Annotated in this window: 45 protein-coding genes and 3 pseudogenes (1 of these 48 running past the window's edge); 20 read left to right on the top strand and 28 right to left on the bottom strand. The window is 60.2% G+C overall.

The annotated features are described in order from the left end of the window. Together JQ575_RS35205 and JQ575_RS35200 are read right to left on the bottom strand one after the other, a co-directional pair. Positions 1-1,699, bottom strand: partial view of a long-chain-acyl-CoA synthetase gene (locus tag JQ575_RS35205; RefSeq protein WP_212037818.1) — the 5' portion only. It extends 119 nt beyond the left edge of the window; 1,699 of the gene's 1,818 nt are visible here — the first part of the coding sequence; the start codon lies at positions 1,697-1,699; its stop codon lies off the left edge, out of view. Between the two features lie 164 nt (positions 1,700-1,863). Next, on the bottom strand, positions 1,864-2,133 hold the full coding sequence (locus tag JQ575_RS35200) for an acyl carrier protein (RefSeq protein ID WP_212037804.1): 270 nt from the start codon (positions 2,131-2,133) through the stop codon (positions 1,864-1,866). A 244-nt stretch (positions 2,134-2,377) separates the two neighbouring features. Here JQ575_RS35200 and JQ575_RS35195 point away from each other — a divergent pair, with 244 nt between their 5' ends. From JQ575_RS35195 to JQ575_RS35150, 10 genes and pseudogenes are all read left to right on the top strand, one after another. After that, positions 2,378-3,604 carry an acyl-CoA dehydrogenase family protein gene (locus tag JQ575_RS35195; RefSeq protein WP_212037803.1) on the top strand — a complete coding sequence of 409 codons (1,227 nt, stop codon included), beginning with the start codon at positions 2,378-2,380 and terminating at the stop codon, positions 3,602-3,604. Between the two features lie 26 nt (positions 3,605-3,630). After that, positions 3,631-4,584, top strand: a complete 954-nt coding sequence (locus JQ575_RS35190; protein WP_212037802.1) for an amino acid--[acyl-carrier-protein] ligase — start codon at positions 3,631-3,633, stop codon at positions 4,582-4,584. A gap of 83 nt (positions 4,585-4,667) precedes the next feature. Next, positions 4,668-5,942 (top strand): O-acetylhomoserine aminocarboxypropyltransferase/cysteine synthase family protein, encoded by a 1,275-nt coding sequence (locus JQ575_RS35185; protein WP_212037801.1) that lies wholly within the window; start codon positions 4,668-4,670, stop codon positions 5,940-5,942. Beyond that, a complete protein-coding gene (locus JQ575_RS35180; RefSeq protein ID WP_249167121.1) occupies positions 5,943-7,031 on the top strand; it encodes a homoserine O-succinyltransferase in 1,089 nt (362 codons plus the stop codon). A 101-nt stretch (positions 7,032-7,132) separates the two neighbouring features. Beyond that, a pseudogene (locus JQ575_RS35175) lies at positions 7,133-8,013 on the top strand (acyl-CoA acyltransferase). Positions 8,014-8,037: 24 nt separating this feature from the next. After that, positions 8,038-8,925: a branched-chain amino acid aminotransferase gene (locus tag JQ575_RS35170; protein ID WP_212037800.1), complete on the top strand. Its 888-nt coding sequence runs from the start codon at positions 8,038-8,040 to the stop codon at positions 8,923-8,925. Between the two features lie 32 nt (positions 8,926-8,957). Next, on the top strand, positions 8,958-10,622 hold the full coding sequence (locus tag JQ575_RS35165; protein WP_212037799.1) for a thiamine pyrophosphate-dependent enzyme: 1,665 nt from the start codon (positions 8,958-8,960) through the stop codon (positions 10,620-10,622). A 354-nt stretch (positions 10,623-10,976) separates the two neighbouring features. After that, positions 10,977-11,975, top strand: a complete 999-nt coding sequence (locus tag JQ575_RS35160; RefSeq protein WP_312016075.1) for a TAXI family TRAP transporter solute-binding subunit — start codon at positions 10,977-10,979, stop codon at positions 11,973-11,975. Between the two features lie 659 nt (positions 11,976-12,634). Beyond that, a complete protein-coding gene (locus JQ575_RS35155) occupies positions 12,635-13,255 on the top strand; it encodes a DsrE family protein (protein WP_212037797.1) in 621 nt (206 codons plus the stop codon). 109 nt (positions 13,256-13,364) lie between these two features. Next, positions 13,365-16,103, top strand: coding sequence for a hypothetical protein (locus JQ575_RS35150; RefSeq protein ID WP_409364854.1), 2,739 nt, complete (start codon positions 13,365-13,367; stop codon positions 16,101-16,103). Positions 16,104-16,231: 128 nt separating this feature from the next. Here the strand turns inward: JQ575_RS35150 and JQ575_RS35145 are convergent, their stop codons facing one another. The 7 genes and pseudogenes from JQ575_RS35145 to JQ575_RS35120 all read right to left on the bottom strand — a co-directional run bounded on the left by JQ575_RS35145 (position 16,232) and on the right by JQ575_RS35120 (position 27,086). Then, on the bottom strand, positions 16,232-17,659 hold the full coding sequence (locus JQ575_RS35145; protein ID WP_212037795.1) for an HlyD family type I secretion periplasmic adaptor subunit: 1,428 nt from the start codon (positions 17,657-17,659) through the stop codon (positions 16,232-16,234). Further along, complete coding sequence (locus tag JQ575_RS35140) at positions 17,646-19,847, bottom strand: type I secretion system permease/ATPase (protein WP_409364853.1); 2,202 nt, start codon at positions 19,845-19,847, stop codon at positions 17,646-17,648. Before JQ575_RS35140 ends, JQ575_RS35145 begins: the two co-directional genes overlap by 14 nt. A gap of 204 nt (positions 19,848-20,051) precedes the next feature. After that, positions 20,052-20,423 (bottom strand): annotated as a pseudogene (locus tag JQ575_RS46660) (cysteine peptidase family C39 domain-containing protein); the annotation flags it as partial. A gap of 114 nt (positions 20,424-20,537) precedes the next feature. Further along, on the bottom strand, positions 20,538-23,057 hold the full coding sequence (locus JQ575_RS35135) for a hypothetical protein (protein ID WP_212037793.1): 2,520 nt from the start codon (positions 23,055-23,057) through the stop codon (positions 20,538-20,540). Positions 23,058-23,718: 661 nt separating this feature from the next. Then, positions 23,719-24,039: a hypothetical protein gene (locus JQ575_RS35130; protein ID WP_212037792.1), complete on the bottom strand. Its 321-nt coding sequence runs from the start codon at positions 24,037-24,039 to the stop codon at positions 23,719-23,721. Positions 24,040-24,706: 667 nt separating this feature from the next. Continuing rightward, on the bottom strand, positions 24,707-25,906 hold the full coding sequence (locus tag JQ575_RS35125) for a glycosyltransferase family 4 protein (protein ID WP_212037791.1): 1,200 nt from the start codon (positions 25,904-25,906) through the stop codon (positions 24,707-24,709). Positions 25,907-25,934: 28 nt separating this feature from the next. After that, positions 25,935-27,086, bottom strand: a complete 1,152-nt coding sequence (locus JQ575_RS35120; RefSeq protein WP_249167120.1) for a glycosyltransferase family 4 protein — start codon at positions 27,084-27,086, stop codon at positions 25,935-25,937. Positions 27,087-27,330: 244 nt separating this feature from the next. On the opposite strand from JQ575_RS35120, the gene JQ575_RS35115 reads away from it, so the two are divergent. Next, positions 27,331-28,338, top strand: coding sequence for a polysaccharide deacetylase family protein (locus JQ575_RS35115; RefSeq protein ID WP_212037790.1), 1,008 nt, complete (start codon positions 27,331-27,333; stop codon positions 28,336-28,338). Between the two features lie 21 nt (positions 28,339-28,359). Here JQ575_RS35115 and JQ575_RS35110 read toward each other — a convergent pair whose 3' ends face one another. Beyond that, entirely contained in the window at positions 28,360-28,560 is a 201-nt protein-coding gene (locus JQ575_RS35110) for a hypothetical protein (RefSeq protein WP_212037789.1), read from the bottom strand. Positions 28,561-28,620: 60 nt separating this feature from the next. Then, positions 28,621-29,481, bottom strand: coding sequence for an acyl-CoA acyltransferase (locus tag JQ575_RS35105; RefSeq protein WP_212037788.1), 861 nt, complete (start codon positions 29,479-29,481; stop codon positions 28,621-28,623). A 764-nt stretch (positions 29,482-30,245) separates the two neighbouring features. On the opposite strand from JQ575_RS35105, the gene JQ575_RS35100 reads away from it, so the two are divergent. From JQ575_RS35100 to JQ575_RS35090, 3 genes are all read left to right on the top strand, one after another. Next, positions 30,246-30,707: a cupin domain-containing protein gene (locus JQ575_RS35100; protein ID WP_212037787.1), complete on the top strand. Its 462-nt coding sequence runs from the start codon at positions 30,246-30,248 to the stop codon at positions 30,705-30,707. A 300-nt stretch (positions 30,708-31,007) separates the two neighbouring features. Then, positions 31,008-32,108 (top strand): glycosyltransferase, encoded by a 1,101-nt coding sequence (locus JQ575_RS35095; RefSeq protein ID WP_212037786.1) that lies wholly within the window; start codon positions 31,008-31,010, stop codon positions 32,106-32,108. A 2-nt stretch (positions 32,109-32,110) separates the two neighbouring features. Continuing rightward, positions 32,111-33,403, top strand: a complete 1,293-nt coding sequence (locus JQ575_RS35090; RefSeq protein WP_249167123.1) for an O-antigen ligase — start codon at positions 32,111-32,113, stop codon at positions 33,401-33,403. A gap of 329 nt (positions 33,404-33,732) precedes the next feature. Here the strand turns inward: JQ575_RS35090 and JQ575_RS35085 are convergent, their stop codons facing one another. From JQ575_RS35085 to JQ575_RS35070, 4 genes are all read right to left on the bottom strand, one after another. Continuing rightward, complete coding sequence (locus tag JQ575_RS35085; RefSeq protein WP_212037784.1) at positions 33,733-33,879, bottom strand: hypothetical protein; 147 nt, start codon at positions 33,877-33,879, stop codon at positions 33,733-33,735. 116 nt (positions 33,880-33,995) lie between these two features. Continuing rightward, complete coding sequence (locus tag JQ575_RS35080) at positions 33,996-35,435, bottom strand: lipopolysaccharide biosynthesis protein (RefSeq protein WP_212037783.1); 1,440 nt, start codon at positions 35,433-35,435, stop codon at positions 33,996-33,998. A gap of 161 nt (positions 35,436-35,596) precedes the next feature. Next, positions 35,597-36,742 (bottom strand): hypothetical protein, encoded by a 1,146-nt coding sequence (locus JQ575_RS35075; RefSeq protein WP_249167119.1) that lies wholly within the window; start codon positions 36,740-36,742, stop codon positions 35,597-35,599. Positions 36,743-36,885: 143 nt separating this feature from the next. After that, the gene (locus JQ575_RS35070) at positions 36,886-38,379 is read right to left on the bottom strand and encodes an undecaprenyl-phosphate glucose phosphotransferase (protein WP_212037782.1); all 1,494 of its coding nucleotides are present in this window, start codon (positions 38,377-38,379) and stop codon (positions 36,886-36,888) included. Between the two features lie 344 nt (positions 38,380-38,723). Here JQ575_RS35070 and JQ575_RS35065 point away from each other — a divergent pair, with 344 nt between their 5' ends. Together JQ575_RS35065 and galE are read left to right on the top strand one after the other, a co-directional pair. Further along, positions 38,724-40,091 (top strand): polysaccharide biosynthesis/export family protein, encoded by a 1,368-nt coding sequence (locus tag JQ575_RS35065; protein ID WP_212037781.1) that lies wholly within the window; start codon positions 38,724-38,726, stop codon positions 40,089-40,091. A gap of 165 nt (positions 40,092-40,256) precedes the next feature. After that, positions 40,257-41,327 (top strand): UDP-glucose 4-epimerase GalE, encoded by a 1,071-nt coding sequence (galE, locus tag JQ575_RS35060; RefSeq protein ID WP_212037814.1) that lies wholly within the window; start codon positions 40,257-40,259, stop codon positions 41,325-41,327. A 945-nt stretch (positions 41,328-42,272) separates the two neighbouring features. On the opposite strand, the gene JQ575_RS35055 is transcribed toward galE, so the two are convergent. After that, complete coding sequence (locus JQ575_RS35055) at positions 42,273-43,169, bottom strand: response regulator transcription factor (protein ID WP_212037780.1); 897 nt, start codon at positions 43,167-43,169, stop codon at positions 42,273-42,275. A gap of 661 nt (positions 43,170-43,830) precedes the next feature. On the opposite strand from JQ575_RS35055, the gene JQ575_RS35050 reads away from it, so the two are divergent. Beyond that, positions 43,831-44,511, top strand: a complete 681-nt coding sequence (locus JQ575_RS35050) for a response regulator transcription factor (RefSeq protein ID WP_212037779.1) — start codon at positions 43,831-43,833, stop codon at positions 44,509-44,511. A 1,595-nt stretch (positions 44,512-46,106) separates the two neighbouring features. Here JQ575_RS35050 and JQ575_RS35045 read toward each other — a convergent pair. Beyond that, on the bottom strand, positions 46,107-46,589 hold the full coding sequence (locus JQ575_RS35045; protein ID WP_212037778.1) for a hypothetical protein: 483 nt from the start codon (positions 46,587-46,589) through the stop codon (positions 46,107-46,109). A gap of 577 nt (positions 46,590-47,166) precedes the next feature. Here JQ575_RS35045 and JQ575_RS35040 point away from each other — a divergent pair. After that, complete coding sequence (locus tag JQ575_RS35040; RefSeq protein ID WP_212037777.1) at positions 47,167-47,400, top strand: hypothetical protein; 234 nt, start codon at positions 47,167-47,169, stop codon at positions 47,398-47,400. A 287-nt stretch (positions 47,401-47,687) separates the two neighbouring features. Here JQ575_RS35040 and JQ575_RS46240 read toward each other — a convergent pair whose 3' ends face one another. The 4 genes from JQ575_RS46240 to JQ575_RS45855 form a co-directional block, all read right to left on the bottom strand. After that, positions 47,688-47,840 (bottom strand): hypothetical protein, encoded by a 153-nt coding sequence (locus tag JQ575_RS46240; protein ID WP_212037776.1) that lies wholly within the window; start codon positions 47,838-47,840, stop codon positions 47,688-47,690. Between the two features lie 180 nt (positions 47,841-48,020). Further along, positions 48,021-48,194, bottom strand: coding sequence for a hypothetical protein (locus JQ575_RS35030; protein ID WP_212037775.1), 174 nt, complete (start codon positions 48,192-48,194; stop codon positions 48,021-48,023). 11 nt (positions 48,195-48,205) lie between these two features. Further along, the gene (locus tag JQ575_RS35025) at positions 48,206-48,571 is read right to left on the bottom strand and encodes an FkbM family methyltransferase (RefSeq protein ID WP_312016076.1); all 366 of its coding nucleotides are present in this window, start codon (positions 48,569-48,571) and stop codon (positions 48,206-48,208) included. A 113-nt stretch (positions 48,572-48,684) separates the two neighbouring features. Then, positions 48,685-48,816, bottom strand: coding sequence for a hypothetical protein (locus JQ575_RS45855; protein WP_283842673.1), 132 nt, complete (start codon positions 48,814-48,816; stop codon positions 48,685-48,687). Between the two features lie 989 nt (positions 48,817-49,805). On the opposite strand from JQ575_RS45855, the gene JQ575_RS35020 reads away from it, so the two are divergent. Together JQ575_RS35020 and JQ575_RS35015 are read left to right on the top strand one after the other, a co-directional pair. Beyond that, entirely contained in the window at positions 49,806-50,567 is a 762-nt protein-coding gene (locus JQ575_RS35020) for an outer membrane protein (protein ID WP_212037774.1), read from the top strand. 72 nt (positions 50,568-50,639) lie between these two features. After that, positions 50,640-50,960 (top strand): putative addiction module antidote protein, encoded by a 321-nt coding sequence (locus tag JQ575_RS35015; RefSeq protein WP_212037773.1) that lies wholly within the window; start codon positions 50,640-50,642, stop codon positions 50,958-50,960. 263 nt (positions 50,961-51,223) lie between these two features. Here JQ575_RS35015 and JQ575_RS35010 read toward each other — a convergent pair whose 3' ends face one another. The 7 genes and pseudogenes from JQ575_RS35010 to JQ575_RS45140 all read right to left on the bottom strand — a co-directional run. Next, positions 51,224-51,943 carry a hypothetical protein gene (locus JQ575_RS35010; RefSeq protein ID WP_212037772.1) on the bottom strand — a complete coding sequence of 240 codons (720 nt, stop codon included), beginning with the start codon at positions 51,941-51,943 and terminating at the stop codon, positions 51,224-51,226. 269 nt (positions 51,944-52,212) lie between these two features. Further along, positions 52,213-52,350, bottom strand: coding sequence for a helix-turn-helix domain-containing protein (locus tag JQ575_RS46655; RefSeq protein ID WP_409364851.1), 138 nt, complete (start codon positions 52,348-52,350; stop codon positions 52,213-52,215). Positions 52,351-52,819: 469 nt separating this feature from the next. After that, entirely contained in the window at positions 52,820-53,770 is a 951-nt protein-coding gene (locus JQ575_RS35005) for an FkbM family methyltransferase (protein ID WP_212037771.1), read from the bottom strand. A gap of 798 nt (positions 53,771-54,568) precedes the next feature. Beyond that, positions 54,569-54,775 (bottom strand): hypothetical protein, encoded by a 207-nt coding sequence (locus JQ575_RS35000; RefSeq protein ID WP_212037770.1) that lies wholly within the window; start codon positions 54,773-54,775, stop codon positions 54,569-54,571. A 1,297-nt stretch (positions 54,776-56,072) separates the two neighbouring features. Beyond that, on the bottom strand, positions 56,073-57,197 hold the full coding sequence (locus JQ575_RS34995; RefSeq protein WP_212037769.1) for an ERF family protein: 1,125 nt from the start codon (positions 57,195-57,197) through the stop codon (positions 56,073-56,075). A 30-nt stretch (positions 57,198-57,227) separates the two neighbouring features. Continuing rightward, positions 57,228-57,455 (bottom strand): hypothetical protein, encoded by a 228-nt coding sequence (locus JQ575_RS34990; protein WP_212037768.1) that lies wholly within the window; start codon positions 57,453-57,455, stop codon positions 57,228-57,230. Between the two features lie 81 nt (positions 57,456-57,536). Continuing rightward, a pseudogene (locus JQ575_RS45140) lies at positions 57,537-57,671 on the bottom strand (endonuclease); the annotation flags it as partial.

The following is a 57,671-nucleotide window of genomic DNA, read 5'->3' as shown; positions in this document are numbered from 1 at the left end:
CCTCGCGGATCAACCGCTGCTTGTTCCTTTTGAAGGTCTCGGTGGCGTCGAGTTCCCCGCAGAACCTGACGAAGACCGGAATGGCATAGACCGGGAGCCGGCGCGACAGGTGTTCGGCGAAGATCCCAAGATCGAAATGCTGGTTCACGACCAAGGCCGCCATGCCGGCGCGGCCGTCGGCGCCGGGGACGGCGGCCCCGTAGGTTGAGGCGTCAATAACGCCGGGGCAGTCCCTGATCGCGTCGTTCACCTCGCTGGTTGCGACGTTCTCGCCCTTCCAACGGAAGGTATCGCCGACCCGGTCGACGAAATAGAAGTAGCCCTGCTGATCCCGAAGCATCAGATCGCCCGTCCGGAACCAGGCATCGCCTTCCGCAAACACGTTGCGGAGAATCTTCTTCTCGGTCTCGGCCGGCTCCGTATAGCCTTCGAAAGGTCCGCCGCCCCGATCTGCGGTGCCGATGCGCCCGATCGCCTCGCCGACCTCGCCGTGGGTGCAGGCGATGCAGAGCCCGTCGTCGCCGCGGACCGGACTGCCGCTGTCGGCATCGACCTTCACGATCGAGGCGGGAAAGCGATGCGCCAGCAGCGGCGGGATACGGCCGATCGCGCCGGGTTTTCCCTCGAAGTTGAACAGCGAAAAATTACCTTCCGTCGCGGCGTAGAACTCCAGGATCTGCGGAATCGCGAACCGCTTCGCGAACGCCTCCCAGATGTCGCCGCGCAATCCGTTGCCGACGGCGAGCCGCAGCCCGTGTCCGACCTCCAGCCCCGACGCCGGTGCGTTCAGAAGGTAGCGGCAGAGTTCACCGATATACTGGAAGACGGTGCAGTCGAAATACATGATGTCGTCCCAGAAGTCTTCCGCGGAGAACTTCTCGGCGATCACGACTGAACCGCCGGCGCGAAGCATGCTGCAAGGTGCGACGACACCACCCACCGAATGATGAAGCGGCAGGCAATTGTAAAGGCGGTCGTGGATGGAAGCGTCTGTCAGCCCGGCAAACCATCCGCCCCAGCTGAGGATGCGGCGATGACTGACGTTTACCGCCTTTGGCAATCCCGTGGTGCCCGAGGTGTAGATCAGCAGGGCGCGTTGATTGATCGTGACGTCGCCGCGCTCGACGGAGGACAGCGGGCGTGGATCCGTGCCGGCGAGCGCCGCATCCAGATCGGCGCCAGTGCTGCCGGGACCCAGTCTCCAGATCTGGGGCACGCGATCCAGGTGCGGACGTGCGGCTTCGAACGCATTCATGCAATCGGCGGCAAGAACGATGTGGTCGGCACGCGCGACGTCGATGCAATGGGCAAGGGACCGGCCGACCAGCCGGGTGTTGATTAGCGCCACCGTACCGCCGACGCTGCTGATTCCGAGCCAGCAGGCAACGTACTCCGGCCGGTTCGGCATCAGCAGACAGACGGTGTCGCCGGCGCGGACGCCCAGGCTCCGCGCCCAGCGCGCATATTGGCTGATCCGGGCGCTGAGCTCCCCATAGGTGAAGGATTGGCGGTCCGAGAGCAGTGCAGGGCGTTCGGGTTGCCGTTTCGCCCATTCTTCCACGACGTCGGCGAATAGCCGTTGCGGCTCGGCGTCGATCCGCGAGGTCAGTTCGATGGCCTTCAGCCAGGCTTTGGTGGCAGACGGTCTATGTCGCGGGTCGCCGCTTTCAGTCGCCCGCTGGAGTGCGCCTGCTTTCATGATCTGACCCAGGTGATTTCGATCGTTGCTCGCGCCGACCAGGTCGCGAGGCAGTACAGCTGCGGCGGAAGGCGTGACGAGGCGCACCGGACCGCGCGCGATCTTGCGATCACTGTCGATGAGGTTTCGCTCGATCGCACAAGACGCATCTCTGTCCAACTCCCTTATCCCGTCGCGGGTCCGAGTTGGTTGAGGATCATAACCTCCAGCGTCTTCACCGATTGGAAATTCTCGGGCGTGATCTCGGGCTGGGGAAGGGTGAGATCGAACTCGGCTTCGACCTTGAGCATCAGCGCGACCATATCCATCGAGTCCAGTCCGATATCCACCAGCCGGGATTCCGGGTGGACATCCGCGATGATAGCGTTCTGCGCGAGGACGTGCCTGACGACGGAAAGAACACGCTCTTGGACGTTTGCGGCAAAGTCTTGCATTTCAGCTCCACTCATCGCGTGACGGGGCAGATCATGATGGACGTGACGATACCTGACTGCAGCTCAGGTCAGTAGCTCCACTTCGGGGGTACCCCGCTTGGGAGCACGTTCTCGCTAACATCCACCTTTGCGCCGCCGACTCCGCAACTGCGGTCGGTTAGATTGCCGCCATCGCACTCGCGGAATTCGTCTCGACCCGTCGGGTCTTCGACCATCAAACCATCTAAATGGGAGCTGTTGGGCCATGAATGTGCAGGAAGTCCAGTTCCGCAATCTCGCTCGGGAAGCCGGCCGAGTGCCATTCTCTCCCGATCGCGCTTCGTTCCAGCAGCGGGCTGCCGCCGTCGCGGAGGCCGCGGCGTCGGAGGCCGTAGCGGTCGACCGCGAAGCGCGCTTCCCGCAGAAGGCGATCGACGCTGCACGCGCGGAAAGACTTCTAGGCGCCCAAATCCCGATCGAGTTCGGCGGCGACGGCGCGTCGATCTCCGAGGTGGCCGACATGTGCTACGCGCTCGGACGCGCCTGCGCTTCGGCCGGGATGATCTTCGCGATGCATCAGACCAAGATCGCCTGTCTGGTCCGTCACGGCGCGGGCAGCAGCTGGCACGAAAGGCTGATGCGCCGCGTGGCGGCCGAACAAATGCTCCTGGCGTCTTCGACCACGGAAGGCCAGAACGGCGGAAACATTCGCTTCAGCTCGGCCGCGGTGGAGCACGAGGGCGCCGAGATATCGCTGGTGCGCGACGCGACAGTGATTTCCTACGGCGCCGAGGCGGACGGCATCGTAACCATCGCCCGCCGCTCCGACGACGCCACCGGATCCGATCAGGTATTGTTGGCCATCACACGCGACGACTACACGCTGGAGCAAACTCTCGCATGGGAGACGCTCGGCATGCGTGGCACCTGCAGTGCCGGCTTCAAGCTGAGCTTCAAGGGCTCGGCGGAACAGATATTCCCGGTGGCATACGAGAAGGTCCATGCGCAGACCATGACGCCCGTCGCGCACCTGTGCTGGTCGTCGGTCTGGGCGGGAATCGCGGCTGCGGCAGTGGACCGGGCGCAGCTCTTCATCCGCAAGGCTGCCCGCGGGGCCGGCGGCAACCTTCCTCCCGGCGCGCCGCATTTTACCTCCGCCAAGATGACTCTGACGAAACTGCGCGCCATCATCGCCGCAAATCTCGATTCCTTTGCGGCTCGCGAACATGACGAGCGCGCGCTTTCGTCCATCGATTTCCAGTCCTCGATCAACCTTCTCAAGGTGGAGGCCTCGGAACTCGCGGTCACGGTCGTCATGCATGCGATGCGCGCGTGCGGTCTGTCCGGCTATCGCAACGACACCGATGTCAGTGTCGGCCGCCATCTCCGCGACGTGCTGTCGGCTCCGATCATGATCAACAACGATCGCATCCTTGCCAGCATGGGTAGCGCCACTCTGATGAGCGCCGTCCCGCCGTCACTGCGCGATTGATTTTTTCTCTAGGAAATGGGGTTGATATGAACGTAGCCATGTTTGCTGCACCGGCGGAAGTCACTCAGGCTGAGGCTGATCCGCTGGACCATCTTGCCGACGTGCTGTTCCACAAGATGGGCTCTCCGGGTGTCTATGCCCGCACCGCGCTCTATGAAGACGTCGTGGAGCGGCTCGCGGCGCTGATCACGCGGCACCGCGAACCGGACACCGAGGTGATGCGCTTTCCTCCCGTCATGAGCCGCGCGCAACTTGAGAAGTCGGGTTATCTGAAGAGCTTTCCGAACCTGCTCGGCTGTGTCTGCGGCCTGCACGGCACGGACAGTGAAATCGACGCGGCGGTCAGCCGTTTCGATGCCGGCGGCGACTGGACCATGTCACTTTCACCGGCCGACCTCGTGCTGTCGCCGGCCGCCTGCTATCCGGTCTATCCGATCGCGGCGAGCCGGGGTCCTCTGCCGGCGGGCGGCTTATGTTTCGACGTGGCCGCCGATTGCTTCCGTCGCGAGCCCTCGCGCCATCTCGACCGGCTGCAGTCCTTCAGGATGCGCGAATACGTCTGCATCGGCAGCCCCGACCACGTCTCGGCGTTCCGCGAGCGTTGGATGGTACGCGCTCAGGAGATCGCCCGCGATCTCGGACTGGCCTTCAGGGTCGACTATGCCAGCGATCCGTTCTTCGGCCGGGTCGGCCAGATGATGGCGGTGAGCCAAAAGCAGCAGTCGCTGAAATTCGAGTTGCTGGTGCCTTTGCGCTCCGAGGAGAAACCGACTGCATGTATGAGCTTCAACTATCACCGCGATCACTTCGGCACCACCTGGGGCATTAAGGACGCGACCGGTGAGCCGGCCCATACTGGTTGCGTGGCCTTCGGAATGGATCGTCTCGCCGTCGCCATGTTCCATACCCACGGCAAGTCCGTCGCAAGGTGGCCGACCGCGGTGAGGGATCTGCTCGGCTTCCCGCGGAACGACCGGTAGCCGACGTCGGCATTCGAGGAACTGAAATGCATCAACGAACTCCCGAGGTAGCCCGCGACCGAAGAGCCGAAGGGCCAACCTCCATGAAAAGAGAGACCCTCGCCGTACACGGCGGCTTCGACAACGATCCGACCACCAAAGCCGTCGCCGTCCCGATCTATCAGACCGCCTCGTACGCCTTCGACAGTGCCGACCATGGCGCCGCGCTCTTCAACCTCGAAGTGGACGGCTTTCGCTACACCCGGATCGGCAATCCGACCAACGCGGTGCTGGAGAAGCGCGTTGCCGCCCTGGAAGGAGGCGTCGAGGCGATGAGCGTGGCGTGTGGCCAGGCCGCGGTGAACTATTCGGTGGTCAACATTGCGGATATGGGCAGCAACATCGTCTCGGTCCCGCAGCTCTACGGCACCACACATACGCTGTTCGCGCACATCCTGCCGAGGCAGGGCATCACGGTCCGGTTCTCGGAAGACGACAGTCCGGCGAGCATGGAGAAACTGATCGACGACGATACGCGTGCGGTGTTCTGCGAGAGCGTGGGAAATCCGGCCGGAAACGTTTGCGACATCGAAGCGATCGCCGAGGTCGCCCACAGGCATGGCGTACCGCTGATTGTCGACAACACGGTTCCTACCCCGATCCTGCTCAGGCCGATCGAATACGGAGCGGACATCGTGGTAGAGTCGCTGACGAAGTTCATGGGCGGGCACGGCACCACGCTCGGCGGAATCATCGTCGATAGCGGCAGGTTCCCATGGGCGAAGCATCGCCGGCGTTTTCCGATGCTGAACGAGCCGGAGAAATCCTATCACGGGCTGGTCTTCACCGAGCGCTACGGGGCCGCCGCCTACATCGCTCGCTGCCGCGCCGTCTCCCAGCGGACCACCGGCTCCATCCTGGCCCCCTTTAACGCCTTCCTGCTGCTCCAGGGCATCGAGAGCGTCGCGGTGCGGATCGAACGGCACGTCGAGAATGCCGAGAAGGTCGCGCGGTTTCTGCGCGACGACCGCCGCGTCGGATGGGTCAACTACGCAGGCTTTGACGATAGCCCCTATCACGCGCTGACGCAGAAATATCTGGGCGGCCGCGCGTGTTCGCTGCTGACCTTTGGCGTGGCCGGAGGGTTCGAGGCCGGCAAGAGGTTCTACGACGCGCTGAAACTGTTCAAGCGGCTGGTCAATATCGGGGACGCGAAATCGCTTGCCTGCCACCCGGCATCGACCACCCACCGGCAGATGTCGCCCGAAGAGCAGGAACGGGCCGGCGTGCGGCCCGAGATGATCAGACTGAGCGTTGGTATCGAGCACTCCGACGACATCATCGCCGACCTCGATCAGGCGCTCCGTGCCGCAGATTGAATGCAGGTCAACCATGAAGGCATTCCGATGCCCGTCCTAGTAAATATAGACTCGTACGAACACCACCTTTTCTCAAGAGCACGGAACGGAAGCGGCGCAGAGTCCCCCGGAAACCGGAAGGAATGCCTCGACATCGGGCTGATCAACAACATGTCGGATGCCGCCTTGATGTCCACCGAGCGCCAGCTGTTCGACCTGCTCGGCGCGGCGGCCGGCGAGCTCCTGGTCAGGCTGCATTTCTACACGATGGAGACGACGCCCCGTTCGGACTGGGGGCGCGATTACGTGCGTCGCTACTACCGTGGCACCGACGATCTGCTGAACAGGCGCCTGGACGGTGTGATCGTGACCGGCGCCGAACCGAGAGCCGCCAGCCTGCCGGAAGAACCATACTGGTCCAGCTTCGTCCAAATTATCGATTGGGCCAGGGAGAGCACCGTGTCGTCGGTGTTTTCCTGTCTGGCCGTCCATGGGGCCGTCCTGCACCTGGATGGTGTGGAGCGCCACAAGCTGCCCGCCAAATGCATCGGCGTCTTCGCTCAAACGAAGACGAAAGATCATCCCTTGATGCGCAACGTTCCGGCGACCTTCAGAACGCCGCACGCCCGGTGGAACGAGGTGCAAGAGAGGGCTGTCGAGAGCTGCGGATACTCCGTTCTCACCAAGTCGGCAGAGGCCGGCGTCGACTGCTTCGTCAAGCAACAGGGGAAGAGCCTCTTCGTCAATTTCCAGGGGCATCCGGAGTACGACACCCACAGCCTGTTGGCTGAATTCAGAAGGGACATGGGTCGTTTCCTCCGCGGCGAGAGCGAGGTCTGTCCGACGATACCGAGCGGCTATTTCGCCTCGGAGGCGGAAGAGATTCTGACGGCCTTCCGGCGCAAAGCCCTTTCCGACAGAAGTCCGGAGCTTTTCGCAGATTTCCCGGTCGACCAGCTGGCGAAGGATCTGAGAAACGCCTGGCATCCGCCGGCACGGCGCATATACCGCAACTGGCTGCTGTACATGGCCTCGCAGCGAGCTGGACGCTCAAAGCCGTTTGCCTTCAACGGAAGTTATCGAACGAGGCCCAGGCCTGCCGCGGCGTAGATCATGGATGCGTGCGGGCAACATGGAGAACCGCAGCAACGGCCGCGACCCGCTAGCTGGGCTCTCGCTCGCCGACCTGCCGACGAAGAAGCGGGAGCGGATTGTATGATGGAGTTCGGACCGTGATCCGATGCCGCGAGATAGGACCGGCCGACCATGCTGCCATTGCCGATCTTCTGACGCGTGGCTTTGCCCGCCGTTCGCGCGACTACTGGATGGACGGACTCCAGCGCGCTTCCGTGCGCGAGGTACCCGATGGTTTCCCCCGCTTCGGGTATATGCTCGACCATGAAGGGATGCCCGTCGGCGTTCTGCTGTTGATCTACACGGAACGGGACGATGACGACGGGACCTCGATCCGCTGCAATCTCTCCAGCTGGTATGTGGAACCTGCGTTCCGCAACTACGCCTCGATGCTGACCAGCGTCGCGCAGCGCCACAAGCGCGTCACCTACGTCAACATCAGCCCGGCCTTCTCGACCTGGCGGACCATTGAGGCCCAGGGATTCCGCCCCTATTGCGGCGGCTTGTTCTTCTCCTTTCCGGGGCTGTCGCGTCCGACGAAGAGTATGCGCGTCGAAGTCGTTCAGCAGGGCGCACATGCGGTCGACGGCTTGTCCGACGCCGACGTCGCGCTGCTTGCGCGGCACGCGGGCTACGGCTGCCTGAGCCTGGTGTGCCGCGCGGGCGACGGCCGCGGCTACCCCTTCGTTCTTCAGCCGATGCGCAAACGCGGGATCCCCGTGCCAGCGATGCGGCTGATCTATTGCCCCGATGTGGCCAACTATGTCGCCTGCGCCGGCGCCATCGGCCGCTTTCTGCTCCGGCGCGGCCGGATCCTGGTCGCCCTCGATGCCAACGGCCGCATGAAGGATCTGGTCGGCTTCTACAGGGGAGAGCGCGGCCGCAAATACTTCAAGGGTCCGCGGTGCCCCGGCTTGCCGATCTGTCGGATACCGAGCTGGTGATCTATGGACCGTAACTCTGCTGCCAATGGAGAGCCGTCATGATTCCCAACAGCAAGTCCGTCAGCCATTCGCAGACATGGACATTCTACCAAGGCCAGTGGCACGAGGGCAATGTGCCGATCATGGGCCCACGCACCCATGGGCTTTGGCTCGGCTCGACCGTGTTCGATGGCGCACGCGCCTTCGAAGGCGTTGCGCCCGATCTCGACCGCCATTGCGCCCGCGTCAATCAATCCGCGTTCAACTTCGGGCTCAAGCCGATCGTCGATCTCCAAACGTGGCTGGGTCTGGCGCGCGAAGGCATCGCGCACTTCGCGCCCAATGTCGAGCTCTACGTCCGCCCGATGTATTGGCCGCAGAATGGTGTGGGCGGCGGCGTGCTGTTCGATCCGGAGACAATGGACTGGTGCCTTTGCATCTACGAAGCGCCGCTCCCGAAGCCTGTCGGCAACGCGATCACGCTGTCGCCGTTCCGCAGACCGACGGCCGAATGCGCGCCGGTCGATGCCAAGGCCGCCTGTCTCTACCCAAACTGTTCGCGGGCGCTGATTGAGGCCGCCTCGCGCGGCTTCCAGAACTGCCTGATGCTGGACATGCTCGGCAACGTCGCGGAGTTCGGCAATGCCAACGTGTTCATGGCGAAAGACGGTGTGGTCTACACGCCGGCGGCGAACGGCACCTTCCTGAACGGCATCACCCGGCAGCGGGTCATCGAACTCCTGCGCGGTTCGGGCGTCACCGTGGTGGAGGCCACGCTGCGCTATGCCGATTTCCTTGGGGCGGACGAGATTTTCTCGTCCGGCAATTTTGCCAAGGTTGCGCCCGTCATTCGGATCGATGACCGGCAGCTTACGCCCGGGCCGTTCTACGCGCGTGCGCGCAAGCTGTATTGGGAATTTGCGCACGCGGTAAAGCTTGCGGCGTGATGATGATGACCTTTCAACCGAGATCAAGTCGCATGGCTTTTCGAGTTGCCGATCTACTCGTTGATACTCTGATCGCGCACGGCGTCGACCGGGCATTCAGCGTACCTGGCGAAAGCTTTCTTGCGCTCCTTGACGCGCTGTACGAACGTGACGAGATCGATCTCGTGACTTGCCGCCACGAGGGAAGCGCCAGTCTTGCCGCAGTTGCAGACGCCAAGCTCACCGGCCGGGCCGGCGTGGCGATGGTAAGCCGCGGGCCGGGGGCATCCAACGCGGCGCTTGGCCTGCATGTGGCTTCGCAGGAGGCCATACCCCTCGTACTGCTCGTTGGTCAGGTCGGTACGTTTGAGCTGAATCGCGACGCAGTGCAGGAGATCGACACGGGGCGGGCGTTCAGTGGCCTGATCAAGTGGTCCACCAGAATCGATTCGGCGGCCCAGGTGCCCGAGATGATGGCGCGCGCATTCTCCGTGGCGCTTGGCGGCACGCCCGGGCCGGTGGTGATCGAGCTTCCTGAAGACGTTCTCGAGATGGAGGCGGGTCCGCTCTCCGCCAGGGTTCACGGCGTCGCGCGAGCCGAGCCCAGCCGGGCCGCCGTCGAGCAGGCGACCGTCATGCTTGGCAAGGCGGAGCGACCGATCCTGCTGGTCGGAGGAGAGTGTCGCACCGCGGAATTTCGCAAGGACTTGATCGCGCTGAGCGAGGGCTGGAATTTGCCGGTCGCCGCCACCAACAAGATGCAGGATCTGTTTCCGAACGATCACCGGCTCTGGATTGGGCAGCTTGGCTTCTTCACGTCGCCAGCGCATGTTGCGCTCTTTGAGCGAGCGGATCTGATCGTTGCGATTGGAACGCGGCTCGGCGACCTGTCTTCCCTGGGCTTTCGGTTTCCGCGACAATCGCCGCCGTCTCAGCCTCTGGTTCACGTCTATCCCGATCCGAATGCGATCGGGACCCACTTCCATACGGATCTTCCAATCGTCGCGTCGGCGCATCCGTTCTTGAAATCCTGGCTCGACTTGCCGATCGTGTCGCGCGAGCGCGGTGGGTGGATTGAAGCCGTGGCGAAAACTCGAGAGGCGGTGCACGCATGGCCCGAGTCGGGTATCCCCAGCGCTGATGTCTTCGGGCATGCTGTCGCGGCCATCGCCAGGCGCTTCCCGGCAGATGGTATCGTCACGACCGATTCCGGCAACTTCGCCGCCTGGGTGCATCGCATCTTCCGCTTCCAGCCGTCGGCCCGGCTGCTTGGCTCCGCCTGCGGCGCGATGGGCAGTGGTGTTCCTTCTGCATTTAGCGCGAGCCTTCGTTATCCGAACAATCAGGTGATCGCGTTCTGCGGAGACGGCGGTTTCCTGATGACCGGGAACGAGCTGGCAACAGCCGTTGCCCGCCGGCTCAATATCAAGATTGTGATCTCCAACAACCAATCATACGGCACCATCCGTTCGTATCAGGAGAAAGCGTTTCCGCAACGTCCTTGCGGTACCGACCTGTCCAACCCCGACTTTGCGGCTCTTGCCCGCGCATTCGGCGCGCAGGGCTATACGATCACGAACGCGGCGCAGGCAGCCGAGGTCGTCGCGGAAGCAATGTCGGCCAAGGGCCCCGTAGTGCTCGAAGTTCGATCTGATGTACGCCAAACGCCCGATCGATCCCTCGCTGCTGCGCGCGCTGATGCATCGGAGCGCCGGTAGGCCGTTTATCTGCGGTCCTCAGGCCGCGTGCGCCCAATGATGCTGATTGTCCCCCGCCAGGTGTACCTCCGAAGGGTTACCTACGGATATCAGTTGCGTATTTAAAAGCAGGAATCGTGAGAGGGAATGGAGCGCGAGCGCCGATACCAGTTCGTACCGTTCCATCTGTTTCACGTGATGAAGGCCCCGAGGCTTAGTCCGAAGGGGTAGGTGTGGTTCCTTCATGCAAGGAATAGGATGCGCAGGCGAAGTGCATAAAACTGCGTAAATGACGGTTTGGAAAAGGATATCACCATGGGACAGGTGATTGCAGTCGGGGCGCGGAACGCAAGGGCTGCGTTGCGCAAGCTGCTTGTGCTGGCGTCGCTGGCCCCGCTGCTCACGATCGTTCAGCCGTCCGACGTGGATGCGCAGACGCAACCTGCTGCTCGTCAATTGCGACGTGAGGCACCGCCGCAAAAGCCGCAGGTGACGATGAACGCCTGGACGGTTGGCCTCGCCGGAGGTCTTCTTGAGGGCGCGCCCATCCGCCTGGCGGCTGAAGTGGCCCGCGTCGTGGATGATGGTGACAAACTGCACGTTCTTCCGATCGTGACGCGCGGAGCCACGGAAAACGTGAATTCACTGCTTTACTTGCGCGGCATCGATGCCGCCATCATCAATTCCGACGTGCTTGAGGAATACAAGAGCCAGGTGCCCGATATTCAGCAACGGCTGGCCTACGTGCTGAACTTGTTTCCGTCCGAGCTTCATATCTTCGTTCGTCCCGAGATTCAGAACCTGAACGATCTCGCCGGCAAGAAGGTGAACTTCAATACCCAGGGCACCGCGGCCGCCTATTCGGGGCCGCTGATCTTCAGTCGTCTTGGCCTCGAGGTGGAAAAGTCCTTCATCCCGCATCAGATCGCGCTCGAGCAGATGCGCAAGGGCGAGATGGCCGCGGTCGTTTTCATTACCTCGAAGCCGGTGGATGCCTTCGTGCGCGGCCGCTGGGAGGCGGGGTTCAAGTTCCTGCCCGTCCCCTATGACCGCAAGTTCGAGGACTATTATCTTCCGGCCGCGCTCGATGCCACAGAATACCCCAATCTGATCAAGCAGGGCGAACGCGTAACGACGATTGCGGTGCCGACAGCGCTCGTCGCCTTCAATTTTCCAGCCAAATCGAACCGCTACGAGCGGTTAGCGCGCTTCGTGGACCATCTGTTCTCCCGGATTGAAAAGTTGCAGCAGCCTGGCTTCGACCCGAAGTGGAAATCGATCAATCTCGCGGCTACCGTTCCTGGTCTTGCGCGCTTCCCTGCGGCGCAGGCATGGCTCGATCGTGGGCCGCGTGCTGCGCATGCATCGCAATGAGACGCGCGGCCGGTCTGTTCGTGGCTGGAATCACGCTCGCAAGCGGAACTGCGTTGGCGCAAGGGGCACGAGATCATCCGACAGCGCAGCTTCACGATTGTTCCCCGGCGGAACGCGCAGCAGGTCTGGAGTGCCCCGAGAGGGCGCCGCAGACCACCGCGCCTCGTCAGGCGAACCAGGGAAGCAACTGGATCATCAGCGTGACGATCTCACCCGTCGATTATTCACCGGTCGCTACCGCCACAACTTCGTCACGCGATGGTGCCGGCGAATCCGGCGTCAAGCTTTCGATTCGCTGCCGCGGCGGGCGGAGCGAACTGGTGGTCGCCGGGCCCGGCGTTCACGGTCGCGGCAACGATTATACGATCTCCTATCGCGTCAACGACGGTCAGGGGCTGCAGATCGCGGCAGCCGTGCCGACCTCGGGAATCGGAGTGGCGTTCGGGGGCGACATTGTTCGTTTACTGCAGTCCCTTCCAGACAGCGGAAGCCTCAGTGTTCACCTTACATCCCGGATGGGGACTGCTCTGGATGCAGTGTTCTCGCTAGGCGGGTTGGAGGCGGTGCGTACGAAGATGGCCACCGTGTGCAGATGGCCACATCCAGCCACGAGACCTAACGGATGAAGTCCAATGACGTGTATCGATAGGAGAGGCATCATGAGCATGTTTCAGTATATTGCGCGAGTAATTACCATGACGGCCGCAACGGTACTGTTCGCCGCGCCATTCGCTGCGGCGGAGCAAGGCGGACGGTACTGGGTGCCGACAACGACGGAGCCCGCTACGCCCCATCAGCGCCTTGCAGCAAAGGCCACCACACAAAACAAAGCAACCACACAAAAAAGGGCACGATCCCCTCTTGAAAGGACGCGATCCCCTCTCGCCGCCAACGCTCGGCTTGCCGACTCCAAAGCGCACCGTTTGATCTTGCAGGTGAACACGAACGACCCCGCCGCCATGAATCTCGCGCTCAACAACGCCACGAATGTTGCGCAATACTACAAGGATGCCGGCGAGAAGGTGAAGATCGAGGTGGTCACGTTCGGGCCCGGCCTGCATATGCTGCGCGATGACACCTCGCCGGTAAAGGCTCGTATCGAGGAGATGGCGCTCAGTGCGCCGGAGGTCTCGTTCAAGGCCTGCGGCAACACTCAGGAAAGAATGCACAAGGCCGAGAACAAGGACATCCCGATTGTTCGTCAGGCCGAGGTGGTGAAGTCAGGCGTCGTGCGCGTGATGGAGCTGCAGGAGAAGGGATGGTCCTATGTAAAACCCTAACCCGAAAGGGGTGGGGATCCCCCATGCGAATCATGGGATTTGCGTAGCGGCGGAGCGCATAATAGCGCGACCTGAACGGGTCGCATCGCCAAGCGACGGGTGATTGCAGATGGGCCGCACGGTTATTCTCAGTGACGGATCAAGTACTGTTTCCGATATCGCAAGCGCGTCGCGCAACGATTCGGACACGACGCCGTTTGCGCAGAAGATAAAGCAAAGGAGGCCGCTGCCCGCGCCCGGACGATCCGCGCCCCTGTGGATGGCCGCTGCCATGCTCGCAATGACATGGGCGTCGGAAACGCACGCTTGCCCCGATCGAGAGCGACCGTTGGCGGATGCGCAGCTGGTGACGGCTGCCCGCAACCTCGATTCTGCTGGAACGGAAGGTGATGACGATTCAGTAGCCTTGTCGGTAGCCTTGCCGCCGAGCCGAGCCGGCGACGACAGATCGGTGCAGGTTGTCCAAGCGACGATCGGCGACACAAGGCAGTCTCCGGAACAGGAACTTCACTGGGCGGAGACCCTGTCCCGCGAACTCACCAATGCAAGGCGCGATATCGAGTTGCTGCAACGTCTCGAGCAGGAGCGCGATCGGGCCGAGTGGCTGGAGCAGACTCTTGCGGCAGCGCGAAGGGATGTCGAAACCCAGAGCGCGCTGGCGGCTAAAGCGGCCGAAGAAACCGCGCGCATGAGGCAGGCTGCGCCGAGCGGTGCGGCGGAGTTGCAGAACTCCCTGCAACAGGCGCGTGAGCTGGCGGACCGGCTGGAGCAGGACCTTGCGGCGGCGCGACGCGATGTCGGGACCCAGACCGCACTGGCTGCAAGGGCAGGCGAGGAAGCTTCCCGGTCGAAACAGGCAGGGGAGAGCATCGCTGCGGAACTGCAGAAGTCCCTGCAACAGGAGCGCGATCGGTCCGCGCGGCTGGAGCAGGATCTGGCGACAGTGCGGCATAAGGTCGAGACCCAGACCGCGCTGGCGAAGAAAGCGGGTGAGGAAACTGCCCTGTTGAAAGCGGCGGGAGAGAGCGGCACGGAGCTGCAGAGGTCCCTGCACCAGGAGCGCGAGCGGTCCGCCCGGCTGGAGCGGGATCTTGCGGCGTCGCAGGGGGATGTCGAGACCCAGGCCGCGCTGGCGGCAAAGGCAAGCGAGGAGGTTTTGCGGCGGAAGCAGGCGGCGGAAGCCGGGACTGCCGAACTGAGGCAGTCGCGCGCAAGGGCCGACGCGCTGGCGCAAGACCTCTCCCTGACGCGGAGCGCGATCTATGCATACGAGGCGCAGGCCCGCAAAGCTGGAGACGAAGCGGCGGAACTCAGGCAAGCAGCTGCAAACGGCGCGCCGTCGCCTGGCAAGGCTGCTCCGGACGAGCGCGAGCGGTTCGCGCGTCTGGAGCAGGATCTGGCGGTGGCCCGACGTGACGTCGAGACCCAGGCTGGGCTGGCGGCGAAAGCGGGTGAGGAAGCGTTCAGGCTGAAACAGGAAAGGGAGAGCGGCGCGGCGGAGCTGCAGAAGTCCCGACAACAGGAGCGTGAGCGATCCGCGCGGCTGGAGCAGGAGCTTGCAGCGGCGCGGCGTGATGTCGAGACGCAGACCGCGCTGGCGACGAAGGCGGGTGAGGAAACTTCCCGGCTGAAAGCGGCTGGGGAGAGCGGCGCGACGGAGCTGCAGAAGTCCCTGCAACGGGAGCGTGAGCGTTCCGCGCGGCTGGAGCAGGATCTGGCGACGGTGCGGCGTGATGTCGAGACCCAGACCGCGCTGGCGACGAAAGCAGGCGAGGAAACGTCCCGGCTGAAAGCGGCGGGGGAGAGCGGCGCGGCGGAGCTGCAGAAGTCCCGGCAACAGGAGCGTGAGCGATCAGCGCGGCTGGAGCAGGAGCTTGCAGCGGCGCGGCGTGACGTCGAGACCCAGACCGCGCTGGCGACGAAAGCAGGCGCGGAAACTTCCCGGCTGAAGGCGGCGGGGGAGAGCGCGGCGGAGCTGCAGAAGTCCCGGCAACAGGAGCGTGAGCGATCAGCGCGGCTGGAGCAGGAGCTGGCGGCTGCGCGGCGTGATGTCGAGACCCAGACCGCACTGGCGACGAAAGCGGGCGCGGAAACTTCGCGGCTGAAAGCGGCGGCGGAGAGCGGTGCGGCGGAGGTGCAAAAGTCCCTGCAACAGGAGCGCGAGCGGTCCGCGCGGCTGGAGCAGGATCTCGCGACGGCGCGGCGTGATGTCGAGATCCAGACCGCGCTGGCGGCAAAGGCCGGCGAGGAAGCTTTGCGGCGGAAGCAGGCGACGGTTGCCAGTGCCGTGGAGCTGAGGCGATCGACGCAAAAAGAGCACGAAACGGCCGATTTGCTTGAAGGCCTTTCGATGACGCGGAGCGCGATCTATGCGTACAAGGCGCAGGCCCGCAAAGCTGGAGGCGAAGCGGCGGAACTCAGAGAGGCGGCTGCAAACAGCGCGCCGTTGCATCGCAATTCGGTACAGGACCAGCGCGAGCGGCCCGCGTGGTTGCAGCAGAATCTTGCAGAGGCGCGTGCCGAGTGGGCACCAGCGGCGCCCGCGCGTGGCGATGCTCAGCTCGATTCCGAGCAAGCCGCGGTGACGACAGGGTTGGTTGCGCGCGCGGCGGCGCTGCTCCGGCAGGGCGATATAGGCGCGGCGCGGCTTGTACTCGAGCGCGCCGTCGAGATGGGCAGCGCCCAGGCGAGCTTCGCGCTGGCAGAAACCTACGACCCATTGATCCTTGCGAAATGGAAAACTCAGGGCACGCGCGGCGATGCGAGCAAGGCGCAAGGTCTCTATGCCAGGGCCGACGCCGCAGGAATCCAGGAGGCGAAAGCGCGGCTGGAAGCGCTACGTCGCTAGCGCATACGCCAAGCGACCGGTGAATCCGCGTAATCATCTTCACGGCCGGCATCTCCCGGCACGTGCTTCGTTCGAAAGCGGGATGCGCCTTACGGGCAATTGTTGCCCGCAAGGGTCATCGATAGTGTCTACCGCTCTCGCATCGACTCCTGCTTGTATCGCGCCAGTGGCGACAGAAGGTAGCTGATGATCCTGCGCGTGCCGGTCTTGATTTCGACCGTCACCGCCATTCCGGGGCCGAGCTTGACGAGCTTGTCCTCCACCTGCATCTCCGGACGGTCGAGCGAAATGCGCGCGGCATATTCCAGTTCCTGACCTTTCGGCTCACTGCTGCTCTGCGCCGTACCCGATCCCCGGTCACTCGAACCGCTCTGCGGCCTGTCGCGCGTGATGGCATCCGACGACACGCTGAGCACGTCGCCATGAAGGAGCCCATAACGCGTGAAGTTGAACGTGTCGACCTTGATCTCGGCCTTCAGTCCCGGATGAACGAAGCCAATGTCGCGATTGGAGAGCATGGCCTCGATCTCGAGCTGGCTGTCGCTCGGAACTACCACGGCCAGCGCCTGCGCCGGTGTCACCACGCCTCCCACCGTATGAACCGCAAGCTGCTGCACGATGCCGTCGACCGGTGCGGTCAAACGCTGTAGTTTCGTGCGCCGATCCGCCTTGACCACCTCCTGCGCGGCGGTCGCAGCCTTCTGCTCGGCCTTCGCGAGTGCGTCATAGGTCGTGCGCCGATACTCCGCTGCGGTCCTTTCCTTGGTTTCCTTCAGGAACGCGGTGGCCGCGTCGGCTTCGAGCAGTCGACTTTGCTGCAAGAGGAGGTCCTGCTGAAGGCCGACCAGCTCCTGGTACTCCGAGAGGTAGATGACCTTCGAGGCCAATGCCTTCTCGACGAGGCCTTTGCGGATGTCGACGCGCTCCTGCAGCACCGGTATCGTGGCCTGCAGTTTCGTCGCGCTCGCCGACGTGGTCGCCCGTTCCGCTTCCTTCTGACCCAGCTGACGATCGATTTCCGCGAGCTTGGCGTTCTGTTCGGCGCGCTGGCTGATCAGGAACTGGCGATGCATTTCGACCTCGGCGGCGCTTGCGCTCTGCGGCGGCCGGAAGGCGGCGAGTGGATCTGCCGCCAGTGCCGCGCGCAGCCGCGCGACTTCGAGCTCCGCTGCCAGGAGATCGCTCTTCTGGCGCTCCTGGTCGGCTTCCGTCATCGTCGGGTCGAGCTCGATCAGGACGTCGCCGGCCTTGACACGCTGTCCGTCGCGAACCTGGATGGCGCGGACAACGCCCGTTTCGAACGGCTGGATCAGCTTTGTGCGGCCACCCGGCACGATCTTGCCCGTCGCCGTGGCGACGATATCGACGCTCCCGAGCGACGCCCAGGCCAGCGCGACGCAGAAGAGTGCGATGATGCTCGCCCCGATCGCACGCCCGATCGGCGACGGAGGCGATTCGGTGATTTCGAGTGCTGCCGGCAGGAACGCTATTTCGTTCTCGCGCCGGCGAACTTCGGCTCTCGGAAATGCAACGACGTTTCGGTTAGCGGACGTCATGGATACCTGCCTGCAAATAGTGGAGGTTCGCGTAACGACCGTTCGTGCGGATCAGCTCATCATGGCTGCCGTCCTCAACGATCCGACCATGCTCGATCGTGATGATCCGGTTCGCATTGCGCACGGTAGAGAGCCGGTGCGCGATGACGAAGACGGTCCGTCCGGCAGAAATTTGTCTCATGTTCTGCTGGATGGCGCGCTCGCTTTCGTAGTCCAGAGCACTCGTCGCCTCGTCGAAGATCAGGATACGCGGATCGGTGATAAGTGCGCGCGCGATCGCGATACGCTGGCGCTGCCCGCCGGACAGGCTGCTGCCGCGTTCGCCCACCACGGTGTCATAGCCCTCGGGCAGCTCAAGGATGAAGTCGTGAGCGCCGGCGAGCGATGCCGCCTCGATGACCCGATCCATCGGCATGGACGGGTCGGCGAGCGCGATGTTCTCGCGAACCGAGCGGTTGAAGAGCACGTTCTCCTGCAGCACGACACCTATCTGTCGTCGCAGCCAGCTCAGATCGACCATCGCGAGATCGACGCCGTCAACCAGCACGCGTCCGCTCTCCGGCACATAGAGGCGCTGGATCAGCTTGGTAATGGTGCTCTTGCCCGAGCCCGAGGAGCCCACGATGCCGACGACCTGGCCGGGCTCGACGCTGAAGGAGACGTTGTGCAGCACCTCGGGGCCGTCGATGCGGTAGCGGAAGGTCGCGTGCTCGAATGTGACCTTGCCGCGGATCGCCGGCAGCGCGGCGCGGCCGGGATTGAAGCTCGGCTCGGGTAGGGTGTTGAGGATGTCGCCGAGGCGATCGATCGACAGCCGGGCCTGATGGAAATCCTGCCAGATCTGTGCGAGCCGCAGCACCGGCGTGCTGACGCGAGCGGCCAGCATGTTGAACGCGACGAGCTCGCCGACAGTCAGTTCCCCGCCGATCACGAGCCGGGCGCCGAAGTAAAGGATTGCCGCGATGACCAGCTTGTTGATCATCTGGACTGCCTGGCTCGCCGTATTGTTCAGGCTGAGCACGCGGAAGCTTGCGGCCACATAGCCGGCGAGTTGCTCCTCCCAACGGCGCTGCATCTGCGGCTCGACTGCCATGGCCTTCAGGGTTTCGACGCCGGTGACGCTTTCGACAAGGAAGGCCTGATTCTCGGATCCGCGATTGAACTTCTCATCGAGGCGCCGGCGAAACAGCGGCGCAACTCCTGCGGAGATCCCGATGTAGAACGGGAAGGACGCCAGGACGATCAGCGTCAACGTCGTCGAGTAGTAGAACATCACCGCAAGGAAAACGACCGTGAACAGCAGATCGATGACCAGCGTAAGCGCTGAGCTCGTCAGGAACTGGCGGATATTCTCGAGCTCGCGGACGCGTGCCACCGAATCGCCGACGCGGCGGGTCTGAAAATACGCGATCGGCAGCGCCATCAGGTGACGAAACAGCCGGGCGCCGAGTTCGACGTCGATGCGGTTTGTCGTGTGCGCGAACAGATAGACGCGCAGCGTTTCGAGAATGGCCTCGAAGACGGTGAGGGCGACCAGGCCGATGATCAGCACGTCGAGCGTGCTCATGCTTCGATGCACGAGCACCTTGTCGATGACCACCTGGAAGAACAGTGGTGAGACGACGGCAAAGATCTGAATGAAGAAGGAGGCGACCAGCACCTCGCTGAGGAGGCTGCGATACTTGTGGACTGCGCCGACAAACCAGCCGATATCGAAGCGCCGGGAGAGATCCGTCAGGCTCGCGCGTCGGGCCATCAGGATGATGTCGCCGTCCCAGATGGCCTCCAGTTCGGCCTGCGTCATTGTCTCGGGTCGGGGCGACAACGGGCGCTGAACGAGGAGATTGTCGTCGATTACTTTGCCGAGGATCAGAAATCCGCCGTCGCGCAGCACGGCGATTCCCGGCAGCGGGGTAACCGCAAGCCGGCTCCAGCTCGTCTTCTGTACCCGTGCCTTGAGCCCGAAATCCTTGGCACAGCGCAGGATTTCGGTAACACCTACGCGAGCGGCTCCTACCCGATGGCGGATTTGCCCCGGGTCGGCCGCGATACCATGGCTACGCAGCAGTATCGTCAGCGCAATGAGCGCGGATTCATCCGCATTGTCGGATTCGGCACTCGCCGCCGCGACTTCGGTGCTCACCGGAGGGGAAGCGATATCGCCTCGAGCGGCGAAACGTCCACGCATCAAGGTATCGCGGGCTTTCATCAAGGTATCGCACATGCGCATCAAGGCATCGCGCGTGCGCATCAAGGCATCGCCAGGATGCATCAAAGGCTCGAGGGCACGCATCACGGCGTCCCCGGCACGGCGCGCCACGTCAACTCCGCGGGCGCTGATGCCTTCGAGTGCATGAAGTATCCGATTAGCGACGGTCTGCGGTCCGGGCAGGATCAAGCGGCCGTCCCAGATTTCTTCGAATTCCGCGCGCGTCATCACCCTGGGATTTGACCAGGTCGGATGCAGCACAAGTGCACCCCTGTCGTCGATCTTTCCGAGAAGCAGAAATCCGCCGTCATGCAACGATGCGATTCCAGGCAGCTGGATGGCAGCAAGTCGCTTCCAATGCGTCGTCCGCGAACCGAGATTTACGCCAAACTCGCGCGCACAGTGCAGCATTGCGCGGATGTCGAATGCATTGCTTCCGCATCGATCGCGGAGCTGGTCGGGCGTAGCGTTCACGCCGTGAAGCCGCAGGAACAGAGCCAGGGCCCGAAATCCTAGATCTGCAACGTGGTGGGCATTTCCATTCTGGATCGCCATGTTTTTTTACTCAACCCTTCGCGGCTACCGACCGCTTCCGATGTTCCTTCTCATGCATTCCCAAATTTCGATGTTGGCGCACCCGGGCGACGAGCGCCCGGGTGCGGAAGCGAATCAGGCAGATGGTCTGGTGAGGAACGAAACCTGACCCCAAGTGGTGCCATTCGATGCAGACGCCACAATCTGACCGGGATCGACCCGGCCGGTGCTGCCGGCCATATACTGGTTCAGCAGCGCAAAGCCCTGGTTTGCCAGGGACGCTGCGGTCGTGGTGGTCGCAGACGGAGCATCCGCCACAGTCATCTTCTGCGACGCGGATGTCGTAACGGCGCCGGTGACCGGGTCCTTGGCGGTTGCCGTCAGCGTGATTGTGTCGACCGGATCACACGAGCCTCGGTAGTAGTTGTGCAGCGTCAGTCCGCTGTCAACCTGCGCCTTCGTCAAGGTGATATCTCTTCCACTGAACCTGTGACCGAGGCCGTCGGTGATCGTCTCGTACGACGCCAATCCCCTGATGTTCACGGTCACCTTGTCGTTGGGGTCGGTCGTTGACACCTTCACCCCCAAGTCGACCGTGCCGCCCCCGCCCTTCACCGTGAGCGTGGGATCCGCGACGGTGAGGGCCGGCGCGATCGAGGATGGAGACGTCGGTGATGTCGGCGACGTAGGAGCATCCGCCACGGTCATCCACTTCGTCGAGGATGTCGTAACGGCGCCGGTGACCGGGTCCTTGGCGGTTGCCGTCAGCGTGATTGTGTCGACCGGATCATGCGAGCCTCGGTAGTAGTTGTGCAGCGTCAGTCCGCTGTCAACCTGCGCCTTCGTCAAGGTGATATCTGTTCCACTGAACCTGTGACCGAGGCCGTCGGTGATCGTCTCGTACGACGCCAATCCCCTGATGTTCACGGTCACTCTGTCGTTGGGATCGGTCGTTGACACCTTCACCCCCAGGCCGACCGTGCCGCCCGCGCCCTTCACCGTGAGCGTGGGATCCGCGACGGTGAGGGCCGGCGCGATCGAGGATGGAGACGTCGGTGATGTCGGCGACGTAGGCGATGTCGGTGAAATCGGATCGACATCGACCTGGAGACCGGTAAAGGTCTTCACCGCGCCCGAAAGGTTCGCCGCCAGGCCGGATGCATCCTTGATGCTCGCGCCGGTCAAATTGACGCCGGTGATGGCAAGCGCCGAGGTATCGGTGTGAGTCGCCGCGACCGTCGTTTTGAAGGTGAGCGAATTCGTGCCCGACCCGCCGAAATAGGTGGCCTTGGCGCCATCATTGAGCGACAGCGTAGGCGTACCGGTGACGGTCACGGCCTCGCTGAAGCCGAGCGTTAATGTGATGGTATCGCCGACATGCTCAATTCCCGTCCCCGGTGAAGCGGACGCCTGCAGCACGGTCGGCGCGAGGTTTACCGGGGTGGTTGGCGTCGTGGGCGTGGTTGGCGTTGTCGGCGACGTAGGCGATGTCGGTAAAATCGGATCGACATCGACCTGGAGACCGGCGAAGGTCTTCACCGCGCCCGAAAGGTTCGCCGCCAAGCCGGATGTATCCTTGATGCTCGCGCCGGTCAAATTGACGCCGGTGATGGCAAGCGCCGAGGTATCGCGGTCGGTCGCCGCGACAGTCGTTTTGAAGGTGAGCGTATTCGTGCCCGACCCGCCGAAATAGGTGGCTTTGCCGCCATCATTAAGCGACAGCGTAGGCGTACCGGTGACGGTCACGGCTTCGCTGAAGCCGAGCGTCAATGTGATGGTATCGCCGACATGCTCGATTCCCGTCCCCGGTGAAGCGGACGCCTGCAGCACTGTCGGCGCGAGGTTTACCGGGGCGGTTGGATTCGTCGGCGTGGTGGGCGTCGTCGAACCGGGCTCCAGGCCGGGCGCCGGATCTGCCGTCAATTGGGCCGGAGTGAGCGTAGTGAAATAGACATGCTGATACTCGGTTGTCAGTTTAGTCCAGTTGTTGTTCCCGGCCAAGGGATTGTTGTTAAATCCGCTGACAAATCCAGCGCTGGGGCTTACCCACCAATCGGCGCCGAGCTGGGCCACCAGATTCGCGTTCGGATCGTTGGTCTTGATGTCCGCTTCAACGAAAACACCGTCGACCGTTCCGGGTGCGTAAGTTCCGCGCCCCGTGGGCCAGAAATGGTCGTTGTATCCGCTGGTAGGCGCATCCACGCTTACGCTTCCATCGGACAATTTTTGCTGTTGCCATGACACACTTGCATTACCAGCGAAGTCAGCGACATAATGGTGCCCACTGATGCCCTGCGTCGACTGGTTTTGCACCAAGACCCAGTTGCCATTTGTGAGATGCACATACGTACGGAAATTCGCGATCTGTACAGTGTCGTCCGATGGGCTCGGGCTGAGCGGCACTCCGCTCTGGGGATAGACTACTCCCCATCCTGTGACAGCCGAGAAATTGGAAGGCGGGTTGTCGTTAGCAACCAGTGCGCCCTTATACCAGCCCCAGCTCGAAGGGACGCCTAGCGGGTATCCATCGCTGTTCCCAGACGTATTTTGATAGATGGCTTCGTTCAAAGCGCTTGTGGACACTAAGATCTCCTTTGCAGGAAAGTTGAAGTTGAAGTCGGAATTCCACTGCCGCGCATAGCGGGCGCACGACATATTGCTTGCTCGCAGTCTGGGACCGCGAACACATTTCAACGCTCGGACTGCGAGCGGATTCCAACGCATCGCAGCCCTCGGACTGCGAGCGGATTCCAAATGCAGTGGGATTTGCCCCCCCGACTGCTGATCGGTTGGTTAGTAAGCAAAAATGGCGAAAAGACTTCCAAAAAGTGATTTTAAACACATGTATGTGGCCCTATACGTGCGGATATTTCGTCGAAACGCGGTCGACAGGCCGGTTCAAAAACACCCACGTTGGATTTTTCTGTCAGATGTACGGCGTCGTCGCTGGGCGGGAGCGTCATGCGGGTCGTCCCAAAGCGTCGGCGAACCAAGCTTGCGGATCGGTCGACGCTCCCCACCGACTTCGCTACAGAGGTAGCCGTGGCGTTTCGCTACCAATCGGCGTCGAGCGGGCCACCAGATTTGCGTTCGGACCGTTGATCTTCATCTGCGCTTCAACGAAGACACCGTTGACGTTCCGGGCGTGAAAGTGTCGCGCACCGCGGGCCAGAAACGATTGTTGTATCGCTGGCGTTGCTTGAATGCTGGACGTGTCACGCCATGTTTGCGGCACAGATCGACGACCGAAACGCCCGTCTCTGCTCTTAAGGCCCTTCAAAGAAAATGCGTTGTCCTGGAAACGCCGATAGATCAGCTATTTCAAGGGCGGAGGCGGTTCGGCTTGTAGTTGCGATTTGGTCATGGTCGTGAAGAAGAAATACTGGTACGTCGTGTTCAACTTGACCCAGGCGCCCATGCCGACGGCGGGATTATTTACAAATACTCCATCTTGGTTGAGGTACGGAGCTGAGGCGCTTCTCCACCAGTCAGCGCCAAAGTTTGCGATCAGATTTGCCCTTGCGCTATCGGTGCGCAGCTGTGCGATCGAGAACACCCCGTCGACTGTTCCGGGATCATACGAGCCCCTCGGAAAAATCCAGAAGTGATCGTTCTGGCCGGAAGCCGGCGAGGCCATTCTTGCGCTTCCGTCAGGCTGAACGACGAGACTCATTGGCGAAGAGGAGTCGTTGGAGAAATCTGCCACGTAATGCCCGCCTGCGACAGAATTCGTGGCTTGATCTTGTACGAGTTGCCAGCCGCCAATCGTCAAGTGCACATAGACCCGATAATCCTTCAAATAAACATTGGCAGCTACGTTCGAAGCACCGACTTGCGGATATATCTGTCCCCAACCAGTTAGTGCAAGGAAGTCGGAAGGAGGAGCGCCGTTCCCCTTGGCAGCGGGGCCACCTGCATACCACCCGAATATGGTCGGGACTCCGTACGGATATAGTCCGTTGTCATATCCGGAATTCTGCGAAACTACACAATCGATAGATAATGAAGTGCAGATGGGTTGGGGCGCCGGACGCTTGGTCTCGGCGCTCGCCGATGAGACGAGGGCGCCGAGGAACATGAGAGCCGGGAGCGGAAGAGCACGACAGTTTTTCATGGTATTTATGGATCCAATTGGGTCGATGATACAATCAGCAGCCACCGACGCGGACGAGTGGTTTCGCCGTCCGAGAAGCCGGCGAGTCGTGTCGCGCGGGGGGCGTCAGACCTAAGGCTACGCTCCCATCTCACAGGCGTGCGCGACGTTCGCGGCAAACACGTCTTTGGCGCCGCGCTCTGATCCACCCTCACGCACTCACCAGTGATCGGTAGGTGTCTGTCAAATTGGCGTTGTGTTTCTCGATGGAGAATTGCCGCTCTGCTCGAACCCGCCCCGCAGCACCCATGCGCGCACGCAGCGAAGGATCGCGCATCAAGCGGCTGATGTGACGTTGGAGTTCCTCGGCATCGCCTGGCTCGAACAAGACTCCCGTCTCGCCTTCAACAACGAGTTCCGGAATGCCGCCTATCCGGCTCGCCACAACGGGTTTGCCATGAGCCATCGCTTCCAGCACCGACATTGGACAATTCTCGTACCACTCCGACGGCACGACGATTGCCGAGGCGCCACGGATCGTCGCCTTCAGGGGCTGTCCTGACAGCTGGCCAACAAACCGCGCGTTGGGGTATCGTATCTGCAAGCCACGCTCCAAAGGACCGGTCCCCGCAACCACCAGGTCCCAGCTGCCGGCAGCCTCATGGGCCCGCAACAGAGTCTCGACGCCCTTTTCTCTGGAAAGCCGCCCCAAATAGAGAACGTATCCGTCGTCCTGCGCGCTCGCGTCGATTTCGGCGGTATCTACCCCATTATAGAGCAATACGACCTGTTCCGATCGGAACCGATGCAAAACCGCATCACGCATGAACTGGCTAGGCGCAAGAAATCGATCCACCTTTTCATAGCTGCCGAGCCAACGCTGAATTGCTGCTTCTGCGTAGAGCAGGGCACTGTCAGCGATGGCCCCGCCGGCACAGCGGTTCCTCAAGACGTGGCCGAAATCTCCGTCCTGGCACAGCGAACAAGGGCGACCCTCTCGCAGACGCAAATATGCCGGGCACACCAGCTTGAAATCGTGCAGCGTCAACACAACCGGAATGCCCCGCGACTTGGCAATGCTGATGATCGAGGGCGTTAACTGATGATAGACGTTATGGCAGTGCATCAGATCTGGTTGCGTCTTGTCGATGAGCGCAGCGATCTTGCTTACTGCCTCTCGCGAATGAATGAACGAAAGCGCGGGGCTCAGCTTCGACAGCTTGCCGCCTTTGCGATAGTCCTTGTTGGATACGAAATGGGATGCGTAAGGTGATTCACGATTCCGTTCGTCGTGCATCGAGAAATCGATCACTTGCTCGCCCGAGTGCAACAGGTAGTCGCGCTCCTGAAACATGACGACTTCCGCCCCGCCTTTGGGGAAGAAAAACTTATTGGCCATCAGCACCTTCATCCGCGCAGTCTCCCAAGCCGACGTTTATTCACCCAGCCGACGCTTTATGCCGCCTAAGTTCGGCTTCTCCGCTGCGTACTGCTCTTCGATATACCCTGATGGTCTGCTTCACCACGGAGTGCCAGTCATAACGCTCGGCGACCCATCGGCGAGTGCTCTCGCGCATTTCCACCGGCCACGGCATGCGCGCGAATGACTCCAACCGAGCCGCAAGTGCAGGCACATCCCCCAAAGGAAAATAGTGCTTCACCTGCAACCCAATCTCCAGATGCGCGGGGAGATCACTGGCGATCACGGGAAGCCCGTAACTCAATGCCTCCAGCAGCACGATCGGCAAACCTTCGTGAGAAGATGGCAGAACGAAAACGCCGGCATGAGCATACAGCTCGCGGAGCGGAAGGCCGGTCTGGAATCCGGCCAAGACCGCGCCTGGGGTCGCATGGACAAGCGCCGCCACTTCCGCAGCGTATGCGTCCGGGTGATCGGAAGCCCCAATCACCACAAGCTTCCATCCGTTCAGCTTAGCTGTCGCGTAGGCCGCGATCAGATCCTTGTGCCGCTTCTCTGGCACCATACGGGTCACCGTCAACACGTATCGACCCGGTGTCAGCCCAAACGTTTGCAACGCCGAAGTACTGCTCGGAATTTCCGGCAGGTCGACACCGTTAGGTATCACGTACGATTCCAGACCGTATTTGTGACGTATGAGGTTGCGTATCGTCCGAGAGATTACAATACGGCGGCTGCAGAACCGCATCCCCCATGCCTCTCCAGCACGCAGAACTGCCTTGGCAAATAGCCCCCATTTCTCTCGATCATAATCAGGGCCATGATGCGTCACAACCACATGCAGTCCCAACAAGCGTGCCAACGGCACCATCAGAGAGGGTCCGATTGCCTGGATGTGCAGGACCTGCGGGCGCCGCCAAGCTGCGGCCAGCACCCCCAGGAACGAATGAACTATCGTTTCAAGAGCCCGGGACTTGGGCGACCAGATTCGTAGGTAGCGCACCCCCTTCCAGCCGTCGCCTCGATCACGCGGCACATAGGCGGAACGAACGACCACCTCAACATCACAATCCAACTCCCTCAACATCTGGCACAAGTGCTCCGCGTGAGCTTCCACTCCGCCCTGCACGCCGGGAAATCCACGCAATCCAAGCATCATCACACGCAACATGGAACGACCCCGTGCTCACCAACATGGTCATGCTGTTTCAGCGAGGATGACCTTGCTAACGCTCACGTTAGGCCACTCGCCGATGTCGATGCGGGGCTAAAAAGGCGTTGCTGGGAGGGAGTCCGGAGTACCCATAAAGAGGTGTCCGCACGAGACTAGTGGTGGTCTTGGCAAATCCGCCCGTTCGATGCGATGCTTCCGCTCATCGAAATTGAGTTTTTTGAGCAGAGTGGTCCCTGGCTCCATGAAACAGCAACTGAAGGATCTCGTGTGCCACGGGGTTAGCTGGGCTGGGCTTATGCCGGCCGTTCGCAGTCTATTTGCGGGTCGCGCCGCGATAATCTCCTTCCACGAGATACAGAGAGAGTTTCGGTGTGAATTGGCAACCGGGACGTCAGTTTCCCTGTTTGAGCACTCGCTGCGTTGGCTGCGGCGAGAAGGGTGGGAAATTGTTAGCCTCGAGGAATGCCTTGATCGAGTGTCGAGGGACGACCGATCGCGTCGTTATGCAGTGCTTACTTTCGATGACGCTTACCGAGACAATGTTTCGGTGGCGCTTCCAATCCTAGAGCGTCATAATGCGCCGTTCATGATGTACGTGCCGACTGGTGCTCCCACGCGAACCCTGGAATCGTGGTGGCTCGGCTTGCGCGAATTAATTCGCTCACGGGATGATGTCACGGTCGATGCAATGGAGACCCGATTCCATTGTCCTGACGTTCAGGCCAAGGTATCCGCGTTAGCCCGAGCCACACAGTGGGTTCATGAGGACTATCATCGTGCGGCCATGCTTGCTCCGACCTTCCGCAAAGCGGGTATATCGCTGTCTGCATTGAACGACGCGTATTTTCTTGACGAGCGGGAAATTCAAGCTCTGTCACATCATCCACTCGCTTCGATTGGCGGGCACACGACCTCGCACCCAGCGCTCAAGAATCTTGACAGTGCTTCCGCGCGAGCGGAAATGGCCGATAACCGAAACTATCTCCAGAACCTGACCCAAAGGCCAGTGCGGCACTTCGCTTATCCATATGGCAACCCTAAAGCATCTGGTCCTCGCGAAGAGCAACTCTGCAGCGCGGTGGGCTTTTTGACGGGGGTAACTACACGGCCTGGACCACTAGACAATCTGCCCTTAAATTACTTTGCGCTTCCTCGTGTTTTCGTTGACTCAGAAGTAGGTTTTCAGGCTCGAATGAGCGGTCTCCAGCGGGCCTTTCGGATGCTTATTGGTGATGCGCGCGCGGCATAAGCTGCCGACCGTCGATCGGGGTCACCGGCGCAGCTTTGCGAAAATACTGATCGAGAAGGTCGTCAGCGGCCTGGAAACCGGCATAGCGCAGCGCTGACTCGAATTGATCACCCGCTGCCGGGTATTGCCGTTCAGGAAGATGTCGTTCGGCGCCGGCGTGTTGACGGCACGCCATGAACCATGGCATCGCCAGAATTCCAAGACATTGCCCAGCCTGTTCATCAGGCGGTTCTGGACCCACTTGACCGCGGATTAATTGACGCGGCCATATGGGCCACTGGGTTACGGTCCGTGGATCACCAGTTCGGTGTCCGATAGATCGGCAAGCCGGGGGCATTGTGGACCCTTGAAGTATTTGCGGCGGCGTTCCCTGTAGAAGCCGACCAGGTCGTTCATGCGGCCGTTCGCGTCGAGAGCGATCGCGACCTTTCCGCGTCGGAGCAGGAATCGGCCGATGGCGCCGGCGCAGGCAACATAATCGGCTACCTCGTGGCAGTAGATCAGCTGCATCGCCGGAGGTGCGATCCGTTCTTTGATGCGCATCGACTGTAGGAGGAAGGGATAGCCGCGGCCGTCGGCCGCGCGGCACACCAAGCCGAGGCAGCCGTAAGCGGCGTGCCGTGTCAAAATCGCGACGTCGGCGTCGGGCAGGCTCTCGACCGCCTTCGCATCTCGCGGGACGATTTCGACGCGCATGCCGTTCGCCGGGCGCGATAGTGCCGGGAATGAGAAGAACAAGCCGTGGCAGTAGGGGCGGAAACCCTGGGTCTCGATGGTCGGCCAGGTCCAGTCCGCCGGGCTAATGTTGACGTAGGTGACATGATCATGGCGCTGCGCGACCTTGGTCAGGATCGGCGCGTAGTTGCGGTAGGCAGGCTCTACGTACCAACTGGAGAGATTGCAGCGAATCGAGATCGCGCCGCCTTCGTCTCGTGCGGTGTAGATCAACAGTAGGACCCCGACGGGCGTCCCATCATGGTCGAGCATGTAGCCGAAACGCGGGTAACCTTCGGGTATGTCGCGCACGGACTGGCGTTGAAGTCCGGCCATCCACCAGCCGCGGGAATGGCGCGTAAAGCCGTACGCCAGAAGACGGGCGACGGCGTCAAGATCGGCTATTCCTATCTCGCGACATCGGATCATCGTCCGCACTCCGTCACGGGCTCGGCGCAGATCAACCCAGTTGAGCTGCAGGCGCGGCTGAGCGCGTAGCACATATCCGCCGCGTCGGGGATCAACGCGCCAACCCCCGCCGGGCTCGATCGGGAATTGGGCGCCAAGAAGCCTCTTCTTGCGCGCCGCGTCGATGGCTTTCCGTGGAAAGACCGCTTAAGCCTTTGTCGCCGCGGCTTCCGTGACGACGGCCGCCCGCTGCCGGAACGCGACGCGGTCACGAGAGAGTACGACTCTGCTTTCCGCTCGGCCTTGTTCCGGTGCTGCCCTTCCTGCTCATTCATTGGCCCAACGCTTCCCATGTGATGGTCGGACGGATCGACGTCAGAGATTAGTTCCGCGCGAAGCCGCTGGCGGCAATCTAACAGACCGAGCTTGCGGGGTGGGCGGTGCAAAGGTGGATATCCAGAAACATGCACCCCAAGCGAGGTACCTCCGAAGCCGAACTGCTGACCTAAGGTGCGGTGCGGCGTAAAACAGCCAAATCGGAGGTTGCAGCCATCCCTCCGGTTCGCGTGGAGCGAACAAACTTTTGGACAGAAATTTCCCGGTCAGTATCGCTCTCAGCTTCATCTCGGTTTCGAGAAGGCGCGAGGTACCTCTTTTGAGCCTCAACGAACGCTGCTTGCTCCGAAGTAGCCTCTTCACACTCTTTGAGAAAAATCGGATTGTTCAAGTCCCGGGAGAACTCGGCAACAGGAACGCCGGGATGCTTTCAATTCGAGGTGAGACCGATGCCGCTCGCGCTTATCGAAACTGGTCATTGCAATGTGGATCTCAAGCCAGCGCCGATTGAGCCATCTTGGATCATTGAGGGCAATCCGCAAGCTCGCAACTGCGCGCTGTCGGTCAGCGCAGATCACGCGGCCTGCACGCTGATCTGGTCCTGCACCGAAGGCAAGTTCAACTGGTACTACGACTGCGACGAGACCATCGTGATCCTCGAGGGATCGATCGTGCTCGAGAGCGACGGCATGCCGCCGCAGCGCTATGGAGTCGGTGACGTAATCTTTTTCCGCGACGGTGCGCACGCGAAATGGCATGTCGAGGGCTATGTGAAGAAGGTGGCCTTCTTCCGCAAGACCAATCCGGTGGGGCTCAGTTTGGCCGTCCGCGTGGTCAACAAGCTCAGGTCCTTGATCCCGCGGCGCCATGATCCTGCTGTCCAACGAGGGGTAGGCGCCACCGCTCGATAGGGGCAGGGAGGGGATTTGCTGTTAGAGACTGAGAAAGTTGGCGCGTAATCGGCTCCGCAGCAACGGGAGGCAGGCTGCAGGCGCAGTGCTTGACCGGTCATAAATCCATTTGGGCTAGCTCGAACGGCTGCGCCGGGGTTGGCGTCGGTAACTCGATTGACCATTCTCGATGCCCCTTTGGCCCTTTGCCCGGGAGTCACTCGTCTTATAGGCTTGGCGAAGAGGAAGAGTTTTTCGTCGATTTGGACGAGAGGGCCGGCGGCTGTGCGGCGGGAATCCACGTTCGTTAAGGAAGTGAATGTGTCCACGGAAACACGACCGACTGTCAGCATCATCATCAAGGCGCTGAACGAAGAACGTCATATCGCGGCGGCAATCGAAAGCGCGCTCGGCGCGCTCGAAGAAAGCGACGGAGAGGTAATCCTAGCCGATGGCGGTTCGAGTGATCGTACCGTCGAGATTGCGCGCCGATACCCGATCCTCATCGTTCGGCTGAACCGGAGCGAAGATCGATCCTGCGGGTCGGGCGCGCAACTCGGTTTTCAGTACAGCCGCGGCCGCTATCTGCTGCTGATGGATGGCGATATGCAGGTGCATTCCGGTTTCCTGGCCGCCGCCATCGACACCCTGAGCCGAAATCGGAACTTCGCCGGTGTCGGCGGCGTGCTCACCGAGCCCAGCTTGGTGAACGAGGAATATGAACAGCGACGCAAGCGCCATAATCCTGCCCGCCACCCCGGCCGTGTCACACGGCTGGACGGCAGCGCGCTCTATCGTCGAACGGCGATCGAGTCGATCGGCTATCTGACCGACCGTAACCTCCACGGCTTTGAGGAATTTGATCTGGGTGCCCGGCTGCATTCCGCGGGCTGGGCGCTTGCCAAGATAGACCGCCCGATCGCCTATCATGAGCCTCACACCGGGAGTGCCTATCGTCTGTTGCTTCGTCGTGTCCGCAGCCGGTTCTCCTGGGCGCCAGGCGAGCTGGTCAGAGCGGCTGTGGGTCGCCGACATTTCTGGTTCGTCTTGCGGAACGACCGCCAGTGGAAGATATGCCTGCTCGTGACCGGCTGGTGGGTCACGGTGCTCACAATGCTGGCAATGCCGGGCTGGCTTTCGGCGTTTGCTGCCGGCGGGATATTCCTGTTTCCCTTCGCCGGCATGTCGCTGCGCTGGCGATCGGTTCGGCTCGGCCTCTACTCAGTCGCGGCGTGGAACGCCATGGCTCTTTGCTTTTTGCCTGGTTTGTTGCGGCCGCGTCGTTCCCCGGCCAGCTGGATTGAAAGCACTGTCATGTGGGACCGTCGTCACGAGCGCGATGGGACGGCGCACCAGGGCTGCCAGATACCCGGCGGGAAATCGAATATGCACGCGCGCGCCCCCGAGGAGGCCAAATCGTGACGATGGCGCTGCCAGCGAGCCGGCATTCTCTCGTCCGGCCGTTCGCCGGAAGCGACCGTCTCATTCGCAGCACGCTGTTCCTAGCTTTATTTTTGCAGGTCTGGTTGACCGCGAGCCCGTTTCCCGACCAGTCGGATGCGAGCGCGCTCGAACTTTCAACCAACGCAAACGTCACGGGGCAAATCATTGCGATAGTGTTGACGGGCGCCCTGGGCGCGTTTGCGCTCACCCACCGTTTGCGCGCTCTTGCGCGATTAGTGACGCCCATCCTCGTTGCTATTTTTCTGTGGTTCGCTTGCTCCGCCGCCCTCTCACTTCACCCTGATCTCGCTGCGCGTCGATTGGTGCTGGCGAGTTTCGTGATGTTCCAGGCCGGCATGTTTGTTCTTCTGCCGGAAGATCGCATCCACTTTGCGCGACTGCTGGCGGTCGGCGCTCTGTTCATCCTGGCTTTGTGTTATGCCGGAGTAATATTTGCGCCGCACGTCTCGATCCATCAAGTCACCGACCTTGCCGAACCGCAGCTCGCCGGGAACTGGCGCGGCTGTTTCGACCACAAGAACGGGGCGGGGGCCGGGATGGCAATCCTCATCTTTTTCGGCATTTACATCTTTCGTAGGCTGAGCGGCGCGCTTGGATCGCTGATCGTCGCGCTGGCAACGTTTTTCCTCATCTTCACGGAGGCGAAGTCGCCGATCATGCTGTTGCCGTTTGCGTTGGCCTTCAGCGTCGTATTTGTGTGGCTCCGCAGTACCGCCGCGAAGCTGATCGTCCTGATCGGCGTCCCGGCGGTCATCGGCGTCCTTACTATCGGATCGGTCCAGTTTGCCGCTGTGAACACGTTGGTCGAGGAACTGATGCCGGACCCGACCTTCACGGGCCGAGTCGATATCTGGCAGTTCACGCTCGATCATATCGCCCAGCACCCAATCGCCGGTTTCGGATTTCAGGCCTTTTGGGGAACGAGCGAGCTGGTGAACAGCTGGACTTGGCGCGGACCGTGGGGTTACCGCGCTAGCGATGCACACAATGGCTATCTCAACATCGCGGTGATGACCGGGCTCGTGGGCCTGGTGCTGACGCTCGGTTGGGCATTCGTCCGGCCTTTCATCGACCACGTGCGCACTCCTCCGGGTCGCGCCGATCCGGCGCTCACCTTGATGTTCATCCAGACCTGGCTGTTCGGGCTCTACCTGTGCGGCTTCGAATCCGTGCTGTTCAGCAACGGCAACGGCGTGTGGTTTATGACTGTGGTGTCAATCTTCGGGCTGCGTCTTCAGGCCAGCGCCAAATAGGTTGGAGAGAGGGCGTGAGGCACTCCTCACACTGCCTTCTGTCGATCAACAAATACTTCTGCCCACCGGGCAGGGCCGGAGCGGTCTTTCGACGGCGCCGGATGGCAGGTCGTGCCGAAAGATTTTCTCACGCCATAGGTAGGAGCTTGAATTCGGCCGGAGCTAACCGGCGCAAGGCAAGCTCCTGCAGGCTCGCCTTCGATATTGCCGACCCTGCGCGGCGCCGGGATTCCGGTCGTCAGGACCGTGCACAATCTCAAGCGCGCCTGTCCTGCCTACACCATGATGACAGCAAACGGGCCATATGAACGCTGTCGCGGCGGTCGCATTCACAACATCCGGTTCATCGCTGTATCGTTCAGGCTGAGCAGCAGGTCGCGGCGGTGGTGGCGAGGCTCGAACACCGATCGCCGGGGCATATCGGGCTGCGTGTCGTGGGCGGCCGGCGCCGCGGCACGCTCGGCCCGATGGAACATGGGCGCTTCTTGAGAGGCCGCGATTGGCAACAGGTCGCCCGGCGGACACCCGATCATTGTATCTCGGCGCTGGCTCGCGCACCCGCCTGGATTCGACGCGGGATGGAGCATCATGCTCAGGTCCGCCGAATGGCCGACAGGCAGTAATAAAGGGCGATGGCGGAAAGGCCGGTCACGCTCGCAATACCCCACATCACAGCACCGGTAATCGCGTATGAAACAAGGACGGTGATCCCGGCGCCGATCACCAGCAAGTCGCGCGGCTCGAATGTCCTGACATCGAACAGCGTTTTTACGCGCGCCGCGAGCGGATAGAGCAGAGCACACGCGAGCGCCATCGTGATCGGAATCGCCGTTGGACCGAGTAACGGCGCTATCACGAACGGCGCGGTGACCAACGCACCGAAGGTCGAGGCGGTGGTTCTGAGCGAGACGTTCGCCTGGCCAGCGATGAGCAGCAGTCGGTCCGAAGTTGCAAAGAACGAATGCATGAAAGAATGGATCGCCAGCCACACCAGGAACGACCCTGCGCTGGTGTAATTGCCGAATAGCGGTAGCAGGAAGGGGCCGATGCATAATATGCCTGCGATGTTGAGCGCGCTGCAGCCGACCATCAGCTTGCGGCAGAATACGTACTCCTGGCGCAGCGCGGCGAGGTCCTTCGTCTGGATTATCTGCGCAGCGCGCGGCGCAAAGCGCTTGAGCAGCACGATCTGAAAGAACGAGTAAAGGGCTGCGATCCGCGCGGCGACCGCGTAATCCGCTACAACTTCCGATGGGAACAACATGCCGGCGACCAGAATGTCGACGGCGCCCAATTGATTGGCGAAGAGCGTTGCGGCAACGAACTTGCCGCAGTAGCTCAGGTCCCAGAAGGTCCAGGGCCGCCATCCTCCGACCGAGCGGTCACACAACGACCGAGCGGACCACAACCATGGAAGGAAGACTGAAAGAGTCATGGCGTGGGCAACGTATGCGTTCGGCAGGCCCGACAGCGCCACGGCGGGCAGCAGCACCATCCGCACCGCGTTGGGAGCGGCTTCTCCGAGAAAGATCGATTCCGTGATGCGCGACCGCCCTTCGAGTGCGCCGGTCGACGTCACCAGCAGTACGGTGAAAATTCCAAATGGCGCGAGTTCGCGGAACCAAGCCTCCAGCCCCGGCTTGGCGAGTGCATGCGCGATCGGTCCGGCGAGAGCAAAGCCTGCGAGTGCGACGAGGGCGGCAGCCGTGGCGCTGAAGAAAGCCGAATAGCGATGCAGTCTGATTTCCGCGGTTCTGTCGTTGGGATGCCGCGACACGTGATAAATCAGCACCAGCGAGGCGCCGATCCCGAATGCCATGCCGATAACTCGATAGAAGCCAAAGGCGATCATCATGTCGCCAAAACTGTCTTTGGACAGTATGCGGTTAAGGATGATCAGCACGATGAACTGCGAGGCCAGCCCAAACACGCGGGCGCTGGATCCAGCTGCCAGAACGGCCAGATAGGTGCCGAGCTGGCCTTCACGGAAGACCGCGCGAACGCGGTCTTGGGAAAGAAACGCGGCTAGCATCCTTGCTATTCCAATCCTAACGCCTTGACGATTGACGGATCGAGTGCGGACCTTTCGGTGGGCTTTATCAAGAGACACCAATACTGCCGCTGTGGACCCATGTGGTGAGGGGGATTAACCAGAGACTGCGCCCTGCGCACGATCCTAACCCCTTCGTGCGCCTAACTGCCCAAACTCGGCTCTTTGTACTCGCGATGTCTTTCGAGCTCGGACGAGCCGTCCAACTGGGATTTAGAGGCGCTGGCTTTGCCCATTGGGACAACTGCGCGTCCTCCAGTCCAGCCCTCCGGTGCGGCCGCTCGATCTGATAGATCTCGCAGCATTCCGATGGCGATGCCAAGAAGCAACCCTGCAACGGTCGATATCCCGAGCACGATTCCGGCTTTCGGCGCACTGGCCGTCAAGGGACGCGACACATCGGTGAGCTGGTACGCCTCGAACGTAGATGAGGGTGGTTGCTGCTGCGCGGCTTCCATATACCGCTGCACACGGAGAAAATTATCATAGGTCCTTACGGCGGCTTCCGCTTTGGCTTCCAGTTCGCGTAGCTCTCCTTGCATGCTCGCCATCGATTGCGATGGTTTGCCTGCGTCATCTGCGGAATCCGCGATCTCGTTCCTCTTATCCGTTAGTGCCTTCTTGGCAGCTGACACCTGGCTGCTCAAGTCGCTGGTCCGATCCTTGATCCACCTCTCATTTTGCAAAGCCGATTTGTATTTTGCGTCCATCTGACTCACGATGTACGTTTCGGCGACAGTGTTCAGGATCTTCGCCGCGCGCTCGGGGTCGTCGGATTCGTAGGAAAGCTCGATAATGTATGTCAAGCCGACGCGCTTCGCCGAAAGCTTGCGGGCGAACGAATCCGTAGCCTGGCGCATCAAGCTGTATTCCGTTTCTGGCTTCCTCCAGCCGAGCAGCCGAGAGACCGACCTTTTCATGCGCTGCGCGAAGCCTTGCCCGATAAATTCAGGATCGTTTGCCAAACCGAGTTTTTGGATCACGACGCGAGCGAGCCCCTCAGACTCTATGATCGCGATCTGACTGTCCGTGATCGTTGACACGGACGCAGTGTCTCCGGGTGCAGCTTTCGAGTTTATGATGAGTCTCACGTTTGCGGTGAACGTTGGTACTGCAACGATGAGGTAGAGTAGCGCGATGAAAAGCGTTGCCAAAAAGGTTAGGACCAGGATCGACAGGTGTCGCCGTATGAAAGCCACCCCTTCTGCCAGAAACTCGAAAGGCGACCGAGATTCAGGCGGCATATCGTCCTGCTTTACCGAGCTTTCCGTTCTATAAATCTGCAGCATTTTCACGAACCTGTACTGGCGGTTACACTACCGGGGCGCTGGGCATCAGGCGCAAATGGAACACGACGGATATCTCGGTCTTATCGCCGTGCGATCTACCAAACAAAAGTCGGCTCGCAGAAGATGCTGCAGGGGTAGCCGCGTTAATAGGCATTCCAATACACCTTTCTGGAAAAGAAGGTCATGACCAGGATTTTGAGATCGAGAAGGAGTGACCAGTTGTCGATGTAGTAGAGATCGTGCTCCACACGACGCTGCATTTTCTCGAGGGTATCAGTCTCGCCACGGTACCCGTTGACTTGAGCCCAACCTGTAATGCCAGGCTTGACGTTGTGGCGGCGGGAAAATGACGAAATCAGCTCAGAGAACACTTCGTTCTGCGAGGTTGCGTGTGGGCGCGGGCCGACGAGCGACATGTCGCCGATCAGGACATTGAACAACTGTGGAAGTTCATCGACATTGGTTTGGCGCATGAGGCGTCCCAGACGGGTCACCCGTGGATCGTGTCTGGTGACAGGGCTGAAGCTGTCGCCATCCTCCATCACGGCCATCGATCTGAACTTCAGCACGCGAATCGGCTCGTTGTTGTAGCCGTGCCGTGTCTGGCGAAAGAACACCGGCCCACGGGAATCGAGCTTGATTGCGAGGGCAACGATGACAAAGAGGGGGCTAACCATAATCAGCCCGGCGATTGCAGCGGCGACGTCGAAAGCTCGCTTTGTGGCCCGGTGGAAAGGATCGAGGGGACACTGGAAGATCCGCATCGTCACCATGTCGCCAAACTGGGTGATCCGCGACACGGCCATGAGGTCGATGGATCCAACAGGAAGGACGTGAACGTCAACCGGGAGGTCTGACAGGGCGCTGGCAAGCGCGAGAGCCGACGGAACGTCCGCTTCCGAAGGCAAAATCACGATGTCATCTACTCGGAGGGGCCGGCAGTTTGCGACAAGCTGGCGCGCATCAAGCAGTGCTTGGGCCGCGCCTGGAAGCGTCGGTACGGAGGCGTCGGTGCGAGCTGTCGGAAAGTCGAACGAGTGGATGGTGCGAATCCCGGTGCCCATCGCTCGAACGGAGAACCGCAGGCAGTGAGCCTGGTCTCCAATTAGTACGATGCGCCTGGCGTCGATCAGTCCCGCTGCAATGGCCGGCTGCAGCAGCGAGAACCATACTGCCCGTGTGCCAAGTACCGCGAGGAGGACACTCGCGGCCTGGGCGATCACAGTGGCGCGTGAGTACTCTTCGGAGATTTTCAGAACGAATATCGTCGAGAGGAAGAAGGAGAATGCGAGGAAGACGCTGCTGGCGCCACTCCACAGGAACATGTGGCGGGGCTGCGTCAGGATCCGGGAGTATTGCCCGAGCGCTATGGAAACGAGCAGCTCCAACGTAGCAATCAGAAGGGATTCCTGAATGTACTTGGCGGGGTCCGGCGAGACCAGGACCTGCCCCAGGATAAGTCGATGATAAAGGATGGCGGCGAAATAGGCCGCTACAGTTATGAGCAGGAATTCGGTGCTTGCTGCCAATGCCAATAGGGCAGCCAGTCGGTTCTTGCCGACGCGTGCCGGGAGTGTCCTGCCGACGCCGGCCGAAGGCGTAGAGGCCGGCAAATTGGTAAAGGAGGCGTAACTCATCGCACTCTGCCACCCAGCCATTCCGTCCCCCTGGCCAAATCAGTAGCATCGGAGCCGCCGGTCCGAACTGGCAATAAATGGGTAGGGAGGGGTAACCACGATGGTCGATTGAGCTGCGGCAACGCGGGATTAAAATTGGCGGGAAGAAATCCGCTCCGCGATGCTCAGCACTGATCAATCGAACAGAAGGAGACACTGAGCGGCCCAGCGCGAATGAGGGAGCAAGAACGGCAAAATCGCTTCTCTGGACGGTCGCTCGGACGATAGCGATGCCGGCGCGCGCTGGCTTCCATCAGGAGATTTGAAGAACTTCACGGACCACGTCCAATCAGGGAATTGCTAACATGCCGAATGCCGGACTGTGCAATGATTTCCATGTCGATGTCTTCGGCAGCACCCTGGGCCGCAGCATCAAATGGGGCCTGGTGGCCGTTGGCCTCACGATTTTCGTTCCTCAAGCAAAGGCCGAGTATCGGGTTAGCATCGGAGACGTGCTGGAGGTCTCGGTGGCGGGCCTGCCGGAGCTGCGGCATCGTGGTGCCGTCCAAATGGACGGGAATATTTCGTTACCACTGGTCGGAATGCTCCCAGTAGCCGGCCTGCCCTTGCCGCAGGCCCGGGACAAGATTGGTGCCGCACTGGCGAGCAAGGTGTTTCGACAGCGCGAGGCCGTCATCGTGATAGACGCGGATCAAGTCACTACGACGGTCGCGGAATACAGGCCGATATACGTAAATGGGGACGTGTCGAAGCCGGGCGAGTACCCTTATCGTCCGTCCATCACCGCGCGCCAGCTCGTTGCTGTGGCAGGCGGCTACGACATCATGCGTATCAGAATGAACAATCCGTATCTCGAGTCGGCGGATTTGAGAAGCGAGTACGGATCGCTTTGGACAGAACTTGCCAAAGAACAGGCGCGTATGTGGCGCATCAAGAACGAGCTTGGAGAGGCGACGCAGCTCAATCCAGGCATTCTGACGGACGTGCCCATTGCCCGGTCGGCGATCTCGGAAATAGTCAATGCAGAAACGGAATATTTGAAAACGAAGCAGAGTGACTTTCAGCAGGAAAAAACATTCATTCAAAGCGGCGTCCGGCGGGGAGACGATGAGATCCGCGTGCTCTCGGAACAGCAGAAGAAGGAGGAGGAGGGGCTTCAGTCAGACCTCGAAGAACTGCAGAAGGCGTCCGATCTCTTCGCCAGGGGTTCCTTGACCAGTCCTCGCGTTACGGATGCCCGTCGCGCGGTGTTGCTATCGTCAACCCGGAAGCTGCAGACCACTGCGCAGCTGCTGCAGGCCAGGAAGCAACAGGAGGAGCTCACCAGAAGGCTGGCAAAGCTTGACGACCAGCGCAGGCTCGATCTGCTCCGTGAGCTGCAGGAGACCAGCGTAAAGCTTAACCAAATTCGCGAGAAGTTGCAGAGCGTCGGAGAGAAGCTTCTGTACACTACGATGGTTCGATCGCAACTCGCACGCGGTAGCGGTAACAAAACGGACATTGCGATCATTAGAAAAGGCGACAAGGGCCAGGAACGGATCATCGCAAGCGAAGATACCGAGCTGGAGCCGGGTGACGCAGTCGAGGTCACCTTGCGATACCAAGACCGGCCTGACGCTTCCCCCCGAAGCCTAAGCCATTCAAGTATCCCGTCAGGGACAGGCCGGGTCGACGCGACTGGGAACGAGTCGCTGCGCGTCGGGAGGAGGTGACGAGGGTTGCCGCAACGGCGTTCGTCTATGTCACGACACGCCTTGGCGCGGCTGCCGAAACTTTCTCGCAGAAACATTTATCGCGGTCCGAGTCTGGAGAGCGTAGCCGGCGCCTAGGCAGGCATTGCACGGAAGCCGGTTGGACGAATACGGAAAGTGCCCGAAATGATCTTGTTGACAGGCGGCGCTGGCTACATAGGGTCTCACGTTTGTATCGCCTTGATGGAGGCCGGGCTCGACGTCGTCGTCGTCGACAATCTCTCCAACAGCAACAAAGCCTCTCTCCAACGGGTGCAATCCATCTGCCGGCGGTCGCTCGTCTTCCGGCACGCTGACATCCGGAATGAAGAGGCCATCTACGAAATACTTCGTTCCTGCGGGGTGACTGCGGTTATTCACCTTGCGGGGCTGAAGGCCGTGGGCGATTCCAACGTTCGACCCATGACGTATTACGATAATAACGTCTTGGGAACGATGCGGCTCGTGTCGGCCATGAAGCGGGCAAACGTGAAGTCGCTGGTCTTCAGTTCGTCCGCAACTGTTTACGGCGTACCCAGCTATCTGCCGCTCGACGAGAAGCATCCGCTAGGACCGACAAATCCGTACGGCCGCACCAAGTTCTTTATCGAGGAAATGCTGAGGGATCTTTACAGCTCCGACGACGAGTGGCGAATCGGTATTCTGCGGTACTTCAATCCGGTTGGCGCGCACGAAAGCGGACTCATCGGTGAAGACCCGCTGGGTGTTCCGGGCAACCTGTTGCCGTTTGTGGCGCAAGTGGCGATTGGAAGGCGAGAAAAGCTATTCGTTTGGGGCAACGACTATGACACGCCGGATGGCACCGGTATCCGCGACTTCATCCATGTCGTCGATCTTGCATCCGGTCACCTCAGCGCCCTGCGCCACCTGCAACGGCCCGGGGTGCTCACGGTCAATCTTGGAACGGGCAGCGGCAGCAGCGTTCTGGAAGTCATTCGAACATTTGAGGCGGTGAGTGGCAGGTCTATCCGGTATGAAATTGGAGCGCGCCGGGCAGGGGATGTCGCCATCTGTTATGCCGACCCCACGTTTGCGAAGGAGGAGCTGGGTTGGAAATCGGCGCGATCGTTGGAGCAAATGTGCGCGGACCATTGGCGTTGGCAATTGCAGAACCCCAACGGCTATCGTGGTATCGAGCTTAAGGTCCAGGAGCGGTCCAGCGACCTCACCGCCCGAGCGTCCGCTCCAAGGGGGTGAGCAAGCACCGAACTGTCCGACCGCATGAGCGGGCTTGAGGACGAGTTGCGGCAGCGAGCACGCCGCCCATCAGAGGTAGCCCGTCAAGACCCAAAATCTCCATGCCTGGCGGCGCAACTTGCAGATAAAACGGTGACGATAGGGACAAACGATGCCGCATTATCGTGTCTACGTTTCGGATGAACAGGGCCGGTTGGTGGGCGTGGTTAACTTTGACTGCGCTGACGACGATGCAGCGAAAGAGCGAGCCAAGCATTTGGGGAACGCGCACGAGGTGCAGCTTTGGCGGCAGGTCGCGCAGTTCAAATTCGAGAATCCGCCGGACCGATCCAAGCGGCGACGAGGCGCCCTCGCGCACTAGGACCCAACGCAGGCACGCACCGCCACCATCCTGACACCTGGCCGCACTGTGACGGCACTGCCGCACACCGATGCCGATTGTGCCGTTACGATAACTTCAGGGATCGTCTGATGGAACGGTCGCAGCTCCAGCCAGCATGATCCCAACGCATCATCGACGATCCGACCACCGCCGAGACCAAGAAGCAGGCGCGCTCGATCACATACCAGCTCACCATCGCCAGGCGATGCGCGCGTCCCTGAGCCCCAGCTAGGCCGCTGAGCGGCGGATGCCGTCCGCTTCTCGCGAGGCTTCCCTGGGCCAGCCAAGCCCGATGGCTCCGGGCCCGGATCGCCTTCTGCAGCGTCTCGGTACCGATGCGTCCGTGTGACAGTGTAGGGTTCGTGCAGATCGAGCTCAGCCACCAGCTTCGGCCGCCTGCAGCGACCGCTCGATTTCGCCGCAACCGTCGCGCGTCATTCTGGCTCAATGTCGGCAGCCGGATCGCGCAACGCGAAGACGCCGTGGCGGCACGCTTCGTTTTGCATACGCTACGCATGCAAATCGCGGCGGGACTGACTTTCAAATCCCGCCGCGATCGCCTGTTACTTAGCTAACCGCGCTGCGCCAAGAGACCTTGGGTTGATGTCCTTGCGGATCAGGCCGTCGTAACGCGCTACCTCGGCATGACTTGTCTCGTGGTTAAGCACTTCCACTGGCGCCGGACCCCCGATTTGCTTGATCTCGGAGATTGCCGCGATAGGGCTCGGGTGTCGCTCGCTCACATTTGAGATTGAGGGCTGAAAGCTGCTTGCCCGATTGTTCATCCCCCAGATCGCCGCTTGTGTGCGGTTCTGGACCCGGATCTTGCGCAGGATTGCCTTGACGTGGACCTTCACGGTCGCCTCGGCGATGTCGATTTTTCGCGCTATCGACTTGTTGGACTCGCCTTCGATCAGGCCGCGCAGAATCGACTTCTCCCGAGGTGAAAGCTGTGGCGCGATCGCATCCTCGCTTGTGACAACGATTGCCTCACTGCTGTCGTCGCTCGGCGCCACCTCAGGCAGATGGCTGCCTTTGGAATCGAGGAACAATGACAGGAATGCCGGCGGAAAAAATGTTTCACCCATCATCACCAACTCGACGGATTTGATGAATACGTCACACCTCATTACGTCGACGAAAAAGCCATTGGCGCCGGCCCGAAATGCCGAAACCAGTTCATCCAGCCGATAGTGATCGGCCACGATTGCAAAGCGGCCGCCCGGATACCTCTGTCGCAAAATTTCGATCTGTTCGAGGGCGACGCTGAAATCGTCACCGGTGTGGACAATGAGAAATAGCAATTGGTGTGGTTGGAGTTTGCCGGGCGGCAAATCATCAGCGCACGATACCGAGGCTGATGTGCGACAATTTGCTGCGCGTAGGATTCTGGCAATTCCTTCCCTAACTAAGATGCTTCTGCCAACGAGAACCGTTGTAAAAGATTTTTGCCTCCGCATTTTACTCTCCCGCCAAACGCAATTGTTTGAACTAAATGATTGGCTTTGTACTCAGTCGGTCTTCTTCTCCAGTCGTCTTGCTCCTTCGTTCAAAGGGGTTTTTTATTGGCAGATTTGAAAGGCCCCGAATCTGTGATGCTTGTTTTCCTACGTTCGCAGAGTAGCGGCTTGGCAGGTTTCGGGGGATCCGCGTTAGTAAAGTCTTTACGAATGTTAGATTCGAATTCTCCGTATCCCTATATACCTTTGGTTATAGTGCCCGCTCGGGCAGATGGATGTCGTTCCTAATGGCTAACGCCCCCCTCTTCCGCATTCTCTGAGCGAGTTGATAGCGCCACGCTGATCAAGCGTTGTGGAGCTTTTGCGCTGCTGACGGTGTCGCCAGGTACAGATGCACTGGCGCGAAAGCTTCAAATGATGAAATGCGAAAGCGAAGTAACGCGTCACTCGAAAATCCGTACTTCTACGGAAGCACCGCGAAGGGGTTACATCTTTTGAGACACAGACGGGGCGACAGGACGCGGGTTAACCTCGTTTTGCGTTGCGGTATCGAATGCGTTGCATTGTTGGAAATTTGTCTCGAACTCGTTTAGGTTAGCAATGAAACAGGCAGGGGCGAGTGGGGTTTAAGTTATTGGGGGGATAGGCTGAGGACCGCCCGATGCGTTGTACCAACGTAGTGATCGCAGACCGGCATCCGATCGTTCTGCAGGGGTTGAGCCGTCTGCTTGGCGCCGACGGCGACTTCAACATTGTTGCGAGTTGCAGTGATGGTGCAAGTTGCATCGAGGCGCTGCGGAAGTTCGGGCCGGACATCGCAATTCTCGGCGTTTCAATTCCTGGCGTGACCGAATCGGAAATTCTCTCCCTCATCAATTCTGAGAATCTTGCCACGCGACTGGTCTTTTTCACCGCAACTGATGAGGACTGCGAACTGGTCATGGCAGCTGCGGCCGACGGCTACAGCGTCATTTCTAAGGATACGGACTCTGAAGCTCTGATGCAGGCCTTGCGCGAGGTTGCGACAGGTCAGCGGCTGTTGCCGCTGCTTTCCCCTGAACAAACAATAACTCGGGAGCAAAGCGCGATCGCCGAGAGTGCGCTGACAACGCTGACGGACCGTGAGCGCCAGATCATGCGCCTGGTGTCCGAAGGATTGTCGAACAAGGAAATTGGTCGACGGCTGAGTATTACGGACGGCACCATCAAGGTGCATCTTCATCACATTTTTCAGAAGCTCGAAATCAGTAACCGGACGGTGCTTGCGGCGCTCGCGATTTCGCAGAGCGATCGCGCGGGATCCCCTGAAGACAAGCCGGCGCTGCCCATCTCGTCCGATTGAGCGGAAGGTGAGGACAGGCTGAGCGAAAACCCCGCGCCGGTCTCAATCAGTAAAAGCAACCTGGAAGTACCAAGTCATCGGCGACGTCGATGCTGGATTGAACATGTCGTCCGCACGCTCGGCCATTTTTGCATGAGACGATAGCCTCATAGGTGTTGATGGCGCGCTCTAACCCAATCGGGTGAGACAAAACTCTGGCTTTCAGTGCCGCTTTGCCAGGCTGTCTCGTGCTGTGTCCAGGGCTGGTGGCACTACTTCAACGTATTCGCGATGAATGGTGGTCGGCGACTTATTTCCATCGAACAAGACGCTGACGCTATTAACGTAGACGCTCCCTCCGACAATCGTGCCGGTCTTGTTGGCAAGGCGCGCGCAGCGTGACGCACCAAGAGCGCTCATTCGAACGCGAACGCCAACCGGTAGATTGGACTTCATTGGACAGTCCAGGCTGCAATCGGCTCAGTGCCGAGCTATCTAACACATGACGATATTCGGCTGGATGCGGCGCAACCGGAACACTTCCTTGGCGCAGAAGCGGTTTTTTAAGGGGTACCCCCATTGGGTGGTAGACCTGGCGCTTCGTCTGGCGACAGTCTAGGTGCGATTCGTGCACCTCTTGATCAACGCGGGCTGTGTGCCGGCCGGCGCGCGGTCATCGAAGGCCTCAATCAGGGCGACGAACGAGCGTTATTGTTCGCCCGTTGGTTTCGTGTGTTTTCGAGCGGAGGCAAAATGCGTATTGCTCTGCCATACGCGGCTATTGTCTGGTGCATTGCTGTTGCGATTTGGATCGCTTTGGGCACGGCGCCATAGCGGACGCTTCGTATCTGCGCGCGCAGAGCGAATGCAGCCGGAGCGTGCGGTCATGGCCGGGAGCCGCTGGGTCATCTTCACGGCATTACGTTGACTTTAATGCTGGGGCTCGAAATCAGGCACTACAAGGCAACTGGGACGGTTACGCGGAGTAACGGGTGGTTAGAGGGCCGCTGGACTGTCCCGGAGAATCTTCCGATAAAGTCTCGTGGCTGGCAAGAGCGCGAACGCGCGATCGTATCGATCGGTTCAAAACCTGAAGGATCACCTTTTCGTCACACTTCAAAAAGTATTTTTACCCCAGCTATAGTTGAATTGTTCTTGCCCACCCTTTTGGCCACTTTCATTTTTGCCCGCGATGGCACAAGTCACATCGTTCTGAAACGAGAAAGCAAGGAATCGAATTTGGGTTGGTTCGATGTGCAAGAGGTAGCGGACACCACTAAGGCAGCTTTCCACAATGGTCGCGTTACCCGCCGGTCGGACTGCGTTAACTCGCGACGACCGTTAAACGTAGTGCGGCGCTCGGCCTCATAGCAATTCGCCGACGTCATGTGGGATGGCAGAAACAGGTTCCTAGTTTCCTTCACCGTCCGCTGTCAGGCCAGCCGGGATCGCAAGTGGCGTGAGACCTGCGAATTCATGAACGATTCCCAGTTTGAATTGCAGCACCGCTTCCTAACGTATCTTCCGTCGCTATCTCACTCTCGAAAAAGTCTTGCGCGATGCCGGCGCGATCTACAAATAGATCGACCACACGGTGGTCTATTTTTGCCAATTCGTCAGCCTGTCTTTGCAATACCTCGGAGATAACTCGTTCCGGTAGCTGGTCGCGACCACGGCTTGTCGGAACGAATCAGAAATTCAGTCCCCGCCTTCGCCTTTCTCAGTCCGGCGGCAATGAAAATGAGCAGAGCACCCGAATAGCATGAATTCCTCGCCGCAACCGGAGAAGGTTGGGCGCAGCATGGCAAAAATCGCAAACGACTCCTCGAGGTCACCAGCCGCAGAGTCGATTGTGAAATGGATGGCGTCGTAGATCCCGCCGCGGCTTCCATCTTGCCGCGAACAAGGCTCAACGAATTTGCCTTACCCTCGCCGATCGGACGTTTTAAACTCAGCTCAAGAATCATCACTCGGCCCCCCTGCATGTCATGTGGGTTTTCGACGAGGCGCGCCCCCTTCTGTTGCGGCCGCCCATAAAATTCATGGACGAACTTGAAGATCGCAGGTCCGAAGAATTCCTTTAGCTGCGGTTCCGTCAACTGAACCGCCCGGGCAATCTCCGGCCAACGGCGTCCGGAACCACATCAGCGCCATGACCACTGGCAAATCGGAATAGATCGAATCCGACCGTTTCCACGCCAGCTCGACCCCCCGCGTTAGAGCCGTAAAAAGTGCATCACGCGCGGCGCTATCCCAGGGTCGCGCTTGGCGTTTCAGCGGGGGCTAACGGCTTCAGCGAGGTGTTCGCCGTGCCTTAGCTCGCTCTTCCCAACGATTTAGCATCTGCCCGAGATCGCTGCCATGCATCATTTCAGTAGGGGAAAGGGCGTCGTTCGCGTTCCCGGGAGGCGGTTTATTCGGCTCGATGAAATTCCTCCAGACGCGCGCTCCCGCTCGGCGTCGCCGGGAAATGTATTCCCGGGTACCGTAACCGGCGGCATAGGCCGCCCCGAGTAAAGCAACGAGACTTAGAACTTCCTGCAACGGCTCTCTCCATAAAGGAGGCGCTCCAGACCGCAATTACGGTTCGAAATTAACCTAATGGATTAGGTTTAACAGCCCCATCGCTCGCTCGGGCCGGCGCGTCTGGAAGCGGTTGATGGCACCCCGCCTACCTTGCCTGGCATGACGGTTGCAACTGAAGCCTGTTACGCCGAGCGGACCTATACCGGGGCAGAAACCATTTTCTCACCCGGCTTTTCGCCGGTTTCCATCGCCGACGTCCAGACCAGTTATTTCGACGCGGACGGCCCGCCGATCCCGCTGACGCAGGGAGTGCATTTTTCCGTCAACCTCGGCGTCGACGATGCAGAGCTAAACGTCCGAAGGCGGATCGTTTCCGTTGATTGATCATCTCAGATCGCCTGCCTTAAGAGTCCGCGCCGTTGCTGCCACTGGAGGAAAATGCACCAAAGGCAATATCGAACAACCTGATCCAGCCAGGAGGATGTCCGTTCGCCAATATGAGCGGAGAATCCGCGAAAACAGACCGCAATAGTTATTTCGGCATTTTTCATTCACCCATTCTCGATGCGCGTCTGGTTCGCTCCATAGTGAAACTCGTCATTCGGCTACGGTCGCGATTACCAGCGCGACTAGGTCACACAACATGACACCACCCGGTCTTGGTTTCCCGTCTACGCCGCGCACCTGACTGAAGAAGATAACAGACCACCGCATGAAACAACCGCCCCAATGCCGACCCTGAAGCCGCCGGGCGCAAGCTCTTGAAGATCTTCATCACGATCGAGCCAATCCAGGACGGCCGCGTCCACATCGAAGAAGATCAACGGACCGTTCCTGTACCCATGGCGGCAGCCCGGCTGAATACGGCGCGGGCCTCGCCTTGCGATTAAGCGCGGCTGGCTCTGGAAACACGAACCCGGCACCTACGTAAAGTTTACTTCGGCCGGGGCAGAGTCTCTTCGCCTGGTCCTTCGCTCGGTCGCCGGGTCGCGGTAAGATGGTGTCTATGTCGTAATCGGCGATCCGCTCATGTCGAGGAAGCGAGCTTTCCAGAAGGAGCTCGACGTCGCAAGCACATTATAGCCGCGGTTGACGGCCTTCTTGATGCGGTCGAGTGGCGATGTGTTCGTCAGGTGGATATAGCGTCCTGCATCGGGATCGTAGCAGAACAGTTGCAAGTCGGTGTGGTTCAGAATGTGCGCGGAAACCGTGTGGAGGGATCGTTACCATGGTCCTCGCAGATCACCACGCAATCGGTCTTGAGCAAACCCGCCCCTCCGATCATGGCACCGATTTCGAGGCCCTCAACATCGAGCTTTAACACGAGGCGCTTTGTGGACAGATCCATTCGGTCCACCAGATCGTCCAGTGATACCATCGGGACTGCCTCGCCGCCTTCCACATGGTCGGCGATCGACATCGATGCGTGCTTGCGGCCTGAAAGGTAGGCAGTTCCTGATTTCTCACCGATCGCGCTTTTGATTGTCTCGAAACGGTCGCCGTTTAGGGCGGCGTTCCGGCGTAAGTAAGCGTAGTTGGAGGAGGAAGGCTCTATAGCGATAGCGCGTAGCGAGCCGTCAATATGATCAAGACCGAAACAGAGAATATCCTTGCATCTCGCTGAGCTCTCCCAAGCGCTGGAAACCTATCTAGAGCGCCAAGTCGGCCTCAGTTCGTCTGCGACAGCCGCGGCGGCACAGTGTCCGCAACAGCAAGGCCGTTCACAACCCACAGCCTCAGACCGACCAACGCCACATTAATGGCAACCCACACACAGGTCACGACGATCGCGATGACCATAATGAGTCTCCTTTGGATGTTTCCCCGAATCTTGGTGCGATAATAAAATCGAAATATCGATGGTGCGCTGCGAGATTTCCGGATCTCCACCACGAAGCGAACAGCCAACGCCAGTAATTCTACGGACCTGGTTACTTAGCAGCTCAGGGCGTCAGGCAACTCCGGACGCCAGTCTACGTTTATGACCAGAAGGCCGAGCCTGAGCCGGTTCAGGACGGGAGGGGGACTAAACCGAAATGAGCGACAACCCCATTGCACCGATGCAATGCGGCCCCAAGATGTGGTGCCAAATCGAAACGGACCGGATTGCCCTGCCGTTTCGCCGGCTGTGACTGGTATGGCAACTTCCGACATGGCGGTCCGAAAAAAGAAGCTAATGACGCCTCCGCCTATATCAACGCGCTTGCCCGATTGGTGCGTGATAACGATTAGGACTATCTCGTCACCGTGTGAACTTGCGGCCGGACTAGACGCGATTGAAGCCTTAGTTTGTGCGGAAATATTTTAAGTTGCAGCACGACGTATCGTAAACGGATTGGTCGAAGCATCGGTTTTAAAGCAGGAGAGACAGTTTCAATGCCGCGGGCACCGTCCTACCTCTTGAACCATCGTTGCGCCTGCGACGCACCAATGTGTGCGCGGAAACCGCTGGTGCTCTCGGCTTGCCGGATGACCGTCCTATCCGCGCCTCTAAATACTACCGTTAGTCGGTCGATTATGCTGCCGACTTGATGGCGTTCAAGTTCACGATGAGGAATGGCCAGCACATTGTGCGCCAGATCAGCAGGGCGCGCTTAGTAACTTGACTAGTGGTTGGACCACCGCGCCCAAAAAGGTAAACGAACCATAAACTTAGGGCGCGGTCACTTAGAGCCCGGGTGTTGTACTTCGGATACAGCCTTCGCGACTAAATGCCGCTACAGTTTTCCCAGGTTGATGGGTGCTCCTGCCGGAGGGGCCGCTTCAGCGAAGTGCATGGGGATTGAGATATGAAAAAGTTTTTGCTCGGAACGGTTGGTTTGCTTGCTCTCGGAATGGGCGCTCCCGCTACTGCAGCTGATATGGCCGCTCGGCCATATACCAAGGCACCGCCTCCGATGGTGGCCCCGATTTACGACTGGACCGGCTTCTATATCGGCGGCAATGGCGGTTGGGGGCAGAGCAGCAACTGTTGGGATGTCGTTGACGTGACCGGCTTTGCCGTTGCGAGCGGCTGCCGCGAACGGTCCGGGGGTCTCGTCGGCGGTCAGATCGGTTATCGTTGGCAGTCGGGCACCTGGGTGTTCGGCCTGGAAGCTCAGGGCGACTGGGCGGATTTTAGCAACCAGCGCATCAGCCTCATCAATCCCCTGTTCTCCACGCGCACCCAAACCGATGGCATCGGCCTCTTTACCGGCCAGATCGGCTACGCCTGGAACCAAGCGCTGTTCTACGTAAAGGGTGGCGCGGCGGTGACGAGCAACCGCTTTAGCATCCTCGAGAACGTTTTCGGTACTGAACTGGCCTCAGCCAGCGCGACCCGCTGGGGCGGCACGGTGGGTGTCGGATTAGAGTACGGCTTCACGCCAAACTGGTCGTTCGGTGTCGAGTACAACCATCTTTTCATGGGTGATGCCAACAATACGTTCACGGCTGCAGCGGTTCCCGCCGCTTTCGTCAATAACCGGATCAGCCAAGACGTGGATATGGTCACCCTGCGCCTGAATTATCGCTTCGGCGGCTACGGCGCTCCGGTCGCAGCGAGATACTGACCTCGCCCAATCACATCGTCTCCAGTAAAGTAGGCCGGCAGAAATGCCGGCCTATTTTATTAGAGGGATTACATGCCCAAAAAATCGATCAGGTGCCTAACTCGACCACAGCCGGCTTCGCGACGCGCGGCTGCCGATCTCATAAATGAAGCTTTAAAGAAATCGGATGTCGCCGAAATTTGTCACGCCATTGGCGCGGCCACCCACCTTTACAACATTTCTCATCTTGCGGAGAAATCTGGGATTGCGAGGACAAGCATTCATCGTGCGTTTGCACGCGATCCACAAAAACCGAACTTCATGACAATTTTTAGGGTACTCGATGCGATGGGCTTCCAGTTGCATGTCACGATGCGCCGGAATGAAGGAGCTGTGCGGTTGAAATCAGGCTGATCGCCTTGGGACCTGAACGGTGACGCGGATCCGCAACCGTTTCAGGAGGTTGAGACTATATGTGTGCCCTAGATGATACCGGGAACGTCGCGAAAGTTGCCCTCACGGTACCAATTGAAAGCACCGTGAGGTCGTTTTCGCGTTGTTTCATGCAGCGCGCTTGCTCTGATTTGATACCGCGACGGGATATTTTGATACCGCGTTTTGTTTTTCGCATGAACGCCTTGCTCGGCAACTGGCCGGTACGTCGCAGGTGTGGAACGTCAGGCGCCATTCGCTGGCATGTGGTGACTTGCGACGGAACGCGCCCCTTGTGACCAGTTCAATGAACGCGCGCTCCTGACGTTCGGCAAGGCACGCTGGGCCGTTCCCCGCGCGACATTGCAACGCTCGGAAGCTCGGCGAACGGATAAGCCAAGTTGGCCATTGTTGTTGCCCTTGTAGAGTCTCGTAAGTTCGATCAGCACGGCTCGCGCCGGGCAACCGAAGGAAAGATACGCTGGCGACGTCAGGAGCCAGTCATAGAACCTGACATGCGGCGCATCGATCCGCTTGTTCATTCTACGGCGTTTCAGCATGACCACCCTCCACACGCGCCAGAACCCCGTTCGTGATTGTTCGCGGCTTCCGACGGGGTTCGGAGTACGGGCGGGACCGAAGTCCCGCCAGTGACGCTTCGTGGGCCAGCAACCGCTATCACACTTGCCGCCCTTCATTTCGAAAATAGCAATCAGGCTCCGAAGCACATAACGACGTTGTTGCCCTGAGAACGGGCCGTCGTGTGCTTCGCGAATCGTCTCAATGAAAATTCCGGCCTTTCGGAGCTTGTGGACATAGCCGCTCCAGCGTGGCCCCGGATGATCGATCGGAGTGCATCCGTTGTCATGCGCGGCCTTCAGTTCCAGCAGTGCCCATGCGTCGCGTCCGCGCACGGTCACCACGGGTCCAGCTTTGCCGATTTGTGCTTTTACGATCAGAATCATCGGCGGCGCTCCCCGTCCGCGAAGCCCGCATTGGCGATGATGGTTTCGGCAGTGGCGAGGGAAACCCTGCACCGACTGGCAACCCACCGGACGCGATAGTCTGGAAAGGCACCGGCCCGATTGGCGGCCCAAATAGGTCTGGAAAGTGGTGTTGCCTTCGACAGTGTGGTAGAGACTTCATTGTCAGAGTTCCTTTGCAAGAGGGGTTTTGGCGATAACCTTGGAGCGGTCTTGACCACCGCTCTGAGGTTTTTTCATAAACGGACGCGTCACGCGGCATCGAGCGGTGCTGCGAGGAATCCTCGCAAATCTTCGCGCAGGACGAGCGTGCGCTTTCCGCACTTGCGAGCCTTAAGGCTCCCCTCGGTGATAGCTTGATAAAGTTTGGTTCGGCCAATCCCAGCCATCGCGCAGGACTTCCGAGATCGAAAGTCCTTCACGGGTAATCAATGAGTAGTTTTCATTCATTCCGTGTACTCCGTTGTCGTCCACGATTTGTTTCGTGGACAACAGGAGCTTACGAAGCCGAAACCGACACAAAAATTGTTTAGGATAAATCCGTCGCCGACTAATTTTGCTTGTCCGTCAATTTCGTCGGTTTTTCAGGTAACCCACAATTGAGATTTGGGTGACGCCATCAATTGCTCGGCAATTTGCCGCCGCTTTCGTTCGGCTTTGGACCGCCATCGTGCCGACCTGCGTCACCATAGAAGACGTGCCAAGTGTCGGAGCGTTCGGGGTGAGGGCGGCGGGTGAGGTCGGGCATGCGCTATTGAAGCGCGGCGCGGTGCCGGGTGCAAATTAACAAGCAGTTGGGGACCTAGATGTCACTGACCTACAGCTTGTCGTGGTGGTCGCGTCCGGATCGCGATCTCCTCATGTCGAGGACGCGAGAATACGAGCTTCCCAGAAGAGACTTGAGGTCGCAAGCACGTTGTAGCCGCGGTTGACGGCCTTCTTGATGCGGTCGAGTGGCGATGTGTTCTTCAGGTGGATATAGCGTCCTGCATCGGGATCGTAGCAGAACAGTTGCATGTCGGTGTGGTTCAGGACGTGCTTGGAAACCGCGTGGAGCGGATCGCTACCGTGGTCTTCGCAGATCACCACGCAATCGGTCTTGAGCAACCGCGCCGCTCCGATCATGGCACCGATTTCGACGCCCTCGACATCGAGCTTTAACACAAGACGCTTTGTCGACAGATCCATTCGGTCCATCAGATCGTCCAGAGATTCCATGGCGACAGCGTCGCCGCCCTCGCCATGGTCGACGATGGTCATCGATGCGTGCTTGCGGCCGGAAAGGTAGGCAGTGCCCGATGTCTCGCCGATCGCGCTTTTGATCGTCTCGAAACGGTCGCCATTGACGACGGCGTTCCGGCGTAAGTAAGCGTAGTTGGAGGAGGAAGGCTCGATAGCGATAGCGCGGCGGGAGCCGTAGGGGCGGCTCGACACCAGCGTCGACCAGTAACCGTAGTTGGCGCCACAGTCGAGCAGCACGTAGTCGGTGTCGGAGATGCCGCGCAAGAACAAGTCGATGTCGAGCTCGTAGACGTACTTGCGATCGAGGATCGTGCTCCAGTATTCGTCACCGAATGGAAAGGCGAATACGGCATCCTCGTTGAGGCGGACGTACATGTCTCGGTTCGGCACCGTCGGACGCAATGCCCGGCAGCCGACGCCGAAACCCCGGTGGGCCCATGACGAGGAGATGCGCGCCCCAGCCTGGAACGCCATGATAAGGGCCTTTTCACGAATGCCGGCTCCCTCAATGGCGCCGCTGGCGCGGTCGAAAGCGAGTCGGGTAGAATCTGCCCTGACGGGAATCATAAATTCAACTTTGACGATAAATGGAAAAAGGATGACCGCTCCGATAAGGGCGAGCCACCGCCTGGTTTCGAACCAGGGTGAAGGCAGGTTCGTATATCACGACGGTACTAGCACGAAGGGGACATGGCTAGATGTCCGACTTTGAGTCCGCTGTTAACCTGAATGTCGGTGCAGCGGGTTAATCTCCTAGGGCTATCGGTTTCCGGACGCACGGCGGCTTTAGTAAAAAGGCCAACCATAACCCTTCGGGAGTCTCAGATCGGGTCGCACCTAATTAGCGCGCGCGCGAAAGCCGCCCCGAGATAAGCTTGGCTACCTATTGTTTCGCCGCAGGGGTATTTGATTCAGAGCCGGCGCTGGCGCGGTTTCTTGAGGCGAACCACAAGCTGCCCCGAGCTTGAACGGATATAGGCGTCCAGACCATCAGCCGGGCCAAACGATCGTCGCGGTCAGATATGCTATCCCGGCGCAAAGGATGAGCAGGCCACCAACGATCAGAATAGCCCGATCGCTCATTTCGCCTTCAGCCCCGCCCAGTTTCACATTCCGCAGTATCCGCTCGCCGTACCGTTCGATCGCGCGTCTAAGTGTGTCGACGGAACGATCGTGCCGATCTCTCGTTTCTTTCCGACTGAACCGCGCATGTTATTGCGCCGCAACCAACTTGAACGCGCCCACGCTCCCTCGCACCATGAGGGCAAGGTGATTTGCGTACATCCGAACCCACCGCTCTCGTGTCATTGGTTGCTCGTTTCCCCGTCGCCTTCAGCCCAGCTCGACCAGCGGGGAGAGAATAATCTAGAGTTTGGGAAACAATCGGTCGCTCGATTTGTCGAGCCGTTTGTCAGCACCGGCAGAGTTAAGGTGTCCGACGAATTCGCCCGTTGGTTTGTAGATCTTTTGAATACGGAGGTCATACAGCTTCTGTCCGGATAGGTTATAAATCTCGTTTGCGCGGAAGACAGCGACGTACTGTCCTTCGCTGTTGAATATTTTTCCGTCCATCGTCACCTCAAGCGCCTGTTCAACGTACCACGAAACGCAGCCTTTGCACGTTGAACGTCATCGATGCCAAGGCGACCCGCGTCGGTGTCGCGCCGCCTTTCCTTAAGTGGGCTTTGCGGTTCCAAAATTAACACGTAACGCGGACATCAAGCTTAACAGGCGAGTTTCGTTGCGACCATTTTAAACGGGGTTAGCCTGGCTGCAAGTCGCGCAACCGGTCATAGGGATCTGGCCTCATGACCATCGACGCGTTGCGCGGCTAGTTAGAGCGGCCTGAGATACCTGTGGAGCGTTACGGCCGGTTAATGCTGGAACCGGGTCTCCCGTTGCTCAGAATCCCCACTCGCGCCGAGAACTGCGCGTGACAAACGATTCATTGACTGTGCAACTCGCGGAGTTGCTTACTTGAGCTGTCCTAGGATCGCCCATGCTCGAGGCTGTTGCAGTATTTTTAGTAATTCTCAGCGTCGGCGTTCTTGTCGCTCACGCGTTGGACGCGTATCGATCTTGGAAATAGCCCTCAGGGTCGCGGCAGGGGGCGCGGCTTTGGCAGCGGGATACGGCCGGTGATCAGTGGGAGCTCGTCGGCCGACGCCTTCGCATTCGGATTTCGCTTTAGGATAGCCTCCGCGGCTCGTTGGTAGGCGAACACCTCGTCTTCAGACGCCGCTAGATCCTGATCACCTGTCGCTTCAGACACAGTCGGCATTCGGCGAATTTCTTCGCTGAGCGGCGGCGAGATCGGGAAAACGACGTAGGTGATCCAGGCTGCAAGGGCAGCTGCGCCTAGAACGGTCGGAACAGCAAATCGCCAGCTGATCATCCTTGGGCCTTAGCTCAACAAGCCGAAGGCATCGTATCGCAACCTGGGCGCACGCGAAAGCGCCCGTGAGGTACGCTGTGTGGACTTAGCGGGGTGGCGCTAGGGCTCTCGATCGTCCAATCGCTCGCTCAGCTTGAGATGGGACAACCGACAAGCGGTCCGCAGCAATTTACCCGTGACCGCATCGACTTGGATGAATCATCTACGGGTGATCACGGAGACCTGCCATCGCGCTCAGCGTCTACTCGGCTCGGGAGAGCAGCTAGGCAGATCAGAGGCCCGTGTAAGTGCGATACCAGTCTGAAATCCGTTACTCGAATTAGCAAAGAGTGCGAGGACAAGAAGCGCAATAGGCAGGTAACACATGGCCAAGCTCGTCGATAGGCGAACAGATGATTGTGTTGAATCAAGGATGTTGTTTCCCGACTCGCCGATGCGACTGGGCGGCGCAGCAGGTGATTTTCATTATTCTTCTTAAACGGGTGGAACGACAGGCAGCGGATGGGTTTCCAGCCAAAGCTGGCGCGCCAAACCGACTGGTTCCAGGCCGGCTGTCACCCACCAATCTCTTTCCTTGCTGGCGCGGTGCAGCTCGCGATGATGCGCCCGGCACAGCGGCACTGTAAATTCGTCGCTGACCTTTTGGCCGAGCCCGCGGGGCTGTGCGAAACGCAAATGGTGTGGGTCACACGGCTCGCGGCCGCAGACAAGGCAGGGGTGGCTAGCCACAAAGCGCAGGTGCTGCCGGTCTCGTTGCCGTTTGGTCTCCGGCAGGGTTAGCACGCTCTTGTCGATGCGCGATCGGACCTCTGGAGTCGCCATGGCTTGTCGCAGTTTGTCTGACGCGGTATCCGCCTCCGACGTCATCTCGCCGCGGGCGAGCCGGACCTGAAACACCGCCCTGACCTTGTCGCCATCTGCAGGCGTCAGGGAGTTTGCTTTTGGCCAGGCTTGCAGCGTCCAGGCGTCCAGATCGTCCTTGAGCCCTAACCCGTCGAGCTCGGCAAGCAACTGGTCTCGCAGCGTTGCCGAGGCTTCAGCCGGCAGGACGCTGACATGAGCAACGTCGGCGCGCTTGCGGGCGCCTTGGAACGATCTAGCTGGCGGGGTCTGGCCGTTCGTACCGGATTGCGGCGGCCTGTGTGTGGGGGCTGGATCCGCCGGTTGGGGACCAGGGTCGGGTGCATCGAGATCGTCGTCGCCGGCGATCCCGACCAGGGTAAAGAGTCCGTAGCGCCGCGCATAGGTGAGGGCGGAGCCCATCCGATGCGGGGCCGCGGTCTCGGTGACGGGACAGACCGGCCAGTCCGAGGCCAGCCATTCGCCGGAAGCATGGAGAAGGGTCGTGGTGAGCTTGATCAGACCGGTCTCCGGCTCTATGGCCGTGGCCTGGACGGTCGCGATCTCGTGCTTGCTCAGGCATCTTCGGACAATATCCAGTCCACTTGCCAGCGAGGCATACCGAAAAGTCCGGCTCTCCTCTCGCGGGAATGCCGAAGGGATGGTCGCCGTCAGCGACTTTTCCGGGTTCTGGATTTCCGCCTGCGCTTTGGCGAGGGCGGCGCCTATGTTGCTGATCGACTGGCTTGCATGTTGCATCGGTAACTCCGTTGAAGAAAGGCCATGACGCTAGCGAGCGGTTAGGAGTTCGACCTGAATCGCCAACACGAGAGCGGCGGCGACCAGCTCGGTTTCCAGATGGGCGGAGAAGTCGCTCAGAAACGCATCCTGCGGGGAGGCGGACCGGAATGCGCGCAGCTCGCACCAGAATGCGGCCAATAGCTCAAAGGCTGCGACATACTCCTCCGGGGGATCGCAGGACGGGTCGAGATGGGCAAAGTCGAAGGGCGACTGCATGGGCGCATCCACGTCCCAACCTACTGCGAGGGCTTCGCTTCGGCTTCCAAAACGTCGCCCGATCGGAAAGCTCGGCGGCGGCTATTCGGCGGGTTGAAGTTCAAAACTAATGGCGCCCGACTTGGAGCGCTTGGCGCGGACGCCGTGCCCTTTGGCCTCTTTCGCGTCCTCTGGAACCAGCTTCTTGAGCTCGCCCTTGGCGGCATCGTGATCGAG

It is taken from the genome of Bradyrhizobium sp. JYMT SZCCT0428, assembly GCF_018131075.1.
Classification (GTDB): Bacteria; Pseudomonadota; Alphaproteobacteria; order Rhizobiales; family Xanthobacteraceae; genus Bradyrhizobium.
This window is presented reverse-complemented; position numbering and strand designations above follow the sequence as displayed.

Bases quoted from the DNA above. Each gene is read 5' to 3' on its own strand.
- JQ575_RS34995 (WP_212037769.1), bottom strand. From the start codon at position 57,197: ATGCAACATGCAAGCCAGTCGATCAGCAACATAGGCGCCGCCCTCGCC.
- JQ575_RS35130 (WP_212037792.1), bottom strand. From the start codon at position 24,039: ATGGCCTCGCCGGCTTCCGGCCAGAACGATCACTTCTGGATTTTTCCG.
- JQ575_RS35145 (WP_212037795.1), bottom strand. From the start codon at position 17,659: ATGACGTCCGCTAACCGAAACGTCGTTGCATTTCCGAGAGCCGAAGTT.
- JQ575_RS35120 (WP_249167120.1), bottom strand. From the start codon at position 27,086: ATGTTGCGTGTGATGATGCTTGGATTGCGTGGATTTCCCGGCGTGCAG.
- JQ575_RS45855 (WP_283842673.1), bottom strand. From the start codon at position 48,816: ATGGTCATCGCGATCGTCGTGACCTGTGTGTGGGTTGCCATTAATGTG.
- JQ575_RS35150 (WP_409364854.1), top strand. From the start codon at position 13,365: ATGGGCCGCACGGTTATTCTCAGTGACGGATCAAGTACTGTTTCCGAT.
- JQ575_RS35110 (WP_212037789.1), bottom strand. From the start codon at position 28,560: ATGAACAGGCTGGGCAATGTCTTGGAATTCTGGCGATGCCATGGTTCA.
- galE (WP_212037814.1), top strand. From the start codon at position 40,257: ATGATCTTGTTGACAGGCGGCGCTGGCTACATAGGGTCTCACGTTTGT.
- JQ575_RS35170 (WP_212037800.1), top strand. From the start codon at position 8,038: ATGATTCCCAACAGCAAGTCCGTCAGCCATTCGCAGACATGGACATTC.
- JQ575_RS35075 (WP_249167119.1), bottom strand. From the start codon at position 36,742: ATGCTGCAGATTTATAGAACGGAAAGCTCGGTAAAGCAGGACGATATG.
- JQ575_RS35080 (WP_212037783.1), bottom strand. From the start codon at position 35,435: ATGCTAGCCGCGTTTCTTTCCCAAGACCGCGTTCGCGCGGTCTTCCGT.
- JQ575_RS35050 (WP_212037779.1), top strand. From the start codon at position 43,831: ATGCGTTGTACCAACGTAGTGATCGCAGACCGGCATCCGATCGTTCTG.
- JQ575_RS35015 (WP_212037773.1), top strand. From the start codon at position 50,640: ATGCCCAAAAAATCGATCAGGTGCCTAACTCGACCACAGCCGGCTTCG.
- JQ575_RS35005 (WP_212037771.1), bottom strand. From the start codon at position 53,770: ATGATTCCCGTCAGGGCAGATTCTACCCGACTCGCTTTCGACCGCGCC.
- JQ575_RS35105 (WP_212037788.1), bottom strand. From the start codon at position 29,481: ATGATCCGATGTCGCGAGATAGGAATAGCCGATCTTGACGCCGTCGCC.
- JQ575_RS35065 (WP_212037781.1), top strand. From the start codon at position 38,724: ATGCCGAATGCCGGACTGTGCAATGATTTCCATGTCGATGTCTTCGGC.
- JQ575_RS35195 (WP_212037803.1), top strand. From the start codon at position 2,378: ATGAATGTGCAGGAAGTCCAGTTCCGCAATCTCGCTCGGGAAGCCGGC.
- JQ575_RS35020 (WP_212037774.1), top strand. From the start codon at position 49,806: ATGAAAAAGTTTTTGCTCGGAACGGTTGGTTTGCTTGCTCTCGGAATG.
- JQ575_RS35180 (WP_249167121.1), top strand. From the start codon at position 5,943: ATGCAGGTCAACCATGAAGGCATTCCGATGCCCGTCCTAGTAAATATA.
- JQ575_RS35185 (WP_212037801.1), top strand. From the start codon at position 4,668: ATGAAAAGAGAGACCCTCGCCGTACACGGCGGCTTCGACAACGATCCG.
- JQ575_RS35135 (WP_212037793.1), bottom strand. From the start codon at position 23,057: ATGTCGTGCGCCCGCTATGCGCGGCAGTGGAATTCCGACTTCAACTTC.
- JQ575_RS35085 (WP_212037784.1), bottom strand. From the start codon at position 33,879: ATGTTCCATCGGGCCGAGCGTGCCGCGGCGCCGGCCGCCCACGACACG.
- JQ575_RS35200 (WP_212037804.1), bottom strand. From the start codon at position 2,133: ATGCAAGACTTTGCCGCAAACGTCCAAGAGCGTGTTCTTTCCGTCGTC.
- JQ575_RS35140 (WP_409364853.1), bottom strand. From the start codon at position 19,847: ATGCGTGGACGTTTCGCCGCTCGAGGCGATATCGCTTCCCCTCCGGTG.
- JQ575_RS34990 (WP_212037768.1), bottom strand. From the start codon at position 57,455: ATGCAGTCGCCCTTCGACTTTGCCCATCTCGACCCGTCCTGCGATCCC.
- JQ575_RS35055 (WP_212037780.1), bottom strand. From the start codon at position 43,169: ATGCGGAGGCAAAAATCTTTTACAACGGTTCTCGTTGGCAGAAGCATC.
- JQ575_RS35000 (WP_212037770.1), bottom strand. From the start codon at position 54,775: ATGGACGGAAAAATATTCAACAGCGAAGGACAGTACGTCGCTGTCTTC.
- JQ575_RS46655 (WP_409364851.1), bottom strand. From the start codon at position 52,350: ATGGCTGGGATTGGCCGAACCAAACTTTATCAAGCTATCACCGAGGGG.
- JQ575_RS35070 (WP_212037782.1), bottom strand. From the start codon at position 38,379: ATGAGTTACGCCTCCTTTACCAATTTGCCGGCCTCTACGCCTTCGGCC.
- JQ575_RS35090 (WP_249167123.1), top strand. From the start codon at position 32,111: ATGGCGCTGCCAGCGAGCCGGCATTCTCTCGTCCGGCCGTTCGCCGGA.
- JQ575_RS35165 (WP_212037799.1), top strand. From the start codon at position 8,958: ATGGCTTTTCGAGTTGCCGATCTACTCGTTGATACTCTGATCGCGCAC.
- JQ575_RS35155 (WP_212037797.1), top strand. From the start codon at position 12,635: ATGAGCATGTTTCAGTATATTGCGCGAGTAATTACCATGACGGCCGCA.
- JQ575_RS35100 (WP_212037787.1), top strand. From the start codon at position 30,246: ATGCCGCTCGCGCTTATCGAAACTGGTCATTGCAATGTGGATCTCAAG.
- JQ575_RS35010 (WP_212037772.1), bottom strand. From the start codon at position 51,943: ATGATTCTGATCGTAAAAGCACAAATCGGCAAAGCTGGACCCGTGGTG.
- JQ575_RS35115 (WP_212037790.1), top strand. From the start codon at position 27,331: ATGAAACAGCAACTGAAGGATCTCGTGTGCCACGGGGTTAGCTGGGCT.
- JQ575_RS35125 (WP_212037791.1), bottom strand. From the start codon at position 25,906: ATGAAGGTGCTGATGGCCAATAAGTTTTTCTTCCCCAAAGGCGGGGCG.
- JQ575_RS35190 (WP_212037802.1), top strand. From the start codon at position 3,631: ATGAACGTAGCCATGTTTGCTGCACCGGCGGAAGTCACTCAGGCTGAG.